This is a genomic window from Microtetraspora glauca, from assembly GCF_040656155.1.
Taxonomy (GTDB): domain Bacteria; phylum Actinomycetota; class Actinomycetes; order Streptosporangiales; family Streptosporangiaceae; genus Microtetraspora; species Microtetraspora glauca.
Window position 1 is genome coordinate 102,814 of the sequence record NZ_JBFALK010000011.1, and the last position, 57,671, is coordinate 160,484.

Annotated in this window: 46 protein-coding genes, 1 tRNA gene and 1 CRISPR repeat array (1 of these 48 running past the window's edge); of the genes, 29 read left to right on the forward strand and 18 right to left on the reverse strand. The window is 70.7% G+C overall.

The window, feature by feature from the left end; genetic code table 11:
• Positions 1-532 precede the first annotated feature (532 nt).
• The 8 genes from AB0I59_RS20780 (at position 533) to AB0I59_RS20815 (ending at position 13,760) form a co-directional block, all read left to right on the forward strand.
• Positions 533-1,696 (forward strand): hypothetical protein, encoded by a 1,164-nt coding sequence (locus tag AB0I59_RS20780; protein ID WP_358135003.1) that lies wholly within the window; start codon positions 533-535, stop codon positions 1,694-1,696.
• Complete coding sequence (locus AB0I59_RS20785; RefSeq protein ID WP_061259730.1) at positions 1,681-3,360, forward strand: Cas10/Cmr2 second palm domain-containing protein; 1,680 nt, start codon at positions 1,681-1,683, stop codon at positions 3,358-3,360. Before AB0I59_RS20780 ends, AB0I59_RS20785 begins: the two co-directional genes overlap by 16 nt.
• Positions 3,357-5,711, forward strand: coding sequence for an RAMP superfamily CRISPR-associated protein (locus tag AB0I59_RS20790; protein WP_358135006.1), 2,355 nt, complete (start codon positions 3,357-3,359; stop codon positions 5,709-5,711). Before AB0I59_RS20785 ends, AB0I59_RS20790 begins: the two co-directional genes overlap by 4 nt.
• The gene (locus AB0I59_RS20795; RefSeq protein ID WP_358135009.1) at positions 5,708-7,345 is read left to right on the forward strand and encodes an RAMP superfamily CRISPR-associated protein; all 1,638 of its coding nucleotides are present in this window, start codon (positions 5,708-5,710) and stop codon (positions 7,343-7,345) included. The genes AB0I59_RS20790 and AB0I59_RS20795 overlap by 4 nt, the downstream gene beginning before the upstream one ends.
• On the forward strand, positions 7,342-7,890 hold the full coding sequence (gene csx19 / locus AB0I59_RS20800; protein WP_358135012.1) for a type III-D CRISPR-associated protein Csx19: 549 nt from the start codon (positions 7,342-7,344) through the stop codon (positions 7,888-7,890). The genes AB0I59_RS20795 and csx19 overlap by 4 nt, the downstream gene beginning before the upstream one ends.
• On the forward strand, positions 7,890-10,091 hold the full coding sequence (locus AB0I59_RS20805) for a TIGR03986 family type III CRISPR-associated RAMP protein (protein WP_358135014.1): 2,202 nt from the start codon (positions 7,890-7,892) through the stop codon (positions 10,089-10,091). Before csx19 ends, AB0I59_RS20805 begins: the two co-directional genes overlap by 1 nt.
• A gap of 154 nt (positions 10,092-10,245) precedes the next feature.
• Positions 10,246-12,519 (forward strand): hypothetical protein, encoded by a 2,274-nt coding sequence (locus AB0I59_RS20810; RefSeq protein WP_358135017.1) that lies wholly within the window; start codon positions 10,246-10,248, stop codon positions 12,517-12,519.
• A 338-nt stretch (positions 12,520-12,857) separates the two neighbouring features.
• Positions 12,858-13,760, forward strand: coding sequence for a hypothetical protein (locus tag AB0I59_RS20815; RefSeq protein WP_358135020.1), 903 nt, complete (start codon positions 12,858-12,860; stop codon positions 13,758-13,760).
• A gap of 143 nt (positions 13,761-13,903) precedes the next feature.
• Positions 13,904-15,969: direct repeats of the CRISPR family, unit length 30 nt; unit sequence GTTGCGACCCCTCGTAGGGGTGATGAGGAC.
• A gap of 542 nt (positions 15,970-16,511) precedes the next feature.
• Here the strand turns inward: AB0I59_RS20815 and AB0I59_RS20820 are convergent.
• Positions 16,512-16,585 (reverse strand) — tRNA-Pro (locus tag AB0I59_RS20820).
• Between the two features lie 89 nt (positions 16,586-16,674).
• Here AB0I59_RS20820 and AB0I59_RS20825 point away from each other — a divergent pair.
• From AB0I59_RS20825 to AB0I59_RS20850, 6 genes are all read left to right on the forward strand, one after another.
• The gene (locus AB0I59_RS20825; protein WP_061258970.1) at positions 16,675-17,100 is read left to right on the forward strand and encodes a hypothetical protein; all 426 of its coding nucleotides are present in this window, start codon (positions 16,675-16,677) and stop codon (positions 17,098-17,100) included.
• Between the two features lie 226 nt (positions 17,101-17,326).
• Positions 17,327-18,217, forward strand: coding sequence for a MurR/RpiR family transcriptional regulator (locus AB0I59_RS20830; RefSeq protein ID WP_061258969.1), 891 nt, complete (start codon positions 17,327-17,329; stop codon positions 18,215-18,217).
• 103 nt (positions 18,218-18,320) lie between these two features.
• Entirely contained in the window at positions 18,321-19,766 is a 1,446-nt protein-coding gene (locus tag AB0I59_RS20835; protein ID WP_358135024.1) for an APC family permease, read from the forward strand.
• The gene (locus tag AB0I59_RS20840) at positions 19,763-21,052 is read left to right on the forward strand and encodes a glutamine synthetase family protein (protein WP_061258967.1); all 1,290 of its coding nucleotides are present in this window, start codon (positions 19,763-19,765) and stop codon (positions 21,050-21,052) included. Before AB0I59_RS20835 ends, AB0I59_RS20840 begins: the two co-directional genes overlap by 4 nt.
• Positions 21,042-22,226, forward strand: a complete 1,185-nt coding sequence (locus AB0I59_RS20845) for an amidohydrolase family protein (protein WP_358135027.1) — start codon at positions 21,042-21,044, stop codon at positions 22,224-22,226. The genes AB0I59_RS20840 and AB0I59_RS20845 overlap by 11 nt, the downstream gene beginning before the upstream one ends.
• The gene (locus tag AB0I59_RS20850; RefSeq protein ID WP_358135030.1) at positions 22,217-23,377 is read left to right on the forward strand and encodes a M20 metallopeptidase family protein; all 1,161 of its coding nucleotides are present in this window, start codon (positions 22,217-22,219) and stop codon (positions 23,375-23,377) included. The genes AB0I59_RS20845 and AB0I59_RS20850 overlap by 10 nt, the downstream gene beginning before the upstream one ends.
• A gap of 188 nt (positions 23,378-23,565) precedes the next feature.
• On the opposite strand, the gene AB0I59_RS20855 is transcribed toward AB0I59_RS20850, so the two are convergent.
• The 6 genes from AB0I59_RS20855 to AB0I59_RS20880 all read right to left on the reverse strand — a co-directional run bounded on the left by AB0I59_RS20855 (position 23,566) and on the right by AB0I59_RS20880 (position 31,832).
• The gene (locus AB0I59_RS20855) at positions 23,566-24,969 is read right to left on the reverse strand and encodes a dihydrolipoyl dehydrogenase family protein (RefSeq protein WP_358135033.1); all 1,404 of its coding nucleotides are present in this window, start codon (positions 24,967-24,969) and stop codon (positions 23,566-23,568) included.
• Between the two features lie 131 nt (positions 24,970-25,100).
• Positions 25,101-26,066, reverse strand: coding sequence for an NAD(P)-dependent alcohol dehydrogenase (locus AB0I59_RS20860; RefSeq protein ID WP_358135036.1), 966 nt, complete (start codon positions 26,064-26,066; stop codon positions 25,101-25,103).
• 78 nt (positions 26,067-26,144) lie between these two features.
• A complete protein-coding gene (locus AB0I59_RS20865) occupies positions 26,145-27,095 on the reverse strand; it encodes a permease prefix domain 1-containing protein (RefSeq protein ID WP_358135039.1) in 951 nt (316 codons plus the stop codon).
• The gene (locus AB0I59_RS20870; RefSeq protein ID WP_061259002.1) at positions 27,092-27,427 is read right to left on the reverse strand and encodes a PadR family transcriptional regulator; all 336 of its coding nucleotides are present in this window, start codon (positions 27,425-27,427) and stop codon (positions 27,092-27,094) included. Before AB0I59_RS20870 ends, AB0I59_RS20865 begins: the two co-directional genes overlap by 4 nt.
• A 236-nt stretch (positions 27,428-27,663) precedes the next feature.
• Positions 27,664-31,263: a WD40 repeat domain-containing serine/threonine protein kinase gene (locus AB0I59_RS20875; protein ID WP_358135042.1), complete on the reverse strand. Its 3,600-nt coding sequence runs from the start codon at positions 31,261-31,263 to the stop codon at positions 27,664-27,666.
• Between the two features lie 146 nt (positions 31,264-31,409).
• Positions 31,410-31,832, reverse strand: coding sequence for a DoxX family protein (locus AB0I59_RS20880; protein WP_061258961.1), 423 nt, complete (start codon positions 31,830-31,832; stop codon positions 31,410-31,412).
• Positions 31,833-31,908: 76 nt separating this feature from the next.
• Between AB0I59_RS20880 and AB0I59_RS20885 the strand changes: the two genes are divergently transcribed.
• Positions 31,909-32,382: a MarR family winged helix-turn-helix transcriptional regulator gene (locus AB0I59_RS20885; protein ID WP_061258960.1), complete on the forward strand. Its 474-nt coding sequence runs from the start codon at positions 31,909-31,911 to the stop codon at positions 32,380-32,382.
• 79 nt (positions 32,383-32,461) lie between these two features.
• Here AB0I59_RS20885 and AB0I59_RS20890 read toward each other — a convergent pair whose 3' ends face one another.
• Positions 32,462-33,649 (reverse strand): MFS transporter, encoded by a 1,188-nt coding sequence (locus AB0I59_RS20890; RefSeq protein WP_358135045.1) that lies wholly within the window; start codon positions 33,647-33,649, stop codon positions 32,462-32,464.
• An 83-nt stretch (positions 33,650-33,732) separates the two neighbouring features.
• Between AB0I59_RS20890 and AB0I59_RS20895 the strand changes: the two genes are divergently transcribed.
• The 3 genes from AB0I59_RS20895 to AB0I59_RS20905 all read left to right on the forward strand — a co-directional run bounded on the left by AB0I59_RS20895 (position 33,733) and on the right by AB0I59_RS20905 (position 36,580).
• Positions 33,733-34,632, forward strand: coding sequence for a LysR family transcriptional regulator (locus tag AB0I59_RS20895; RefSeq protein ID WP_358135047.1), 900 nt, complete (start codon positions 33,733-33,735; stop codon positions 34,630-34,632).
• A 267-nt stretch (positions 34,633-34,899) separates the two neighbouring features.
• Positions 34,900-35,670, forward strand: coding sequence for a COG4705 family protein (locus tag AB0I59_RS20900; RefSeq protein WP_061258957.1), 771 nt, complete (start codon positions 34,900-34,902; stop codon positions 35,668-35,670).
• 103 nt (positions 35,671-35,773) lie between these two features.
• Positions 35,774-36,580 carry a COG4705 family protein gene (locus AB0I59_RS20905; protein ID WP_358135050.1) on the forward strand — a complete coding sequence of 269 codons (807 nt, stop codon included), beginning with the start codon at positions 35,774-35,776 and terminating at the stop codon, positions 36,578-36,580.
• A 53-nt stretch (positions 36,581-36,633) separates the two neighbouring features.
• Here the strand turns inward: AB0I59_RS20905 and AB0I59_RS20910 are convergent, their stop codons facing one another.
• The 4 genes from AB0I59_RS20910 to AB0I59_RS20925 all read right to left on the reverse strand — a co-directional run bounded on the left by AB0I59_RS20910 (position 36,634) and on the right by AB0I59_RS20925 (position 40,352).
• Positions 36,634-38,010 carry an ATP-binding protein gene (locus AB0I59_RS20910; protein ID WP_061258955.1) on the reverse strand — a complete coding sequence of 459 codons (1,377 nt, stop codon included), beginning with the start codon at positions 38,008-38,010 and terminating at the stop codon, positions 36,634-36,636.
• Positions 38,007-38,672, reverse strand: a complete 666-nt coding sequence (locus AB0I59_RS20915) for a response regulator transcription factor (protein WP_061258954.1) — start codon at positions 38,670-38,672, stop codon at positions 38,007-38,009. The genes AB0I59_RS20910 and AB0I59_RS20915 overlap by 4 nt, the downstream gene beginning before the upstream one ends.
• 97 nt (positions 38,673-38,769) lie before the next feature.
• A complete protein-coding gene (locus tag AB0I59_RS20920) occupies positions 38,770-39,456 on the reverse strand; it encodes a phosphatase PAP2 family protein (RefSeq protein ID WP_358135054.1) in 687 nt (228 codons plus the stop codon).
• 302 nt (positions 39,457-39,758) lie between these two features.
• On the reverse strand, positions 39,759-40,352 hold the full coding sequence (locus AB0I59_RS20925; RefSeq protein WP_061258952.1) for an ankyrin repeat domain-containing protein: 594 nt from the start codon (positions 40,350-40,352) through the stop codon (positions 39,759-39,761).
• Between the two features lie 139 nt (positions 40,353-40,491).
• Between AB0I59_RS20925 and AB0I59_RS20930 the strand changes: the two genes are divergently transcribed.
• A complete protein-coding gene (locus AB0I59_RS20930; protein ID WP_358135057.1) occupies positions 40,492-43,545 on the forward strand; it encodes an AfsR/SARP family transcriptional regulator in 3,054 nt (1,017 codons plus the stop codon).
• On the opposite strand, the gene AB0I59_RS20935 is transcribed toward AB0I59_RS20930, so the two are convergent.
• Positions 43,503-43,649: a hypothetical protein gene (locus AB0I59_RS20935; protein ID WP_358135060.1), complete on the reverse strand. Its 147-nt coding sequence runs from the start codon at positions 43,647-43,649 to the stop codon at positions 43,503-43,505. The two genes, AB0I59_RS20930 and AB0I59_RS20935, sit on opposite strands and share 43 nt — an antisense overlap.
• Before the next feature lie 206 nt (positions 43,650-43,855).
• Between AB0I59_RS20935 and AB0I59_RS20940 the strand changes: the two genes are divergently transcribed.
• Entirely contained in the window at positions 43,856-44,785 is a 930-nt protein-coding gene (locus tag AB0I59_RS20940; RefSeq protein ID WP_061258950.1) for an IclR family transcriptional regulator, read from the forward strand.
• 26 nt (positions 44,786-44,811) lie between these two features.
• Here the strand turns inward: AB0I59_RS20940 and AB0I59_RS20945 are convergent, their stop codons facing one another.
• From AB0I59_RS20945 to AB0I59_RS20965, 5 genes are all read right to left on the reverse strand, one after another.
• A complete protein-coding gene (locus AB0I59_RS20945; protein ID WP_358135063.1) occupies positions 44,812-45,585 on the reverse strand; it encodes an SDR family NAD(P)-dependent oxidoreductase in 774 nt (257 codons plus the stop codon).
• 88 nt (positions 45,586-45,673) lie between these two features.
• Complete coding sequence (locus AB0I59_RS20950; RefSeq protein WP_358135066.1) at positions 45,674-46,093, reverse strand: MaoC family dehydratase; 420 nt, start codon at positions 46,091-46,093, stop codon at positions 45,674-45,676.
• Entirely contained in the window at positions 46,090-47,193 is a 1,104-nt protein-coding gene (locus AB0I59_RS20955) for an acyl-CoA dehydrogenase family protein (RefSeq protein WP_358135069.1), read from the reverse strand. The genes AB0I59_RS20950 and AB0I59_RS20955 overlap by 4 nt, the downstream gene beginning before the upstream one ends.
• Positions 47,193-47,765: an FAS1-like dehydratase domain-containing protein gene (locus AB0I59_RS20960; protein WP_061258948.1), complete on the reverse strand. Its 573-nt coding sequence runs from the start codon at positions 47,763-47,765 to the stop codon at positions 47,193-47,195. The genes AB0I59_RS20955 and AB0I59_RS20960 overlap by 1 nt, the downstream gene beginning before the upstream one ends.
• Positions 47,762-48,922, reverse strand: a complete 1,161-nt coding sequence (locus AB0I59_RS20965) for an acyl-CoA dehydrogenase family protein (protein ID WP_358135072.1) — start codon at positions 48,920-48,922, stop codon at positions 47,762-47,764. The genes AB0I59_RS20960 and AB0I59_RS20965 overlap by 4 nt, the downstream gene beginning before the upstream one ends.
• A 99-nt stretch (positions 48,923-49,021) precedes the next feature.
• Between AB0I59_RS20965 and AB0I59_RS20970 the strand changes: the two genes are divergently transcribed.
• The 9 genes from AB0I59_RS20970 to AB0I59_RS21010 all read left to right on the forward strand — a co-directional run.
• Positions 49,022-49,627: a TetR/AcrR family transcriptional regulator gene (locus AB0I59_RS20970; protein WP_358135075.1), complete on the forward strand. Its 606-nt coding sequence runs from the start codon at positions 49,022-49,024 to the stop codon at positions 49,625-49,627.
• 256 nt (positions 49,628-49,883) lie between these two features.
• A complete protein-coding gene (locus AB0I59_RS20975) occupies positions 49,884-50,315 on the forward strand; it encodes a Zn-ribbon domain-containing OB-fold protein (protein ID WP_061258946.1) in 432 nt (143 codons plus the stop codon).
• Complete coding sequence (locus AB0I59_RS20980) at positions 50,312-50,434, forward strand: hypothetical protein (RefSeq protein ID WP_358135078.1); 123 nt, start codon at positions 50,312-50,314, stop codon at positions 50,432-50,434. The genes AB0I59_RS20975 and AB0I59_RS20980 overlap by 4 nt, the downstream gene beginning before the upstream one ends.
• Positions 50,431-51,615: a lipid-transfer protein gene (locus tag AB0I59_RS20985; RefSeq protein WP_228640709.1), complete on the forward strand. Its 1,185-nt coding sequence runs from the start codon at positions 50,431-50,433 to the stop codon at positions 51,613-51,615. Before AB0I59_RS20980 ends, AB0I59_RS20985 begins: the two co-directional genes overlap by 4 nt.
• A 129-nt stretch (positions 51,616-51,744) precedes the next feature.
• Positions 51,745-52,386, forward strand: a complete 642-nt coding sequence (locus AB0I59_RS20990; protein WP_061258944.1) for a PaaI family thioesterase — start codon at positions 51,745-51,747, stop codon at positions 52,384-52,386.
• A gap of 550 nt (positions 52,387-52,936) precedes the next feature.
• Positions 52,937-54,520 (forward strand): ABC transporter substrate-binding protein, encoded by a 1,584-nt coding sequence (locus AB0I59_RS20995; protein ID WP_061258943.1) that lies wholly within the window; start codon positions 52,937-52,939, stop codon positions 54,518-54,520.
• 169 nt (positions 54,521-54,689) lie between these two features.
• Positions 54,690-56,336: an AMP-binding protein gene (locus tag AB0I59_RS21000; protein WP_358135083.1), complete on the forward strand. Its 1,647-nt coding sequence runs from the start codon at positions 54,690-54,692 to the stop codon at positions 56,334-56,336.
• Positions 56,333-57,445 carry a CaiB/BaiF CoA transferase family protein gene (locus tag AB0I59_RS21005; protein ID WP_358135085.1) on the forward strand — a complete coding sequence of 371 codons (1,113 nt, stop codon included), beginning with the start codon at positions 56,333-56,335 and terminating at the stop codon, positions 57,443-57,445. The genes AB0I59_RS21000 and AB0I59_RS21005 overlap by 4 nt, the downstream gene beginning before the upstream one ends.
• A gap of 48 nt (positions 57,446-57,493) precedes the next feature.
• A protein-coding gene (locus AB0I59_RS21010) for an LLM class flavin-dependent oxidoreductase (RefSeq protein WP_061258940.1) crosses the window boundary here: on the forward strand, positions 57,494-57,671 show its 5' end (the start). The gene runs 743 nt beyond the window's last position; only the first 178 of its 921 coding nucleotides appear in the window; it begins with the start codon at positions 57,494-57,496; its stop codon lies beyond the right edge, outside the window.

Here is a 57,671-nt window from a genome sequence, read left to right on the forward strand (position 1 = left end):
CTGTCCTCATCACCCCTACGAGGGGTCGCAACGTGTGCGGCGACGCTCGCGCGACGGGGATCACCAGTCCTCATCACCCCTACGAGGGGTCGCAACGAGATGCGCGTGCTCATGGACTACCGCGACAAGACGGTCCTCATCGCCCCTACGAGGGGTCGCAACATGCGGCAGCACACTTTCCCCTGCCGCTGCTCGCGTGTCCTCATCACCCCTACGAGGGGTCGCAACGTGTGCGGCGACGCTCGCGCGACGGGGATCACCAGTCCTCATCACCCCTACGAGGGGTCGCAACAGGCCGGTCTCTGCGCAGAACTGGAACCACCGCCGGAGTCCTCATCGCCCCTACGAGGGTCGCAACCCGAATTTCCCGCGGCGATTCTTGGAATAGATCGCCTGTCCTCATTGCCCCTATGGGGGTTGCAACATCTCCGTGTAATACTCCGAAAGTTGCTACTTGTTACCATTTCGTCGCTCTTTGTGTCGTCCATCTGTGTCGGGTGAAGGTGGAAAACGGGGCGGAGAGGACGAGTGGATGGGGCTTTCCCGGGCTCAGACGACGGGCAAGGCGAGAACGGCGGTGGAGGGAACATCCCGCTGGGCGGTGGCGGCCCTCGCGGGTGTCGCGGCGGCGGTCGCCGCCGGCACGGTGCCGGATGTGATCAAGAGCTGGCTCGGCGATCAGCGAGGGTTCCTCACCGCGCTGTGCGTCGTCTCGGCGGCGGTGTTCGCGGGCATCAACCTGTGGCAGCAGCGCAGCAAAGGTGTGGGCATCGTGATCGCCCTGCCGAGAACGAACTGGCGAGCGCCGTGGAGCACCCAGTGGGCCGCCGCTGCCGTCGCCCACGCCAGGCGACATCATGACTCCTGCTTCACCGTACGGCGGGACATCGTCGCGGCGACGCCGGAAGACGACGCGGAGGCGAAGGCCACCGCGCGAGAAGCGCGCGTGGACGCCATCGAGTTCGCCTGCGAGTTGGTGAACGTGCGGCTCACGGAGTTGGCCGAGGCCGATCCTTCGACCCCGGTGTCGCTCTATGTCAACGCCGCGCTGCCCGACGCCTTCGAACTGGGCGCGAGGTTCAAGTTCAATGTGCACCGGAGGCTGCGCGGCGTCGGCGCATCCCCTCACGACGACGCGTCCGCTGACGATCGCAATGCGATCGCCGATGTCGTCCTGCCGCAACGCGCCGAGTTCGCCCGTACGGACTTCTTCACGGCGGTACGGATCAGCGGCCGGTTGAAGGATCCACTGACCCCTGCGGAGGCCGTACGTGCGGCGAAGCTGGCCACAGTGATCGAGGAGCCGGAATTCGGCGACGTGCCGGACGGGGGAGCGGTCGCGCTTGTGGTGCACCTCGCGGACAACCCGATGATGGTTGCCGAGGCGCTGCGCGCGGCGCGCGAGGGCTGCCTGGACGTCAATGGGCGCTGGGAGCGCTGCCGTGCGGCTCTGGTCGTCGACGGCGGCCCGGCCAACATCCCCGAAAGCACCGGAGACTTCGAGCTCGTTGTCCGGCACGTCTACGGGGCGTGGTCGGCGTGGATCGAGGCTCGCCCAGAGTACGTCGGCCTGTGTCCGCGCCTGTTCATCACTGCTCCGGCCAGCGTCGCCTTCGCGCTCGGCTGGTTGATGGGTCACAAGGTCACGCCGGTTCCGCACCCCTATGAGGCAGGAGAGCCATGTACGTCGTCGTGATCGGTACGGCGGGCAACCAGCGGTACATCTTCTCCTCGCGCAAACGGCAGGAGATCGTCGGGGCGTCGGATCTGATCGCACAGGTCAACGGCTCCTGGGCCGACGAGGCGATGGCCCGCGTGTTCCCCGGGTTCGACAGGAGCTGGCGCATCAAGGACGGCCACGCCGCGGAACTGATCACCGCCGGGGCGGGAGCCATCACCGTGCTGGTTCGGGACAAGGACGCCGGCCGGAGCCTGGTGACCGAGCTGACCGGCCGAGCCCTGCGCGAGGCCCCCGGTCTGGACGTCTGCGGCGTGGTGGTCGAGGCGGTGGGGCCGCTCGCGCACGACATCTCGGCGGCACGCACCGAACTCGCGGCGGTGCGCGAGTCCAGGCCGGGCCCGCAGGCGAGGTTCCTGCGGCTGCCGCTGGTCGAGGACTGTGCCTCCACGGGACTGCCGGCGATGTCACTCCATCGTGAAGGGCGGGACGAGCCCAGCAGAACCAGGTCGGCGGCGTCCATGGCCAAGCTCGACCACTTCCAGCACGCGCTCAGCCGCCTGGCCGAGGACGCGCAGACCGACGTCGCCACGACGAGAAAGATCGTCGACAGGCTGGGGCTTGAAGCCGACTGGGTGGCGGTGGTGCACGCGGACGGCAACGGGTTCGGCGACATCTTCCGCGGCCTCGGCGACAGGCTCGACGTGGCGGATGCCGTCAACCGGGACGGAAAGTACACGGAAGCCCTGCGCACGCTGTCCCTGGGGGTCGATGACTGCGCGAAAAGGGCCTTCCATAAGGCATTGACCCGGACCGCGGCCGAACACGCGTCCGTCACGGTGAACGGCATGCCTCCCGTCCTACCTCTGGTGCTCGGCGGTGACGACCTGACCGTACTCTGCGAGGGCGCCGTGGCCCTGCCGTTCGCCCGGCATTACCTGGAAGCGTTCGAAGAGGAGACCGCGAGCGATGCCCTGCTCCGCCCGATCCTCGACAAAGCCGACCGCCCCTGGCTGGGGGCGGCGGCCGGGGTGGCGATCGTCAAGCGGAACTACCCGTTCAGGTTCGCCTATGACCTCGCCGAGGAGCTGATCACCGCCGAGGCCAAGCAGGTGAAGGCGTGGGGGTCGGCGCTGGCGTTCACCGTGCTGTTCGAGAGCTCGGCACCCGATCTCGCGAGGATCCGGAGCTCGTCCACGCTGGCGGGCGGGACCGTCGCGTCGGCGTCGCCGTACCTGGTGGGGCGGGGAAGCGACGACCCCCGCGCGGAACGGCGGCGCTGGTCGGACCTCCTGCGCCGGGTGGACGCGCTCCAGCGAACGGATGCCGAATCGGGTGAGCTGCTCATCCCGAGCGGTGCGGTGCACGAGCTCCGCGAGGGGCTGTGCCTGGGCGCGGAGGTGGCGGACGCCCGGTTCACCTTGCTCCGCACGCGCTTCAGCGGATCCCCGGCCCGGTTGGCGGCGCTGGCCGAGTTGGAAGGGGACCCTGGGCGGCTGGTCTGGCGCGATCACAGCGATCACGCCGCCCATGCCGATCACGCCGACCACGGTGACCTTGTCAATCACATCGACCGCAGTGATCACATCGACCGGGGCGGTCATGAGGAGAGGATGGTGACGGGTCTCATGGACGCCGTGGCCGCGCTGCCCTTCCTGCCCATTCGGGGAGCAGCCGGATGAATGTCGAACTCGAACTGCTCATGCTCAGCGACTGGAGGGTTGGCACCGGTACCGGAGTCCCCGGCTACGCCGACCGGCTCGTCCAGCGGGAGGCTGGAGACGCCTCGACGGCGCCCGCCGCGCCGATCGTCCCCGCGAAGACCCTGATCGGCGTCTGGCGGGACTCCTGCGAGCTGGCGGCGCACGCGCTCGACAGCGGCCCTTCCGGTATCTGGCACGACTGGCTGGACTTTCTGTTCGGCGGCCAGTACAGCGCCGACCGCCGCCATGCCGTGCGGCCCGCGGCCCTGGCTCTTGACGGGGCCTTGCGTCTGCCGGGTCGGCTTCCCGAGTTGCTGCGTACCCGTCCGGAGGTGGCCTGGGCCGCGACGTTCCGCAAGCCGGGAGTGGCGATCGATCCGAGGACGGGCACCGCCGAGGCCGGGATGCTGCGGTTCGAGGAGATGGCCAGGGCAGGTGTCACGCTGACCGGCCGCGCGCGGATCCGAGGTTTCGACGAGCTGGATCAGGATCAGCGGCATGCCGCCGTGGGCCTGCTGGCGGCGGGCGCGCGGTTGCTGGAACGGATCGGGGGCAAGCGGCGTCGCGGCTCCGGCCGCTGCCGGCTGACGCTGCGGGGCGTGGAGCCCGACTTCGCCGTGCTCGCCCGGGCGGACATCGCACCACCTCCCGCGGCCATGCCGTACCGCGTGGCCGATCGCCCGGCCCCGGTTCCCGTACCGGGCGGCCGTGAGTGGGAATGCGCGGAATTGGTCATCACCGTCGAGCAGCCGGTCCTCGCCGCCGCCACCGTCCAGGGCAACCTGGTCCGGGGTGAGGCGTTCATCCCCGGCTGGTGCCTGATGCCCGAGGTGGCCAGGCGGCTCGGGGGACCGGCACACGCTCTCGTCCGTACGGGAGACCTCCTTGTCACGGCCGCCACCCCGCAGTCACGCGGCGGAGTGCGAACCCTGCCCGTCCCCAAGGCGTTCGTGCACGCGAAGGGGACCAAGGGCGTCGTCGCCGGAAACCGGATGGCCGGAGACGCGGCTGTGGGCAAGTCGTACCGGGAAGGGCATGTCGTGCCGGAGGGCGAGGAGGCGGGTACGGTCGTCAGCCCGGACTTCACCCTTCGCATGCACAACACCATCCGGGACGACATCCAACGGCCGAGCCGGGACGTCGGTGGGGTCTACATCTACAAGGCGCTGGCCGGATCGGTGCTCCGGGCCGAGGTACGGGTGCGATCGGACCTGCTGGAGCCGGGCTGGCAGAAGCGGCTGACCGGACGGTGGCGGGTCGGCCGGTCAGCGAAGGACGACTACGGCCAGGTGCGGGTGGAAGCACGTCCGGGCGCCATGCCGAGCGGTTCTCCCAAGAGCATGCGTGGGATGTCGAGTGGGTCCTCTACGGAGGAAGGCCACAGCGCCACGCCCGGCGGTGCACATGGGGAAGGGAACCTGCTGCGCGTATGGCTGCTCTCGGAGCTGCTGGTCAGGGACAGCAGACTGAGGTTCAGCATCGACCCCGGCGACGTCGGGCGGGCATTGGAGCAGGCCCTCGCCAGAGCGGGTGCATCCGGAGTGACCCTGAGTCCGGTGACCGAGCAGCAGGACGGCCGCATCGCCGTTGCGCTCGGTGCGCACAGGACGGAGAGCTGGCACCGGGGCTGGGGCCTGCCTCGACCCACCCTGTACGGCCTCGCCGCAGGGAGTTGCCTCACCTTCGAGGTTTCCGGCGGTCCTATTTCCCCTGAGGTTCTGGACGAGGTCCGTATCGCCGGGGTGGGGGAGCGCCGCGCCGAGGGCTTCGGACAGGTCGAGATCGATCATGACCTGCTGCTCCGGAGTGTCGGCGATATGCCTGCCCAAGGCGTTTCCTATGGCGAGCCGGCGTCGGACGTGTGGCCCGAGCCGATCAGGCAGGGCGAGGGCGGCCATGCCGAAGGGAGAATCTTCGAACGTGCGGCCTGGCGCGTGGAAATCCACCGGACCTGCGAAGCCGTGATGGCGGCCTGCGACCGACGTGCGGAGATCCTGCCGGTCGAGGTGACTCCCACCCAGCTCAACGGGCTGCGCGAGGTCGTCAGGGAGCCCTCGATGGAAAGAGCCCGCAACCGGCTCGCCTGGCTCACCCGGATCAAGGCAGGTCGCCCGTCCTGGCCGAGAAAGAAGGCGGAGACGCTGGCCGATCTGCTCGACCATCCCGATCGGATCTGGACCCTGCTCGGCCTGCCCGAGGAGAGGCTCACCGTGACCGCCGACGGCGCCGCCGCGCTGCGCACGGAACTGCACGACGAGGCGGTGCGCGTCCTGCTCACCGCCTGCCTGGCGGCGCACAGCCGGGAACGGGCGGAAGGAGACGCGGAATGACACGCAGAACAGGCCGGCACGTGACGAGCCGGGTCCGGGCCCGGGGCTGGCTGCGCACCGAGTCGCCGGTGCATGTCGGAGGTCTCGGTACGGACCCCTCGGAGCCGCTGCCGATCGCCCTGGACGGCCTGGGCCGTCCCTACGTGCCCGGCACGACACTCGCCGGAGTCCTGCGAAGCTGGTCGCGGGGTGCCGCCCCGGACGCCCTGCTGCCCGACCTGTGGGGGACCGCCGGGGAAGACAGCGAGGGCGGCGCGAGCCGTGTGATCGTCGCCGACGCTCTGGTGACGTCCGACACCCGGCTGGACGATCACGGTCTGCCGCTCAGCCCGCTCAACCGTGCGTTCTTGGAGTTCCGGCCGTCAGTCGGAATCGACCGGGTGACCGGCACGGCCGCCCCGGAGTTCCTGTACGGCAGGCAGGTCGTCCCCGCCGGTTACCTCCTAAGGCTAGAGATCGACATCGAGTCGGCCGCCGATTCGGACCCGGCCGTGGACGAGGCCCGGATGGGGGCCTTCCTCGCGGCGCTTTCAGCAGGGGACATACGGATCGGTGCGGCAACCGGTCGAGGGCTTGGCTCCGTGCGGTTGCTCGACGATCCCCTCGAGGTCGCCGTAGAAAGGTTCGACTCCCCGCAGGGGCTGCTGGCCGTTCTCAGAGGTGATGCTGCGCGCGTCCGTTCGAAGACGTCTCTGAGTGCCGTGGAGCCGGAGCTGCCGACCAGGCGTGAGTTCCTTCACGTCCAGGTCGTCTGGAGGCCGCTGGCGCCGGTGATGGTCCGGGCGACGCCGAGCGGGCTGTCTGTCGACACGTTGCCGCTGACCACCCGGGTCGATCAGCGTCACCTGACTCTGGTCCTGCCGGGCGGTTCGCTCAAGGGGGCGCTGCGAGCCCACGCCGAGTTCGTGGAACGCACTGCGAGGTTCACCCCCGACGGTGCTCCGGAAACCACCGCCTCGCACGGCGAGTCAGGAGCCGCCACCCCTCGGGCCGCCTCGGAAGATCCCGCCGCCGGGCACAGCGCAGCGTTCCGGGCGCAGCTCGACCAACTGCCCGCCGTACGGGGTCTGTTCGGCGCGGCACGCGACGACGTCAAGGACCGGAGGGCGGGAGCCTTGCGGGCCGAGGAGTGCACCGCACTGATCACCATCCCCGAAACGCTGTGGCAGACCGTCACCGGGGCCGATCCCCTGCCGATGGCGTCTCCAGGCGAGCATGCGGAGTTGCCGGCGGCGGTGCGGGACCGGCTGGACGACCTCGGCATGGCTCAGGCCGACCACGTCGCCCTGGACCGGTGGACCGGCGGCGCGGCCGACGGACGCCTGTTCAGCGTGGTCGAGCCGCACTCGGTCGAATGGGAGCCGATCAGGCTCTCGATCGACCTCACCCGGCTGGCCGACGGCCGCGAGCCGGCGCTGGCCCTGCTCCTGTTGACCCTGGGCGACCTGGCCGAGGGGCGCGTCCTGCTCGGGGCGTCCGTCAACAGGGGGTTCGGCGACATCGAGGTCAGCGAGATCACATTAGTCGGCGGACCGTGGCCGAAGCAGGTCACGCTGCCCGAGGCACTGGACGGGCCCGAGATCTCAACCATCGCTCAGGCGTGGACGGACTACCTGGCACAGGAGGTGTCATGACGACCTTGTACGGCGCCGCCGCCACCGGCGTCACCCTGCCAGAGGCGCTGGAGGCCGCCGGGCTGGACGGCGGATGCGCCCTGCTCACCACGCCTTCCGCGTACCGCGTGGCCAGGGTCGAGGGCGGTGGTTGCGTCACCGCGTCCGGCCCGGTCGATCTGTCCGTCGTCTACGAGGCGTGGGTCTTCACCCCGGAGGCGGAGCTGCGCTGGGTGGAGTCCGGGTACACGGTCCTGCTCACAGAGGACGAGTACCTGCTGCCGGACTCTTTCGGCGAGCGGGTGGATCCGTTGCCCGCCATCGCGACGATGGACGCCCGCTATCTCGTCTGGGGCGCGGTGACCGTGTCCGGATCCGGCTGGACCACCGTTGCCTCTTCTCGTGTCGGCACCCTGGCCGTTCCCCTGCTGTCCGCCGGAGAGGGCGACCGCGTACGGCTGGCCGCCCGCGAGTACGTCGTCGCGGACTGTGAGCACGGCAACGCCTATGTCGCCGAGGAACGCCTGATCGCGTTCGAACCCTACGCAGTGGAAGGGGCCGCGTGATGACCGGCGAGTTCCTGAACCCCTACACGTTCATCCCGGCGTTTCCTCGCGAGGGACTGCCGGAGCCGCTCCGCGACGGACCGCCGCCCGCGCGCGACCTGCTGCGTCCCGGCTGCTGGACCGGCCGCATCGGTGTCACCCTCACCGTGCAGACGCCGCTGCTGCTCCTCGACACCGCGCGGAAGACCCCACTGTCGGACGGTGGAAACGGCGCGGAGGGCCATTTCGTCTATCCCGTACGGCTCCGCGACGGCCGCCCGCACTTGCCCGCCACCTCGGTCAAGGGCATGCTGCGCGCCGCGTACGAGGCCGTCACCAACTCCCGGTTCGGTGTCTTCGAAGGCCACGACAGCCGGCTCGGCTTCCGTCGCGACGCCGGATTCGCCCTGGGCATGGTGCCCGTGTACATCGCCGCCCAGGGAGTGCTGTACAAGTTCCAGCAGGCGGTGCTCAGGATGTACGACAAGGACGGGGTGAGCATCTACCCGAAGGATGGCCAGGAGGCGCCCCGGCATCTGGAACGGCTCCGCGCCCTGGTCAGACGGGGGAAGAACAACCAGACCGAGGTCGTCCGGTTCGTGCGAGAAGGCGCCAAAGAGGTGCTGGCGCGAGAGAGCGGCGAGCGGATCGTCAACGGCGTCGCCTTCGTTACCGGCCCGAACATCGAAGGCAAGACCTGCGAGCGCTTCTTCTATCTGGAGCAAGGCCAGAAGCCCAAAGCGCTGGAACTCGCCAGGCCGTGGCATGCGCTGGAAAAGCAGTGGAACGACCTGATCTGTGACTACCGCGGAGTGCACGACGAGGCCGAGCTGTTCGGACGCCGTCGCGCGGACGGCTCCGCCGCCGGTCCGGGAGAGCGGATCGGCGACGGCCCCGGACAGCTCGCATGGAGTCCGCACATCCATGAGGACGACGTGACGGTGTTGAGGCGAGGCTCGGTCTGCTATGCCCGTCTGGAGAACGACCAGGTGACGGCGCTCTATCCCGTGCTGGTGCCACGTGACCTCTATCCCGTTTCCCCGCGAGAACTGCTATCGGAATCGCTGCTGCCGGCCTGCCGATACGACAAGCTGTCACCGGCCGATCGCGTGTTCGGTTGGGTCGCTCCGAGAGGTTCCGGCGTTCGTCCTGCGGCCTACCGTGGCCGACTGCGCATCGGTCCGGTCGCTTGCGAGCAAGAGGCGGATGAGGCCGTGGAGCGGTTCGCCGGAGACGGCCTGCCGATCTCGATCCTCGGGCAGCCCAAGCCCCAGCAGGGACGTTTCTACCTCGCCAAGTCGGCCGACCAGCCGGATCGGCCGGTCAGAGATGGGACGCCGAAGGAGAAGCTCTACCAGTCCGGACGTGGCCTGCGCGGAAGGAAGGCGTACTGGCATCACGCCGGGCTCGACCCGCGCCAGCACTGGAACGAGGGACAGGGGAAGTGGGACCCCACCCAGGTCCGGGTCGGCTCTCACTACCGTGAATACCGCCGCTCCCGGGCTGCCCACGATGACAAGGGCCTTCCGACTCCTGACAAGAAGCGGTACTGGACGACGGACGCCGAGCAGCGCGATACGCAGAACCGCTCCATCAAGGGATGGGTGCGGCCCAAGACGACCTTCCGGTTCGCCATCGACGTCCGGGACCTCGACGCCCACGAGCTCGGCGCGCTCGTCTGGCTGCTCACCCTCCCGGCGGGGCACTTCCACCGACTCGGTCTCGGACGCCCGCTCGGCTTCGGCAGCGTACGGCTCGATATCGACGTCGAGAACACCCGACTGCACTCCGGTGAGCAGTTCGCCGACTATTACCGCTCGTTGTCCACGCCTCTCTCCGACGGTGACGGCGCCAAGATCCTGGAGGCCACGCGCGAAGAGTTCGTCCGGCTGGTGGAGAGCTCCGATCAGCTGGTCACCGTAAGGGAGGCCATGCTGGCCGTGGCGCGCGGCAACCCCGAACTTCCGGTGCACTACCCCCGCACGCGTCCGGAATGGTTGCCGGAGAACGTCCCTGCTCCGCCGGATCCGCGGGGGTGGAACTTCAAGTGGTTCACCGAGAACGAGAGACCCGAGCAGGGCAGGCCCGTTTCAGGACGAGGGCGCGCGCTGCCCGGCCTTGGGAACACCGATGCGCCGCTCACCACGTACCTCTCCGATGAAAAAGGAGGGTCGCGCGATGACGGCCGTTCTGGACCGTCCGGACGGCGCAGAAGCCGTTAAAGCGCAATTAATCCCTCATATCTTCTAATATTAGGCATGGCAGAAAAGGCGGGGTGGTGTGGTAGTTCGCGACTTTGTCGGTGATGCTCGCGGGTGATGGGTTAACGTCAACCCGGTTGATTCCGTTACGGCCTGCCATGTGGAAGGCGTTGTCGTGGAGAAAACCGAGGGCGTGCTGCTCGTACATGCGGTGGGCGGCGGGGATCTGGGATTCCCGGGAGTGCGAAGCTTCGACGGATTGCTACCCGATCTCGATGGTGATCCGCAGGGCGAGGGCAAGGACCGCCGGCCGCTCAGGAAGGTGTTCGAGGGGCTCACCTCCGCCGAGATCCCGGTCTCTCTGGTCGTCCTGCTCGGGACCACGACACCGGGCGGGCCGGGAGACCGGACGTTCGCCGAGCACGCCGACGAGATCCGGGCGCGGCTCACCTCCGAGGCCGGGCTGTACGGCGTGCGTTTCGACCCGGAGGCGGTCTCCGTCGTCAGGGTGGAGGCGCCGACCCTCGGGGACGGCTCGGAGGCTCTGCGGCGGTGGCTCCTGCGTCGTTCCCCCATCGACATATTGGTCACGTGCGGTTCTGGAGCGTTCGCGCTCAGCGCGGGCGCCGTGTGTGCCGCACTGGCCGCCCGCCGCCCCGCGCAGATCATCCACATCGACGCGCCGCGACAGCCGTACGTGCTCGACGGGCCACGAGACATGGACGCGCGGCTGCAGTCCTGGCTGCTCCGCCATCGGTTCTGGGACGCCCTCGCGGAGGTGGACCCCGCCAACCGCGAAGTATGGGAACTGCTCGCCGCCCGGCAGGCCGGGGACACCACCTATGCCACCGCCATGCGGGAACGCTCCAATGCAGACACCGGCCACGGCATCTCCGACGGCCAGATCGGTAAGTTCACCGAGACGTGGCCGACCGCGCAGGCGGCCCTGTTCGAGCGGATCGGGCGAGGGGAGGCCGCAGACTACGGGCTGCTCCGTGCCTGGTTCGCCGGACGCCTTCGCCGACTTTTCGGTCGGGAGGAGAGCGCCCTACCGAGCCCAGCCCGCGATCAGATCAGACGGCTCATCGACATGCTCACGTACCGAGGTGACGGGGAACGCGGCCTGGCCGGACACATCCGCATGACCGCCCGGCAACTCTGGTCGGTGCCGGCCACCGGATGCGGGGCGATGCTCAAGGACGACGCGCTGATCAAGCTGTACACCGCGGCGTCCACACATCGGGCACACCTGAGTCCGGAACGGCTCGCGGGACCGCTGCCCTCCACCTTGCTGGACGCCGCCGACCGGTGGGAGAAGGACGACCAAGGGGTCAAGCTGGTCTCCCATGCAGGTATGACCGGATGGCCGGTGCTGGGCAGCGGGGACGTTCTGGGCCTTCTCGCCGTCGGGCTGGACCACGACGGCAGGGAGACCGAGGACCGGCTCGCCGTACAGACGGTCCTCGCCGAGCTGCGGAAAAGACGCGAGTCGCTGCCACGCCGAGGCGCCGTACGGCTGCGGTTGCTCGCTACCTCCGAGGCTCGGGAGCGGGCCCACATGCTGGCACGCTGGGCGGCTGAGGATGGCGATGCGGACGTTCGAGTGATCGCACCTGTTTCCGCCGACTTCGAGGCTGCCCGGGACGCCATCGTCGCCGGGCTCGCTTCCGAGGCGGCTCCCACCGGTAAGTGGGGATCGCGGAGTCTGCGCGATGTCGACGAGCTGGTGCTGGTCCTCAACCCGGGGCCGCCCCTGACGAACTACGGCATGATCGCGGCGGGCGTTGAGTGGTCGCTGACCGCCGCCTGCCCGCTGTGGGTGACAGAGCTGATCCGCCGGCGCGACGCGGCATCCGAACTTCGCGGCGGTCAGCGGGTGCTGGCGCGCCTGGGCGCGGACCGCATGCTGGCCGGGCTCGCGGTGAGCGCCGTCAGGCGACTGGACCTGCGGACCGCTCGGCGTCTCGTCGGGCGCGGCTCGGACACATTGCGTGACGTGATGCCATTGCTCGCGGCGTTGGAGAACGACCTGTTCGGCGCCGCCGGTGATGGCTGGCCGGCGGCCGAGCGCCTGGCCGCGGCCAGGCGGCGCCTGACGCTACTCGCCGAGATCTGCCGTGACCAGAGACACCGGGTGCCGGTGGCGTATGTCGCAGTGGAGACACTCCGTCCGGCGCTGTTCTCGTGGGGGCAGTGGGACGGGCTCCGCACCGCGAGGCCCGCGCTGAAGGAGCTGGGAAGGCTCGCGAACGAGTCGATCCAGGGGCATGCCCTCGATCGGCAGGGCCGGGGCCGTCCTCGCACTGCCCGCTTTGACGCCGATGTGCGTGAGGTGCTGCTGCGTGCTGTGCGTGATTTGGGCGGACCGGCCAGAGGTGATGACACGCTCGTCTTTCAGCATAAATCGGCGGTCAACTCTCTTGAAGTGATTTATCGGGAAAGCGCTTGACGATGGCTGGGCACGTTGGCAGCCTTGTCTCGTTCAACGGCAGGACGCCTGCGAGCTTGAGTGGTTCATTCCGCTCCCTCTGAGGGCCTCGGACTTCGAGGCCGATGTCGCGAGACCGCGTTTTCGAGCGCGTTCTCTTGTGATGCCTCGGAGGGGCAATTCTCATGGACCTCGCCGCCGTTGTTTCAGCATGCGAGTCGACCGCCTTCCACGCGTACTTCTCACTGGTCTCACCAGCGCTCAGGGACGCCGCGCGCGGGCCGATGCGCCGCGCCCGGCACAACGGAAGGTCATGCAGCGGAGTCGACCGTACTCGTTGGTGTGATGAGTGCGAGCAGGTGATCGCTGACCACCTGCTCGACGGGTACGCCAGGCTGCGCAAGGCCCTGGCGGGAGTACCACCCCGCACACGGACGGGGGACACGGTCCGCGAGATGGAGTCGGCCGTTCGATGGCTGACCTCATCGGAGGCAGTCGGGGACAGGCTCGACCTCGTGTCTCGCCAGATGCGGAGACGGCCCAGCGAGGAGGAGCCGCCCGGAGTCCGCGCGGCCCGCGCGCAGCTCGTCCATCACCCCCTACTCAGCCTCGAAGCACGCGTACGCCGTGCGGACGCGATGAGCCGCGGCGCCTCGGCCAAGCCTGAGCGCGATCTCCGAACGTCCGACTGGGCGAAGCCGCTTCGCGGGAACGGGGTCGCTTTCCAGCTTCTGGAGGACGCCGTAATCAGACTGCGGAACGGGGGTGTGGATCCCTACGACGTTTCCTGCGGCCTGCTCGAACGCTTGTGTCTGGACCTGCCCACGGCCAGGCGCATGTTGCGCGACTCCCTTGACCGGCTCCGCGCGCTGCGCCCTGGCTTCTACGCGGCCAACGTGGCCGGATATCTGGGGCAGGAAACACTGCTTCCGGGCAGCACTTCCCAGCAGGGGCCGGAGGAGCTGTTCATGCTCGGCGAAGAGAAGGATGCGGCACGGCGGACGCTGGGCAAGCTGCTGACCGGCGGACCGGTGACCACGCGCCCGACACGCGCGCGGGGGCGCTACCAGGATCTGCTCGCCCGGATCTGCGCTGATGTTCCTCCGAGCGGTACCGAGTTCGTCGCCTGGATCACGCGTGAACTCGGGACCACCACGACGGCTGCCGAGCGTTTCGTGCGGCGACTTGTCCGTCTGGTCGCGCTCGCGGACCCGGACTGGGTCGCCGATCAGTGCCACGCGGCCGGTACCAACCGCGCCTGAGCACGAGAAGACCGGTGCGCTCTGCGGGACCTCGATCTGCCGGCTCCCGCAGAGCGACCAGTCCGGTCATCTACCCCGGCGTGTTGCCTCCCTCATAGATCGAGGAGGATGACCACCACCAACAGCCATTACAGGACGGTGGTGTTGCGACCCCTCGTAGGGGCGATGAGGACTGGAGCATGTTCGGCAGCGTGTGGAACACCGCCGTGTTGCGACCCCTCGTAGGGGCAATGAGGACCGGTGGGTACATCAGCGGGCCCGGGTCCGGGACGTCGTTGCGACCCCTCGTAGGGGCGATGAGGACGGCCACGTCGTCCTCCGCACCGTCGGCACGTCCGGGTTGCGACCCCTCGGAGGGGCGATGAGGACGGGACACCGAGCGTGGAAGAGATCCTGGCCCGCCTGTTGCGACCCCTCGTAGGGGTGATGAGGACGTCCGTCTCGCGCTCGTTCCACTCCGGCGCGCCCTTGTTGCGACCCCTCGTAGGGGTGATGAGGACGCCGGTGCCGCGTCCGGAGTGGACGCGTCCACCGTGTTGCGACCCCTCGTAGGGGTGATGAGGACCGGCACGATCACGGGCGGCACGGTCACGGGAAGCAGTTGCGACCCCTCGTAGGGGTGATGAGGACCTCTCTACCGTCCACAGCTCGACCAGGCGACGTCGTTGCGACCCCTCGTAGGGGTGATGAGGACAACCGTCCGGCACCACTCCGGGGCCGAACAGCAAGTTGCGACCCCTCGTAGGGGTGATGAGGACGTTAGTAAAGGGTCCTGACAAGGGGTCATGCCAGGTATTGTTGCGACCCCTCGTAGGGGTGATGAGGACCGCTGCCGTCCATGAGTAGGCCGCCCAGCTCATCGCGTTGCGATCCCTCGTAGGGGTGATGAGGACACCGGTGGAAGGGCGTGAGGGGCGGCGGGTCCACGTTGCGACCCCTCGTAGGGGTGATGAGGACCTCGACACCACCGTCCTGCACGAACTCGCACGCGGGTTGCGACCCCTCGTAGGGGTGATGAGGACTACGCAGGCAGATCAGCACAGGATCACTCGTTCCGGGGTTGCGACCCCTCGTAGGGGTGATGAGGACACTCCGGGACGCTCGCCACCGTCGCCGCTGCCGGAAGTTGCGACCCCTCGTAGGGGTGATGAGGACGGCCGACCAGAACCTGGACGGCACCGCGTACATCCGGTTGCGACCCCTCGTAGGGGTGATGAGGACTCAAGGTTGGGGTTATGGTCCTATACGCTGACCATAGTTGCGACCCCTCGTAGGGGTGATGAGGACATGGCCTTCTTGGCGGTGGAGCCCCAGTCCTTCAGGTTGCGACCCCTCGTAGGGGTGATGAGGACAACGGACATCTGGGATGACTGACCCTCACTACCTGCGTTGCGACCCCTCGTAGGGGTGATGAGGACCGGACCAGGTCGCGCGCGTCGTGCCCCGCCATCCCGAGTTGCGACCCCTCGTAGGGGTGATGAGGACGGGAGACCGGCCGCACCCCCATGCCGACCACACGCCAGTTGCGACCCCTCGTAGGGGTGATGAGGACTTCTCGAACACGGCGGCCAAGACCGCCAGGCAACCCCCGTTGCGACCCCTCGTAGGGGTGATGAGGACCAGTGTCGGGGTGCGCCCCGAAAACGTCCTCAGCCAGGTTGCGACCCCTCGTAGGGGTGATGAGGACATGGGAGAGGGGGCGCTGTGGTAACAACAATCACGTTGCGACCCCTCGTAGGGGTGATGAGGACTTGAGCGGCTCGTATACGCCACGCATCGCGTCACGTTGCGACCCCTCGTAGGGGTGATGAGGACTACTGCCTGTTCCCGTAGCGTGAGCCTGGGGTTGAAGTTGCGACCCCTCGTAGGGGTGATGAGGACCGCCGACACTGCCGGACTCACCGAGACAGCCGAAGTGTTGCGACCCCTCGTAGGGGTGATGAGGACCGGTGACGGTCTCGGAGTTGGCATCCGCCAGCTCTTGTTGCGACCCCTCGTAGGGGTGATGAGGACGAGCATGAACCGGAAGTTGCCGGACGCGTTCGCGCGTTGCGACCCCTCGTAGGGGTGATGAGGACCTGTATGCGGAGCGCCACCGTTTAGCGCGTGCATGTTGCGACCCCTCGTAGGGGTGATGAGGACTTCAAGGTCACCGCGACTGAGGAGCACTTCGCCGACGGTTGCGACCCCTCGTAAGGGTGATGAGGACCCCACGGGAAAGGCGCAGGTCAACAGCCTGTTATCCGGGCGGTCCGAGCGGTGTTTTGCAGTGAACCTCCGGTTGTGCAGAAAACCCGGGAGGTTCGCTGCAGCAGCCTTGATCATCTAGGTGGAACGTATCGCTTTGAAGGATATCGCCGCATGCGGAATCGCGGCGTTGCTTACCTGGCGCGGGTGGTCCTTGTAGTGGCTCGTCGTCCTGGCCGATAGGCCGCGTGGGCGCTCTTGCAGCGCCGGCAGCTTGTCTGTGGAGCACGCGCTGAGGATGCATGCCGATGCCGGCGCCAAAGGGCGGCTGGGCAGGGGAAGCCGCTCCTCCTGGCTCCCGCGGCCTGCCTAAACCTGGGACCTCGTTTGAACACAGCCGCACGAGCGGCGGAGCTGGCCGCGAACCCGCTGGTTAGGCCAGGCATGGACGGGCAGCGGTCAGGACGATCCGGCAGGCTCTGGTCCACGGTCAGATGGCGGTCAGAAAGCAGAAAAGCCTGATCACTTAGTAAGTGATCAGGCTTCCGACCTGCGTAAACGCGGTCGGGACGACAGGATTTGAACCTGCGACCCCTTGACCCCCAGTCAAGTGCGCTACCAAGCTGCGCTACGTCCCGTTGCCCGGCTGGCCGAGCGAGACCAACCTTAGCGCAGATTCCGGCCATGTGCGTACACGCGGATCCCTGGCGGACCTAAGCTGGCGATCATGGGAAGGAAACCGCTGGTCGATCATGAGGAGCTGGCCCGCCTGGCAGCCGAGGGCTGGTCGAATGCCGACCTCGCCGCACATTTCGGCGTGACCGAGTCCGGCATCCTCCAGGCGAAAAGGGCCGCCGGGCTCTCCAAGCGGATGACCGACCACAGCCGGGCTATCCCTTGGAAGCTGAACCGCGAGCACAACCAGTCCGGGCCCGCCACGAACCTGCGCAATCTGTCCGCTGTGGCGCAGGGCCGTACGATCCCGAAGGAGAAGCTCAACACGGCGCTCCGCTGGGCGAACCGCCTGGTCGAGAACGGTCTCGACATCGCCTACGACCCCGGGCGGGGGTTCCACGAGGTTCCCGCCGCAGCGGAATCCCACGTCGCCTCGGTTCTCGCGGACGCGCTGGCCGCGCTCGAGCCGCCCGGTTGACGCGATCGAGCCTCGGTCCGGCACGAACGGATGATCCTGCTGATCTACAACGTAAAGGCGCTGCCATCGCGAGCGCGGGGCACGCTCGCCGTCGCTCATGGAAGCCGCCCAGGAAGCCGCCCAGGAAGCCGCCCAGGAAGCCGCGCCGACCGCCGGCCGCCCGGCTCGGCCGTACGGCAGGCCAGAATGAACCGAGAAAGGCCGATACGGCGGAGAGGTGGCACCCATGACCGGTGACAGCGGAACGGTCCGGGAGGACGGCGTCGCAGAGGATCTGCTCTCGGTCGCCGAGCGGGTACGGCGCAGCCTGGAGGGCTCGTCGGCCGGAGAGCGGCTGGTCGCCCGTGTGCTGCTCGCCAACTACCCGGCGGCCGGGCTGGAGACCGCGTCCCGGCTGGCGGAGCGCGCGGGGGTCAGCGCGCCGACCGTGGTGAGGTTCACCGCACGGCTGGGGTTCCAGGGGTACCGGGCGTTCCAGCAGTCGCTGCGGGACGAGCTCGAGGCGCGGCGTGCCTCCCCGCTGACGCTGTCGCAGCAGATCGGCGATGCCGGGAACTCGCTACGCGTGTCGGCGGGCGCGGCCTTCCGGCAGCGGCTGGACGAGACGTTCGCCGCGCTCGCCGACTCCGAACTCGACGCGGTGCTCGGTCTGCTGGCCGATCCCGGGCGCCGGGTGGCGCTGATCGGCGGGCGCTATTCCCACATCCTCGCCGAATACCTCGACCTGCACCTGAGGCTGCTGCGGCCGGGCACCCGCGTGCTCGATCCGCGGCCGGAGAGCCTGGCGGCGTTCTGTGTGGACATCGGGCGGCGTGACGTGGTCGTGGTCTTCGACTACCGGCGCTACCAGCGGGACATCGTCGATTTCGCGCGCCGGGCGCACGACAGGGGAGCGAAGATCATACTTTTCACCGATCCGTGGCTCTCTCCGGCCGCGGATGTGGCCGACATCGTGATCCCCGCACGGGTGGAGGCGCCGAGCCCGTTCGACAGCCTGGTGCCCGCGCTCGCGCTGGTCGAGACGGTGGTCGCGGGCGTCATGGCCCGGCTCGGTGAGGCCGGTGAGGAACGGTTGCGTCAATGTGACGACATCGTCGGAGACGTCACCGTCGGCTGACGGAGTGGATGCAACGACTGTTTCATAGAGCCTTGTTTTCGTTCTTGCTGAAAGATATCTTTCAGCAAGCCGTAGTCGCGGCTGCCCACCCCCAGGAGCTGCAATGACCGAAGAACTGCGTCCCCCGCGCAAACTCCGCCTGTGGGAGGCTCTGGCCCTGTCCGTCGGGCTGATGGGTCCCACGCTCGCCATGGCCCTGAACGGGGCGGGCGTCGCCGCCACCGTCGGCAAGGCCGTCCCTCTCGTCTTCCTGCTCGGCTTGATCGGCGTCGCCTTCGTGGCTTACGGCTTCGTTCGCCTGACCAGGCACTTCAACCATGCCGGATCGGTGTACGCGCTGGCCGGTGTGAGCCTGGGCCCGCGCGCCGGGTTCTTCGGCGGTTTCGCGCTCCTGGGGACGTACCTGTTCTTCGCGGTCTGCACGCTCGCCGCGACGGCGGTGTTCACGGAGGCGTTCGCAGGGGCGCTCGGCCTTTCGTGGAACGTTCCCTGGTTCCTGGTCGCCCTGGCGGCCGGGCTCGGCGTGTGGGCGGTGAACTCGCGCGAGTCCCGGGTGACCGCGCGCACGCTGCTGATCGTCGAGGGTGTCGGCATCGTCAGCATGCTGCTGCTCAGCCTGATCATCGTGCTGCGCAACGGCACGGGTAACGCGCCCGGCCACCAGACACTCGACCTGTCGGTGTTCGGCTTCGGCGGCACGACGATGAGCGCCGTGGTCACCGCCACGGTGTTCGCCTTCCTGTCCTGGGCGGGCTTCGAGGCGTGCGCGTCGCTGGGGGAGGAGACGGACGATCCCCGGCGCAACATCCCCCGCGCGCTCGCCGGAAGCGTGCTCCTCACCGGTGGTCTGTACATCTTCGTGATGTTCGCCCAGACCATCGGCTTCGGCACCGACGCCCAGGGCGTGGCCGCCTTCTCCGGCGCGGAGTCGTCCCTGTCGGCGCTGGCGCAGACCTACATCGGCACCTGGTTCTCCCTGGTCATCGCCTTCACCGCGATGGCGTCGGCGTTCGCCGCCTCCATCAGCTCGATCGCGGCGGCCAGCCGTCTCATGTTCGCCCTCGCCCGTGACGGCTTCGGTCCGTCCGCCCTGGCCCGCACCGACCGGCGGACCGGCGCGCCCACCGTGGCCCTGGTGGTCGCGCTGGCCGCCGCGCTGCTCGGAGACGGCCTCCTCGACGTGACCGGGGTGTCGGCGTTCGACTCCTACTACTGGTTCGCCACCCTCGGCGTGCTCTGCCTGCTGGTCGCGTACGCCGTCGCGGGCGCCGGGGTCAGCGCCTTCATCCTCTCCGGGCGCGGGAGGATCCCCAAGTACGAGGTCGTGGTCCCCATCCTGGCGATCGGCTATCTGTGCTTCGTCTTCTACAACCAGTCGGCGGGGCAGGACAGCCCGTACAACTACTTCCCCTGGATCGCCGCCGCCTGGTGCCTGGCCGGGCTGGCGATCGTGCTGGTCGCGCCGGGCCTCGCCCGCCGCATCGGTGAGCGGCTCACCGCCGAGCTGACCACCGCCGTCGAGACGGAGGCCGCGGTGGTGCGGGCATGACCTCTCCTGTGACCGGAACCGTCTTCGTCGCCACCTGCGACCTCGCCGCCCAGATGCGCGGCCGTGCCGTACCCGCATCGAGGGAGGACGCGGTTCTGCGGTCGGGGACCGGCTGGGTGCCCGCCGACCTCGCGCTGACCTGCTTCGGGCCGATCGCCGACAACGTGTTCGGCTCGACCGGCGACCTGCGCCTGATTCCCGACCCCGCCACCCGGCTCGACGTGCCCGCCTCCGGCGGCGTGCCCGGCACCCGGATCTACCTCGCCGGGCAGGCGCAGCCGGACGGCACTCCGTGGGAGTGCTGCCCGCGGTCCTTCCTCGCGTCGGCGCTCGACGAGCTGCGCACCGAGCTGGGCCTGACGGCGGTCGCCTCGTTCGAGCACGAGTTCACGCTCGCCGGCGCGCCGGCCGCACCGCCGTTCTCGTTCGAGCGGTTCCGTGCCGCCGAGCCGTTCGGTTCCGAGTTGGTGGCGCTGCTCGACCAGGCCGGGTTCGCCCCCGAGAGCTGGCTCCCCGAGTACGGCGACGCCCAGCACGAGATCACCCTCAGCCCCGCCGAGGGCATGGCCGCCGCCGACCGCGCCGTGCTGCTCCGCGAGATCGTCCGCGACCTCGCCAGGCGGAACGGCCTGCGTGCCTGCTTCGCGCCGATTCTCCACCCGGAGGGCAGCGGGAACGGCGTGCACGTCCACCTCTCGTTCCTGGACGCCGACGGGAACCCCGCGTTGTACGACCCGTCCCGGCCGGGGCAGCTGTCGGAGCTGGGCACCCGGTTCGCCGCCGGGATCCTGCGTCATGCCGCGGCCGTGACCGCCGTGACCGCGGCCAGCCCGGTGTCGTTCCTGCGCCTGACGCCCCACCGGTGGAGCGCGGGCGGGGTCTTCCTCGCCGAGCGCAACCGCGAGGCGCTGCTGCGCATCTGCCCGGGGTCGGGGCCGGACGCGGGCCACCAGCTCAACCTGGAGTTCCGGGCCGCGGACGCGACGGCGAACCCCTGGCTCGCGCTCGGCACGCTGCTCAAGGCCGGGCTCGAAGGCGTCCGCCGCGGCTATCCCGAGCCCGTCGTCTGGTCCGAGTCCGTGACCGAGGCGGAGCTGTCGGCGATGCCGTCCCTGCCCAAGGGGCAGGCCGAGGCGCTGGACGCCTTGGAGTCCGACCAGGTCGTACGCGGCTTCTTCGCCCCCGACCTGCTGTCCACCTACCTTTCGGTGAAGCGGGCGGAGCTGCGCTCGCTCGACGGTCTGGACGAGACGGAGCGCTGCGAGAGGATCGCCGATGTCTACTGATCCGGCTCCTTCCACCGCCCCGCCCGGGGACGGCCTGGCCGGGGCGATCGACGATCTGCCGCTGGTCGACCACCACGTGCACGGCGCGCTCGCCGGAGACCTGGATCGCCGGGAGTTCGAAGAGCTGATCACGGAGTCGGACCGGCCGATCCCGTCGTGGATGACGCAGTTCGACTCCCAGGTGGGCTTCGCGATCCTGCGCCACTGCGCGCCGGTGCTCGGGCTCGCCCCGCACGCCGACCCGGCGGCCTACCTCGCCCGCCGCGCCGAGCTCGGCGCGGCCGAGGTCAACCGTCGCCTGCTGGGGGCGAGCGGCATCGGGCACTTCCTGATCGAGACGGGCTACCGCGGCGACGAGATCCTCGATCCGGCGGGGATGGCGCGGGTGAGCGGCCGTCCCGCCGAGGAGGTCGTCCGGCTGGAGGCCGTGGCCGAGCAGGTGGTCGCGGCCGGGACGGACGCGGCCGGGTTCGCCGACCGCTTCGCCGCCGCCCTGTGGGAGCGGAGCCGTACGGCACGCGGCCTGAAGACGATCGTCGCCTACCGTCACGGGCTCGATTTCGATCCGCGGCCGCCCGCGCCCGCCGAGGTCACGGAGGCGGCCGGACGCTGGCTGCGCGCCGTCGAGAGCACCGGCCGGATCCGCGTCGACGACCCCGTGCTGCTGCGCCACCTGATCTGGACCGGCGTCGATCGCGGCCTGCCCCTCCAGTTTCACATCGGATACGGCGATCCGGACGTGGACCTGCACCGCGGCGACCCGCTGCTGCTGAGGGGGCTGATCGAGCTCGCGGAGCCCAGCGGTGTGCCGCTGCTCCTGCTGCACTGCTATCCCTTCCACCGCCATGCCGGATACCTCGCGCAGGTCTACCCCAACGTCTACTTCGACGTGGGGCTCGGCGTGAACTACACCGGCGCGCGCTCGGCGGCCGTCGTGGCCGAGAGCCTTGAGCTGGCCCCGTTCGCCAAGATCCTGTTCTCCTCCGATGCCTGGGGTCCGGCCGAGTTGCACCATCTCGGGGCGCTGCTGTGGCGCCGGGCGATGACCCGTGTCCTCGGCGGCTTCGTCGCCGACGGCGAGTGGAGCGAGGCCCGGGCCGTACGCGTGGCCACCATGATCGGGGTGGAGAACGCCCGCCGGATCTACCGCCTCGGAGACGCGACGTGTCCGTGACCCAGACCACGCACGACCGGCTCAGGGCGGCCCTCCACGAGGAACTGCCCGCCGCCTGCGAGCTGCGCCGCGTCCTGCACGCCGAACCGCAGGTGTCGGGTTCCGAGGAGCCGACGCGCAAGCGGATGCTCGACGCGCTGCCCGCGGGTCCCGTCGAGTTGGTCGCCGGTGCGGGGGCGCTGGTGCGCGTGGGCGGTGACGGCCCCGCCGTCGGCGTCCGCGGCGAACTGGACGCGCTGCCGATCGTCGAGGAGACCGGCGTGCCCTGGGCGGCGGACAACGGCGCGATGCACGCATGCGGTCACGACGTGCACCTCGCCGCGCTGGTCGCGCTGGCCAGGGCGGTCGACCGGGTGCGGCCGCCGACGCCGATGGTCGCCGTGCTGCAGCCGCGTGAGGAGACCTATCCGTCGGGCGCGCTGGACATCGTCGAGTCCGGCGCCCTCAGCCGCCACCAGGTCATGGCCATGATCGGGGCACACGTCCAGCCGGTGCTCGCGGCGGGAGAGGTGGCCTGTACCCCCGGCGCGGTCAACGCGTCCTCCGACGAGTTCACGGTCACCGTCCGGGGCCGGGGCGGGCACGCGGCCTACCCCCACCTGACCCGTGACCCTGTTCCGGTGCTCGCGCAGATCATCCTGGCCGCCCAGCAGCTCGTCAGCCGGGACGCCGACCCCATGGTCCCCACCGTGGTGACCTTCGGGACGCTGTCGGCGGGGACCGCTCCCAACGCCACGCCGAGCCAGGCCGCGGCCCGGGGAACCCTGCGGACGATGTCGGAGGAGTGGCGCCGAAGGCTGCACGAGCGGCTCCGTCAGCTCGCCGACGGCATCGCCCTCGCCCACGGCTGCGAGGCGACGGTGGAGATCGTTCACGGCGAGCCTGTCCTCGTCAACGACACCGCTCTCGCCGAGGACACCTCCCGGCTGCTCGCCGTCTCCGGCCGGGCCGTACCGGCCGTGCTGCGCTCGTGCGGGGCCGACGACTTCGCCTATTTCGGGGCGGCCGTGCCGTCCCTGATGCTCTTCGTCGGCACCGACACCGCCACAGGGCTGCACACCCCGACGTTCCTGCCCGGCGACGAGACCGTGACCGCCGTCGCGGAGAGCCTGCTCGCGGGCTACCTCGCCGCCGCCCGGATCGAGAGGTGACTGCCTGCCAGCGAAGAACCGCCTCTCCGCGAAGAAGCGCCTCTCCGCGAGGGGCCGTCTCCGCGGCCCTCTCCGCGCGAGGGGCCGTTTCCACGCGAAGGGCTGCCCCGCACGCGGGACCGGCTCTCCGGCGAGGCGCAGGCGCCCGGAGCGGGCGCCCGCCGGAAGCCGCATCCCCGGGCACATGGTCACAGGCCGTACTCCTCCAGCAGGCGCAGCCAGATCTCGCTGACGGTGGGGAAGGCGGGGACGGCGTGCCAGAGCGTGTCGAGGGGGACCTCCGCGGTGACGGCGACGGTGGCGGCGTGGAGCAGTTCCGCCACGGCCGGTCCGGCGAAGGTCACGCCCAGCAGGACACGGCGGCGTTCGTCGATCACGGCCTTGGCACGTCCGGTGTAGCCGTCGCCCCGCAGGTACGCGCCCGAGACGCGGCCCAGGTCGTATTCGACGGTGCGGACGTCGAAGCCGTCGGCGCGGGCGGCGTGCTCGGTGCGGCCGACCGCGCACACCTGTGGGTCGGTGAACACCACCTGGGGCGCCCCGCGACCGTCGGAGGTGTCGCGGAGGGCGGGCAGATCGTCAGGGCGGCCCTTCGCGCGGGCGACGACGACGTCCCCGCAGACGCGTGCCTGGTACTTCCCCATATGGGTGAGGAGGTTGCGGCCGTTGAGATCGCCGACGGCGTACAGCCAGTCGACGCCGGGGACGCGCATGCTGTCGTCCACCCGGACGGGGCCGCCGTCGGCCAGTCCGACCGCCTCCAATCCCAGGTCGTCGACGGCGGGGCGGCGCCCGGTGGCCACCAGCAGCTCGTCGGCCTCGATCGCGGACCCGTCGGCCAGGTGGACGACGACCGGGTCCGCGTCCCGCTCGACCCGGGTCACCTCGGCGCCCAGCCGTACGTCGATGCCCGCGGCGCGCATCGAGTCGGCGAGCAGGTCGCCCGCGAAGGGTTCCATCCGGCCGAGCAGCCCGGAGCCGCGCACGAGCAGCGTCGTCTCGCGCGCGCCGAGGGCGTGCAGCGCCTGTCCCATCTCGCAGGCCACCACCCCGCCGCCCAGTACGGCCAGGCGGGCGGGCACCCGCCGTACCGTGGTGGCGTCCCGGCTCAGCCAGGGCCGCGCCTCGGCCAGGCCCGGGACGGGCGGAAGGACGGGGACGCTGCCGGTGGCCAGCACCACGGCGTGCCGGGCGCGCAATCGCGTGACGGTGCCGTCCAGCGCGGTCACGTCGACCAGGCGGGGCCCGGCGAGGCGTCCCCGGCCACGAAGCAGCGTCGCGGGCAGCTTCTCGATCCAGTCGACCTGGCCGCCGTCGTTCAGCCCTGAGACCGCCTCGTCCCGCCGGGCCAGCACCGCCGCGGGGTCCACCGGGCCCAGCTCCAGTCCGGGCACCCGCCGCACCTCGGCGGCCAGTTCCATCGGCCGCAGCAGCGCCTTGCTGGGGATGCAGGCGTAATAGGAGCACTCGCCTCCCGCCAGGTGCTCCTCCACGACCGCGCACGACAGGCCGCCGCGGACCACCCGACCGGCCACGTTCTCCCCGGCCGGCCCGGCGCCGATCACGATCACATCCACGTCTGTGCTCTGCATTGCCGTCCAGCCCCTGTCCGTATCGCCGCTTCTGTCCTCCCGACCGTACGGCCGGAGGCGCCTCGGGGCATGCACTTCCCTACGACGGGGCGTGGCTCCTTCGCCGCCGGGTGCGGATCGTGAGCCGGGGTTCACACCGTGAGCACGATCTTGCCGCGGGCGTGCTCCGCGTCGAGGAATCGGATGGCGTCGGCGGTCTCGCTCAGGGGATAGGTCCGTTCGATCACCGGGGTGAGCGCGCCCGCGGCGACCAGCCCGGCGAGGTGGGTCAGGTCTTCGGCGCTGCGCTTGACGGCCAGGACGCGGAGCCGCCGGCTCAGGAACGGCGAGGTCGTGACGACGGCGATCAGCCGCGGCAGCGGGCCGAGAACCGCACCGCCGGTGCCGCTCGATGAGACGTAGACGCCCTTCGGCGCGAGCACCCGGCGGAACTCCGAGAGCCGGTGGTTGCCCGCGAGGTCGATGATGACGTCGAATCGGTCCGCGCCCCGGGTGACGTTCTCGCGGGTGTAGTCGATCACACGGTCGGCGCCGATCGAGCGCACCAGATCCGCGTTGCGGGTGCTGCAGACGCCGGTCACCTTCGCGCCGAGCGTCTTCGCGAGCTGCACGGTGAAGGTGCCCACCCCGCCGGAGGCCCCGTTGACGAGTACCGTCATGCCGGGCTCGACCGCGCCGAGCCGCAGCGCCTGCAGCGCGGTCGTCGCCGCCACCGGCAGGGTGGCCGCCTGGGCGTACGTCACCCCCGCCGGCTTCGTGGCCAGGTGGGCGTGCGGCGCCGCCGCGTACTCGGCGAAACCCCGCTGGCTCATCTCGCCGAACACCTCGTCGCCGACCTGGAAGCGTGTCACCTTCGTCCCGACCGCTTCCACCTTCCCGGCGATGTCGCGCCCCAGGACGGTCGCCTTCGGACGCCGGAGCCCGAACGCGAGGCGCAGGACGGCGGGGGAGCCGTGCATGGCGGCGCGGTCGCCGTGGTTGATCGACGCGGCGCGGACCCGCACGAGCACCTCGTCGTCGCCGACGGCGGGCTTCTCGGCGTCGGTGTACCGCAGGACGTCGGCCGAGCCGTATCTCTCGTACACGATCGCTTTCATGGTCGCTCCTTGTGGGGACGGTTTCCGGGCAGGGGGCATCGCCCGGCGTGGTTCTTCCGGGTGGGGACTCGCGGCCGCTCAGCGGCGACGGGCTCGGCGGATCCCCTCGGCGACGGCGTGGACGAGCGTGCCGATGGAGATCGCGACGAGCCCCGCGTTGATCCACCGCGGGAGGGCCGAGGGCCAGCCGGCCGCCTCGGCGAAGGCCGGGTTGAGCACCCGGTCGTTCGCGGCGAGCCAGATCAACGTGATCGCGCAGGCGACGCCGACGAGCGATCCGGCCAGGGCGAGGGGAACGTTCCAGCGCGCGTAGTACTTCGCGAAGGAGAAGCCGAGGTCCGCGACCACGAGGGCGATGAAGAGGTGGACGACGCCCGTCTCCCACAACCAGGGCGAGAGTACGCCGATGGGGTCGCCGGCCGCGTCGGTCTCGGTGCTCACCACCGGTGAGAGGAGCACGAAGGTCGTGATGAGGACCAGCAGCACGGTCTCGGTGACCAGCTCGCCGTACCGGGCGCGGCGGCTGGGCGGCTCGGGCAGCGCGTCGGGGGTCCAGGACCGCGCCGGTGCCCGGCGCAGTGCCGGAACCCGTTCGATGACCACGAAGAGGAGCGTCGTCCAGAAGGCGATGTGGACGCCCGCCGTGAACGCCGCGCCGAGGGTGTCGCCGATGACGTGGAGGGCGGTGCCGCCCTGGAGGGTCCGTACGAGCCCGACGGCCGCGGCGACGGCGGGGACGATCGTCGCGAGCAGGGTGGTCACCAGTCGCGTGTAGTCGAGGTAGAGCGCGGGACCGACGAGCTGGAGCGGGCGGTCCGCGTAGCCGGCGGCCAGCCGTGCCGGGTCGCCGAGTTCGGTGAGCACCGCGAGCTCCGCGTCGGCGGGATCGCTTCCGGCGTCGAGGCGGTCGTCGACGGCGTCCGCGATCGAGGCGCGGAGCTCCTTCTCGATGTCGGGACGTTGCCGTTCGGGTAGACGGCGCAGGGTCGCGTCGACGTAGCGGTCGATGAGAGCGCTGGTGGTGGTCATGACCCGCCTTTCAGGGTGCGGAACGCGGTGTCGAGCTCGCTCCAGTCACGGCTCAGGACGTCGGCGAGCGCGAGGCCCTTCTCGCTCGTGCGGTAGAACTTGCGCGGCCGTGACTCTTCGGTGTTCCAGTCGGCGGCCAGGAGCCCCTGCTTCTCCAGGCGGCGCAGGAGCGGGTAGAGGGTGTTGGCGTCGACGGCGAAGCCGCGCCGTCCGAGCAGGTCGAGCAGGGCATATCCGTAGTTCGGCTGTTCCAGGATGAGCAGGCAGGCGAGCACGACGGTCCCCCGCCGGAGTTCCTGCAGGTGCGTCGAGAGCAGCTCCTCATCCAGCATGTACGACACGATATTGTGTGGCACACACTATTGCAACAGGCGTCGAGAGGCAGCCGACATCGCTCTCCCCTGCGGCGCCGGGGGCGTCCCGCCGCGCGGCGTCGCCGCGAGCTCCAGCCGGGCACCGCGACCGGCCCGGCGCACACGAAGCGCGGCACGGGACAGCGCCCGCGGCCGGATCCGAGGCGAGCCGGTGAGGGTGCCCCGTCAGCGGATGGCCGGATCCGAGGCCCCCGTCAGCAGACGACCGTGTAGGGCACCTCGCTCCCCACGTGTTCGCGCCACTCGGCGGGAGTCAGCGGCCGGCCCACCCGCCGGCACACGTCCGCTACGGCACGCTCCGGGTCGAGGGGAAGCTCCTGGAAGGTGCCGTCGTGCCCGATCACGCGCAACAGGGCGCCGTCGGGCGTGAAGGCCAGCGCCGGCGAGCCGTCCCGCACCTGGGGCGTGGTGACGGTCAGTGGGCTTCCGAGCTGCTGCCCGGCGGCGACGTCGAACAACGTGACCCTGGTGTCGTGAGTGACCGCCAGGAACCGGCCGTCGGGGGAGAACCTCGCGTCCAGCACCTCCCCTGACAACCTGAGCACCTGCCCGGTCGGCCTCCAGGTGCGCGTGTCCCACAGCGTCACCGCACTACGCCCGTACGGCGAGGCCGCGAGCGTGCCCTTGGGGGCCAGCGTCATCCACCCCTTGGCGAGGGTTCCCGGCCCCTTCGAGCGCGGCAGCACCTCCTTCGTGACGAGATCGATCACGTCGACGCCGCCCTGGTCTCCGGTGACCAGGGTCCTGCTGTCGGAGCTGAAGGACAGCGGCCCTCCCGCGACGGAGCGGAACCGCATGACCTGCTCGCGCCGGGCGAGGTCCACGATCTGGACCTCGCCCTGGCCGTAGTAGTCGTTGGGCAGGGTGCTGCTGACGGCGAGGAGCCGGCCGTCCGGGCTTGTCTCCACGGCGACCTTCTCCGCGCTCTCCGACTCCAGCGGGACGTCACGCAGCTTGCGCCGGGTGGCGACGTCCCACAGCGTCACTCCCCGGGTGCCGTCGTTGAATCTGACGGTCGCCAGCGTCCGCCCGTCGGGGGTGACGGCGACGCCCACCTCCTCGTACTCCTCGCCGGTGCCTGCCTTGATCCCCAGGTCCGTCTCGGTGAAGCCGGGCAGCGACCAGGAGCGCACGACGCCGCCGGACACCGCGAACACCGTGTCCGCTGTCGTGGTGAACCGCTTGCCGACGGTGTCGGCGGCCAGGACGCGCGGCTGTGTGTTCCGGCTGATGTCGTACGTCGTGACCTGGCCGGAATCGTCCAGGAGGGTCAGCGTGCGGTTGTCGGAGCCGATCCTCGGCGGCCCGGTGATCGTGAAGGTGACGGGCAGCTCGACGAGCTGGGCGCCGTCGCTCAGCCGCCACAGCAGGACGGAGGTCCCGCCGTTGCGGGAGCCCAGGGTGATCATGAACCTGCCGTCCGCGCTGAAGACCACCTCCTGCGCCGCGCCGGGGAACTCACGCGTGTCCCATCTGCCGGAGGACAGGTCCCACAACCTCGTCCTCTCGTCCTCGCCCACGGCGGCGAACGCGCCGTCGGGGGTGAAGGCGAGGATCGCGCCCTTCGGATCCCGTGGGAGCCGCTTGCTCTCGACCGGTCCGCCGTCCGGGAAGGACCGCAGCCGGGTGGTCGCCGTCCCGGTGTCGGGGTCGGCGGCGTTGACGGAACCGAAGCGGTCGCCGGGACCGAGCGTGGCCTCCCACACCTCCGAGACCTGTCGCCGCTCGTCCGGGATCTCCAGCCGTCGCCTCGCCACGTTCCACAGCGCGCGGTAGGGACCGCCGAGGTTCTCCTGCACCGTGATGTAGCCGCCGCCGGGACTGAACCGCATGTCGGCGGGGTCGCCGCCGTTCGCCCCGTAGCTCTTCGGGGTGGACCGACCGTCGCCGAGCGGCCTGCCCGTTCGCAGGCTCCACAGGTGGATGCCGTCCTTGCCGAGCGCCAGCGTGTCACCGTCCGGGCCGAGCGCGGCGCTGAAGGGGCCCTCGCCGATCCCGGTGAACGTCCTGATCGTCTTTCCCGTGAGGACGTCGTACGCGGTCACCTTCCCGGCGCCCGCGCTCACCAGCGTCCTGCCGTCGACGCTCAGCGCCCGCCCCTCGTTGGCCGGCACCGGATCCTTGAAGACCTGCCGCTCCTGCTGGGCGAGCGAGCTGTAGACCGCCGCGCTCGCCTCGGGGACGTGCGCGACGCGGTATGCCGCCACGCTCAGCAGCATGGCCTTCGCCGGATCGCTCGCGCGCAGCGCGTCGGCCTGCAGCGCCACCTGCCTGGCGACGGTCCGCGCACGCTGCTCGGCCAGCCGCCGGTCGCTCTCGTCGCTCTTCCGGGACTGCTGCCAGGCGAGGGTGCCGGCCGTGAGCGAGGCGACGAGCAGGACCGCCACGGCGGTGGTCACGAGGGTCCGCCACCTCCTCTGCCGTACGGACCTCGCGCTGCTCGCCCGCAGGAACTCCGTCTCGGTGAGGTTCAGGGTCAGGCGCGCGGACGCGGACCAGGCCAGGGCGTCGCGCAGCGCGGTGCCGCGCAGGAGGTCCTCGGCCAGCCGTCCGTTCACCGCCCAGCGACGCGCGGCCTCGCCCAGCCGGCGATGACGGTCGATCGCGTCCCGGTCGCTGCTGATCCACTCGTGCAGCCGGGGCCACGCGCGCAGCAGCGCGCCGTTGCACACGGTCACGGTGCCCGCGTCGCGGCGGATCAGCGCGGCGTTCTCCAGGGTGTCGAGCACCCGCTCGGCGGTGGTCGGGTCGGGCTGCCCCTCGACCAGTTCACCGAGGGTGGCGTTGCGCGGGACCTCCTCGCCCTCGCGCACATCCACCAGCCGCAGCACCATCTGGCGGAGCGTCTCGCGTTCGGTCGGCGGCAGCGCGGCGTAGACCCGCTCGGCGACCGCCCCGAGCGGGGGTTCGGCCGCCATCTCCTCCGGAGGCCGTACGGCGACCGCCGCCTGGGCGCCGTCGGCCAGCAGCCTGCCGCCCGCCGGGAGGGTGCCACCGCCGAGCAGGCTCAGCAGCAGCCGCTGCGCGGAGGGGCGTGCGGCGGGGTCCTTGGACAGCGCGGCACGGACGAGCTCGCGCAGCCCCGGCGGCAGTATGCCGAGGTCGGGGTCGTGGCCGAGCAGCCGGTTGATCACCGCGAACGTCGACGGAGCGGTGAAGGCGTCACGGCCCGTGGCGGCGAAGAAGACCACCGCGCCCCACGCGAAGACGTCGGCGGCCGGTTCCGCCTGCCCGCCGGAGAACAGCTCGGGCGCCATGTACATGGGCGTGCCGACGAGTTCCTCCGACGAGGTCACCGACAGGCCGGCGGCTCGGGCGATGCCGAAGTCGATCACCCGTGGCCCGTCGGAGCCGAGCAGCACGTTCTCGGGCTTCAGGTCGCGGTGCACCACCCCCGCCTGGTGGATGGCGGCCAGCGCGGTGGCCGTGCCGACGGCCAGCCGGTGCAGCGCGTCGCCGGTGAACGCCGTCCCCTCGATCACCGCCCTGCGCATGCTCGGTCCGGCGACGAACTCGCTGACGATGTACGGACGTTCGCCTTCGAGGTCGTGGCCGAGAACGCGTGCCGTGCAGAACGACGCCACCCGCTCGGCCGCGGTCACCTCCTTGACGAACCGCCGCCGCAAGGCGGAGTCTCCGGCGAGGTAGGCGTGCAGGACCTTGATCGCGACCCGATTGGCGGCCTCGTCGTAGGCCTCGTAGACGACTCCCTGACCACCGGATCCGAGCTTGCTCGCGAGCCAGTAGTCCCCCAGCCGCACCGGATCCCCCGGGCGCAGTCCTTCGATCTTCACACCCGTTAGATGGCGCGTGGACCCGTCAGGTTGCCCACCGATTTCGGAACATGCCCGGACGAGCGTGGGGCTGGGCGGACAGGCACGTCATCCCGCGCGCGGCGAGGGGACGCCGGTGCCCGATCTCCGCCGGAGGCACGGTGGCGTCAGAGAGCCGCGGGGGTGCGCCGCCGCTGCCAGAGGGCGTCGAGGGCGAGCGAGCCGCCGCCGCTGAAGCCGATCGCCACGGCGGCCACGGCGAGGGCCAGCACGAACTCGTAGCCCCCCTTGTCCGCCGTGAACCCGTTGGCGCCGTGCACGAACACGATCGCGCCGACCATGTCCAGTGCGAGCAGCGTTCCGGCGAGCGGCAGGGCCGCGCCGAGGATGAGGGCGAGCCCGCCGGCGACCTCCAGCACGGCGACCGCCGGGCCCGCCAGCCCGGGAAGCGGCACTCCGATCTGCTCGAAGAACGCCGTGGTGCCGGACAGCCCCATGGTCGTGAACTTCTGCCAGCCGTGGACGAGGAAGACGACCCCGATGCCGACCCGGCCGATCAGCAGGGCCAGGGGGCGAATCCGTTCGAGCATCGACCTACTCCTTTGGTTCGAATTTGAACCACCATAGCCAATAGTTCGGATTCGAACAAACCCCTAGACTGGGGGAGTGAAGGAAACCCCCTGGCTCGACGAGAGGGAGCTGGACGCCTGGCTCGCCTATCTCACCGCCTCACACCTGCTGGAACGGCGCATCGAAGAGCAACTGAAGGCCGACTCGGGCCTCACCCACGACCAGTACGAGATCCTCGTCCGGCTCTCGTCCGCTCCCGGCCGGGCGATGCGGATGACCGAACTGGCCCGAATGGTGGTCGTCTCCAAGAGCGGGCTCACCTACCAGGTCGGCGGGCTCGAGAAGAAGGGCCTGGTCGAGCGGACCTCCTGCCCCTCGGACGATCGGGGCGTCATGGCGGTGCTCACCGACGAGGGTACGCGCTGCCTGGAGAGGACGGCACCCGGACACCTGGCCGTCGTACGCGCCTACCTGATCGACCATTGCGACCCCGACGAGCTGACGACGATGACGCGGATCATGCGAAAGGCCGCGACGGCGATGGGTGCCTTCCCGCCCACATCGGCGTAGCCCGTGTCCGGCGCGATCGGGGCCCGGCCGCGTACGGTCTCCGGGGCGCCTCCGCTCCGCGTCTGACCGCGCGACGCGCTCAGGCGTTCCGGGCGACGTCGAGACGCCGGGCGAGGATCACCAGGAGGCCGGCGGCGAGGGCCAGGGCCGCCGAGACGGCGATCACGCCGGACCATCCCTCCACCTGCCACTGGTGGGCGGCGAACGCGCCGAACGCCGAACTCCCGGCGTAGTAGGCGAGCAGGTACAGGCCCGCGGCCTGTCCGACGCCGACCCCGACCCGCTGCGCCCGGTCCGACACCCAGCCGCTGACCAGGGAGTGGGTGCCGAGAAAGGCGAAGGTCAGCACGCCGAGACCGGTCACGATCACGGGAAGCCTGGGCGACGCGGTGAGCAGGGTCCCCGCGAGCAGGACGACGACGCCGAGCAGGGCGGCCCGTCCCCGCCCCCGCCGCATGGCCAGGCGCCCGGCGGCGTGCGGCGCCGGGATCCCCACCGGGTAGGCCAGGAACACCAGCGCCCCCGCCCCGCCCAGCAGGTACGGCGCGGCCTCCAGGCGGAAGGTCAGGGCGTTGCACAGTCCCACGAACGCCCCCATGGTGGCCGCGCCGACCAGGCACAGCGCCATGATGGCGGGATCCCGCAAGGTGAGGCCGGTGTTGCGCAGCAGGTCCCGCGGCCGTGGGCTGGCCGGCTCGAATCGCCGTGACGGCGGCAGCAGGATCCACAACCCGACCGCGCACGCCAGGGCGAGCCCACCCACGGCGGCGTTGGCGCCCGGCCACCCCCACAATGCCTGGAACGGTCCAGGGAGCAGGCGGCCGGCCGCCCCGCCGAGGGCCGTACCCGTGATGTAGGTCGCGTTCGCGCGCAGGTGCGCGTCCGGAGGCGCCTCCTCGCGCACGTACGCCAGGGCCACCGCGGGCAACCCCGCCAGCGCCATGCCCTGCAGTCCCCGTATGACCAGCAGGCTGTGCCAGGTGGGGGCGAACGCGGCGGCGATGCCGAGCAGCGCCGAGGCGGTCAGCGAGACCCGCATGATCATCACCCGGCCGACGGCGTCCGAGATCGGGCCGACGAACAGCAGCGCGATCGCCAGCGTGATCGTGGCCACCGACAGCGCCGCCGTCGACTGCGACGCCGACACGTCGAAGCGCTCGGCGATGGCGGGCAGCAGCGGCTGGACGTAGTAGAGCGCCAGGAAGTTCGCCAGGCCGCCGAGCATCAGGCCGCACCTGATCCGCCGGCTCGATCCGAGGGTCGACATCACCCTGCGATCCTGCCGGTACGCCGCTGATGCTCAAAATTCACAATTTGACGGCACTGATGCGTATTGCGCATCATCGCTGGATGGATGTTCAGGCACTGCGCTGGTTCCTGTCGTTGTGTGACACGGAGAACATGCGCGACACGGCGGCGATGGAGGGCGTCAACCAGTCCACGCTGTCACGCGCGCTCGCCCGCCTGGAGAGCGAGCTCGGCGTCGAACTGTTCCACCGGCACGGGCGCAGGCTCACCGTCAACCGGTTCGGCGAACTGTTCCTGGAGCACGCCGCCCGCGCCGTCGCGGAGCTGGACGCCGCGCGCCGCCGCGTCGACGCCCTGGCCAACCCCGACACCGGCCTGATCAGGCTCGGGTTCCTGCACTCGGTGGGGCGCTGGCTGGTCCCCGGGATCCTCCGTGACTACCGGGCCGGAACCCCCGGCATCCGGTTCGAGCTGCACCAGGGCTTCGCCAGGGAGCTGTTCGCCTGGCTGCAGCAGGGCGACATCGACGCGGCCCTGGTCACCCCGCCTCCGGCCGGAGACGGCGCGCGCTGGCACGCTCTGCACGAACAGCGGTTGTGCATCGCCCTGCCCGCCGGGCATCCGCTCGCCGTCGTTCCCGGGCTCGCGCTCAGGGACGTGCGCGACGAGCCGTTCATCGCCTTCGCCCCCACCACCGACCTGCGCCGGGTCATCGACAGGCTCTGCCACCAGGCCGGGTTCGAACCGATCATCGCGTTCGAGAGCGAGGAGATCGCCACGATGCGCGGCCTCATCGGCGCCGGCCTCGGTGTGGGCGTCCTGCCCCGGCCCGCCGTACTGGAGCACGACGACCCCGTCTACCGTCCCCTGATCCCCGCGCAGCACCGCCCCATCGGCCTGGCCTGGAGCCCGTCGCCGCCCGCCACGTCCGCCGCCGCCAGGTTCGTCGAGTACGTCACGCAGCCCCGTCCGGCCCCGGACGGCGCGGTTCTGAGCGGCTAGGCGGCGGGTGCACTGCGACGGCCTGGTGCGCGGCGCGCCGGGACGGAGCTGACGGGGAGTACGCGCACGTCACGCCCGTCCTGACGCCGATGACGTGTGCGCCGCTCAGGTTGATTTCAGCCCGGCCGACCTACGCTCCTGGCGGCGGATCCGTGCGAGGGGCCGGGCCCGCCGAAGCGCTTCCGGTCGTCTCCATGGTGGGCACGCGGCATTCGCCCTGACATCCGCGTGATGTCTGCGTGCGCGCCTCGGACAGGGATGGGGAAAATGACGAAGCTTCCGCAGGTCACCCTGGCTTTCTGGATCATGAAGATCGCGGCCACGACACTGGGGGAAACGGGTGGTGACCTTCTCGCTCAGACGCTGAACGTCGGCTATGCCGTCAGCTCGATGATCCTGGTCGGGCTATTCCTCGTCAGTCTCGTCACGCAGCTGAGGGCGAAGAGGTTTCATCCGGTGCTCTACTGGACGGTCATCCTCTCGACGAGCACGGCCGGGACGACCATGTCGGACTTCATGAACCGCACGGCCGGGCTCGGTTACGCCAGGGGCGCTCTGCTCCTCATCACGGCGCTCGCCACCGTGTTCCTCATCTGGAGGTTCAGCGGCCATTCCTTCCACGTCGAACGCATCAGCACGTTCGGGGGCGAGTTGCTGTACTGGACGGCGATCCTGTTCTCCAACACGCTGGGCACGTCCCTCGGAGACTTCCTGGCCGACGACTCCGGCCTCGGCTACTCCGGAGGAGCGTTCCTGATCGCGGGCCTGCTGGTGCTGATCCTCATCGCCAGGTACCTCACCCCGGTCTCGGTCACACTGCTGTTCTGGACGGCGTTCGTGCTGACCCGCCCGCTCGGTGCGACCGTGGGCGACTTCTTCAGCAAGCCCACCGCCAAGGGCGGCCTCGGCTATGGCACCATCGGCTCCTCACTGGTGCTCATGGCCGTCCTGGCCGCGCTGATCGTCTACACGATGTGGCGGCAGCGCGGGCGGACGGCACCGCCCGACGCGGAGCGAACGGCGAGCGCGATCGTCTGACGCCGTCTCCGCGAAGGTCCGTGGGGTGGGCCGGCGCCCGGGCCGGCCCCACGGAACACGCGATCAGGTCGCGTTCAGGTGGCCGCTGCCAGGCTGGGGCGCCATGACCACCTCATACGAAAGGCCCCGGCACCACTCCGTGGGCCACCGGACGCTCAACAAGGTTCCCGAGGTCACCCTCTACTTCTGGATCATCAAGATCCTCTGCACCACCGTGGGGGAGACCGCGGCGGACTTCCTGAACGAGAACCTGGGGCTGGGCCTGACCTACACGTCCGCCGTCATGGCCGCGCTGCTCGTCCTCGCCCTGGTCTTCCAGTTCTCGGCGAAGAGGTACGTGCCGGGCGTCTACTGGCTCGCGGTCGTCCTGATCAGCGTCGTCGGCACGCTGGTGAGCGACAACCTGACGGACAATCTCGGCGTGGCCCTGGAGGCGACCACTCTCGTCTTCGGCGCTCTGCTGGCCGCCACCTTCGTGGCCTGGTACGCGTGTGAGAGGACCCTCTCCATCCACACCATCTCCACGCTCCGGCGGGAGGCCTTCTACTGGCTGGCCATCCTGTTCACCTTCGCGCTCGGCACAGCCGCGGGCGACCTCGTGGCAGAGCGGCTGGACGTGGGCTACGCGGTCAGCGCGATCCTCTTCGGCGGGCTGATCGCGATCGTGACCGCCACCCATCTCCGGCTCAGGCTGGGCGCCGTCCCGGCATTCTGGATCGCGTACGTGCTGACCCGCCCCTTCGGGGCCTCCATCGGTGACTACCTGTCGCAGTCTCAGGACGACGGCGGTCTCGGCCTGGGCACGGTGACGACCAGCGGCCTCTTCCTCGCCACGATCCTGTGCCTGGTCGTCTACCTGAGCATCACCCGGAAGGACGAATCCGTACGGCAGCCGGCAGGAGGGTCCTGACTCCGCAGCGGCCGGACGCGGCCGGTGTACGGGATCGGACCGGGCGGCGGGTGTCACCCGGCGGGCAGCCTCACCACGAATCGCGCACCCGCCGGGCACGGGGCCAGGTGGATGTCACCGCCGGCCGCTCGGGCGAGGCGCCGCGCGAGGGCGAGTCCGAGACCCGCGCCGTCGTGCCCGTCGGCGGGGTGCGCGCGGCGGCCCGGCTCGAAGACGGCCGGGCCGACGTCCGGGGGAACCCCCGGCCCGTCGTCGGCGACGGCCACCTCGACGCCGCCGGGAACCTGCGCGCATTCGATCGTGATCGTCCGTATGGCGTAGCGGCGGGCGTTGTCCAGCAGCGGGGTCAGGATGCGCTCCGCGACGCTCGCCGCGACCCCCGCGGTCACGGCGCCGCCACGAACGACGACGGGAGCCGCCCGCGGATGTTCCTCGGCACAGCGTCGAGCGAGATCACGCGCGAGTTCGGGCAACGCGCAACGCCCCGGCACCGACGCCGATCGCGTGCGGGCCTCGGACAGCAGCGTTTCGCAGATCCGCTGCATCGTCGCCGCGGCTGACGCGATCGCGGCGTGGGACGCCCGTTGCGCGGTCGCGTCCCTGCGCCGCGCCGTCAGCCAGTCGGTCTCCGCGACGATGCGGGCCAACGGAGTCCGCAGTTCGTGCGAGAGTTCGGCGGACTGCTGCTGCTCGTGACGCAGGACGGAGGCCAGCCGGTCGAGCAGTTCGTCGAGGTTGGCGGCGAGCGAGGCGAGCTCGTCCGGACGGCCCGCCACGCCGAACCGCTCGGCGGCGCCGCCCTCGCTCCATCGCGCCGCCTGCGCGCTCATCTCGGCGACCGGCCGAAGGGCCCGGCCGACGATCGCGCGGGTGACGAGATAGACCACGCCGAGAAGCAACAGTCCGAGGACCGCCGAGCCGGCGAGTGCCGCGCGGGCCATGCTGCGGTACGGGTCGAGGCCGACCGAGGCGACGACGGTCCCGACCTGCCGCCCGCGGTTGTGGGGAGCGTGGACGGCCAGGGCGTAGAGCCGCGACGCGTGGGGTCCGGCGGTCTCCGTGAAGACCTTGCCGTGTCCCGCGAGCCGATCCGCCTGTCGCTGCAGCCCCCGGGGTGCCTTGGGCCGTTCGATCGCGCGGTCGCCCTGGTAGATCCAGATGCCCGCGTCCAGCGCGCCGTCGTCCGCCGGTTCGTGGACGACGATGCCGCCGTCCGGCCGTGTCTCCAGGGTGGCCGCCACGGCCGCCGCCCGGGTACGCAACAGGGCGTCGGCCTGGTCACCCAGACGCGCGGACAGGGCGAGGTTGAACCCCCCGGTGAGCAGGGCGACCCAGAGCGCTGTGGCGATCAGGGCGAGCAGGGCGAGGCGGCCGCGTAGCGTGCCCGGCCCTGGAACGCGCCACGGCGTGGTCGTCCGGAGCCGCCTCATCCGAAGCGGTACCCCACACCGCGGACGGTGCCGATGCCCAGCCGGCTGTTCACCTCACGCAGCTTGCGCCGCAGCCGGGCCAGATACTGGTCCAGGGTGTTGTCACTGACCTGGGCTCCCTCGGGCCAGGCCGCGCGCAGCAGCACCCGTCTGCGTACCACGGCGCCGGGGGACGCCATCAAGCAGGCCAGCAGCCGGAACTCGGTGGGAGTGAGGGCCACCGGCACTCCCGCCACCTCCAGGAGGTGCCTGACCGGGTCGAGCCGCACCCCTTCGACCTCGACGGACGGCTCTCGCCCCGCTCGGCGCAGGGCCGCGCGAACCCGGGCCGCGAGCTCGGCCAGATGGAACGGCTTGCCGAGATAGTCGTCGCCGCCCACGGAGAAACCGGAGAGCCGGTCGGTGAGGTTGTCGCGGGCGGTGAGGAAGACCACGGGGACGTCGACGCCCGACGCCCGCATCGCCTGGCACACATCACGACCGTCGGAGTCCGGCAGGCCGATATCGAGGACGACCGCGTCCACCCCGTCCTGGACGGCCCGCAGCGCCGCTGCCCCGTCGGCGGCGGTGAGCACCTCGAAGTGCTCCTCGCGCAGGCCGCGGGCGACAACGTCGCGAAGCCCGTGGTCGTCCTCGACGACCAGGACGCGGTAGACCGTCACCCGGTCAGTATCACCTGCTCTCTCGGTGTCCCCGTGAAGCTGACGCGCGGCGTTCAGGTTACGTAAAGGTCGGGCCCGCACGGTTCCCGGAGTGTTCTCAGGCGCCATCGTCCGCGTTCCGCGATCCTCGTCGGTCCGCGGCGCCGGGGGATCCATGGCTGATCGGCGTCCGGCCGATCCAGCGGTCGATGCCGCTCCTCAGGGCGATGACGGCCGAGGTTCCGGCACCGGCGGCCAGCATCGAACCGATGACATCGGTGGGGTAGTGGACACCGAGATACATGCGAGCGACGGCCTGGGCGGCCACGAGAACGGCGCCCACGGACACGACGAGCGGGAACCGGCGGGTGCCGGCGGCGAGAAAGCCGGCGGCGATGGCCAGCGAGAGCGTCAGGGTGACATGCCCGCTGGGAAAGCTGTCATGGCCGATCATGTGGAGAAGCTGGCCCGACACCGGCGGGCGAGGCCGGGCGATGATCTGTTTGAAGATCGAGCTGGTGGTCCAGCCCATCATGACCATCAGCGTGACGAGGACCGCCGTACGAACGCGCCCCATCACGGCGAGCGTGACCGCCAGCGACACGATGATCCACACGCCCACCACAGGTCCGAAGGCGACGTTGAGGCCGTCGGCGACCGCCGTCAGGGTGGGAGTGCGCAGGGTCTCCAGGGCTTCGTCGACGCGCAGGTCCTGCCGGGTGACCTCGGGCGTCCGCGCGGCGATCCCGAGCAGACCGGTCGCCACGATGAGGAGGACGGGGAGGCGGAGACGCTTGGAAAGCACGAAACTCCTTGATCACAGGTCACGTGGACGCCGAGCGGTGGACGGCGGGCGACTCACCGTCACCGCCCCGGCCACCGGCACCCGATGCCGCAGAACCCTCCCGAGCGGCCCCGGTGAACGGCGAGGCCGCCGGAAGCGGATTCGAAGACGCAGGTCAGGATGGCGACCAGCATATGCGGCGATGCTCGGCCGGTACGCGTGCCGAACGCGCGGGCGGCCCCGGCTCCGGCCGCCTGGAGGCGCGCGGGCGGTCGGGGCCGCGGGTGACGACCGGATCGATCGCGGCGGAGGACGAGGACGGGTCAGTGCGCCCCGGCAGCGCGGAGCAGGTCGGCCACTTCGGTCTGGCCCCTGGCGACGGCGTGGCCGAGCGGGGTGACGCCTTCGCGGTCGGCGAGGTCGACGTCGGCGCCCGCCGTGACGAGCAGGCCGACGATCTCCTGGTACGGGGCGCCGCCGTCGCCGAGGATGACCGCCTCAAGCAGGCCGGTCCAGCCGAGGTCGTTGACGTGGTCGACATCGATGCCGGTCTTCAGCACCTCGCGGACGTAGTCCACGTGCCCGCGTTCGCAGGCCGGGATGAGGGAGACGCCTCCGTAGCGGTTCCGTACGGTCAGGTCGGGCCCGGCCGGGAGGAGGGTCCTGAGCATCGCCACGCTGCCGGTGACACCGGTGACCAGCCAGGGTGTGTCGTGCTTGAAGTCCGGCGCGTTCGGGTTCGCGCCCGCCGCGACCAGTACTTCGGCCGCCTCGACGTGATCGGCCGCCGCGGCGAGCAACAGTGCCGTACGGCGTCGCCCGTCGCGGGCCTCGACGTCCGCCCCGGACCGGAGTGCGTCACGGACGGCGGCGGCGTCCCCGCGCGCGGCGCCCGCCAGCAGGTGTTCGTTGTACATACTCGATCCTTTCATCTCGCCGCTCGCCGCTCGCCGCGAGAGGAGGGGATCACGCCGATCCGCGGAGGTGGTGTGTTCACGGGTTCACCGTGCCGAAACGAGCTTCGGCGATCCTTCTTACGCCCTTAAGGTCGGTCGTATGCGCTTTGGAGTGCTTGGGCCGGTGACGGCGTGGACCGACGCGGGCGAGGCCGTCACCATCCCCGGCCTGAAGGTGCGCGCGCTGCTCGCCGACCTGCTCGCCCACGAGGGGCGCGTCGTCTCCGCCGACCGGCTGGTCGAGGACCTGTGGGGCGACGACCCGCCCGGCAACCCGGCGGCGGCACTGCACGTGCGGGTCTCGCAGTTGCGCCGCGCGCTGGAGGAGGCCGAGCCGGGCGGGAAGACGCTGGTGGTCTCGCGCGCCCCCGGCTACGCGCTGGAGGTCGGCCAGGACGCGGTGGACGCCGCGCGTTTCGCGCGGCTGGTGGAGGAGCGCAGGCCGGCCGAGGCGCTGGGGTTGTGGCGGGGGGCGGCGTTCGCGGACTTCGCCGACTTCGCGTTCCTCCGTCCGGTGATCGCGCGTCTGGAGGAGGCTCGGCTCGCCGCCGTCGAGGAACTCGCGGAGGTACGGCTGGCGGCGGGTGAACAGGTGGACGTCGCCGAGTTCGTCGCCGAGCATCCTCTCAGGGAGCGGTTGCGTGCGGTGCAGATGAAAGCGCTGTACCGGGCGGGACGGCAGAGCGAGGCGCTCGCCGCCTACGGCGAGTTGCGCGAGCGGCTCGCCGACGAACTGGGGCTGGATCCGTCGCCCGAGCTGGCCGAGCTGTACGCGCGGATCCTGCGGCAGGACCCCGCGCTGAGCGGCAGGGCCGAACGTCCGGTGACGAACCTGCCCGCCGCGGTCGGCGAGCTGATCGGCCGCGGCGGGGCGGTGGACGAGGTGCGCGCCCTGCTGGAGGCGGGCAGGCTGGTCACCCTCACCGGACCGGGAGGCGTGGGGAAGACCAGCCTGGCGCTGGAGGTGGCCAGACAGTCGGCCGGCGCGCATCCCGACGGCGTGTGGCTGGTGGAGCTGGCCCCCTATGACCGGCACACGCCGTCTCTGGCCGAGGCCGTGCTCGTCGCGCTCGACATCCGCGAGGAGTCCGCGAGTTCCCAGGAACGGCTCGTCGAGGCGCTGCGTGACCTGCGGCCGCTGCTGGTGCTCGACAACTGCGAGCATGTGGTCGACCAGGCCGCCAAGCTGGCCGAGGTGCTGCTGCGTTCCGCGCCCGGACTGCGGATCCTGGCGACCAGCCGCGAGCCGCTGAACGTGTCCGGCGAGGTGCTGTGGAGCGTGCCCGCGCTGGAACTGCCGCAGGGGTCCGAGCCGCTCACGGTGGCGAAGGCCGACGCCGTGCGGCTGTTCATGGCACGGGCGACCGCGGCGGCTCGCGGGTTCACGCTCGACGCCGGGAACGCCGCCGCGGTCGCGCAGCTCTGCCGCAGGCTGGACGGCATCCCGCTGGCGCTGGAACTGGCCGCGACCCGGGTCAGGGCGCTCGGGATCCAGGAGCTCGTGGCCAGGCTGGACGACCGGTTCCGGCTGCTGACCGGCTTCCAGCGCGGGGCCCCGGCGCGCCAGCGGACCCTGATGGCGATGATCGACTGGAGCTGGACGCTCCTCACCGACGCTGAACGGGTCGTGCTGCGCCGACTGGCCGTGCACGCCGACGGCTGCACGCTGGAGGCGGCCGAGGAGGTGTGCGCCGAAGCCGGGATCGACGTGCTCCAGATGCTGGCGCGGCTGGTCGACCGGTCTCTGGTGGTGGCCGTGGAGGGGCCGTCGGGGGTGCGTTACCGGCTCCTGGAGTCGGTGGCGGCCTACTGCCTGCGCAGGCTGGACGACGCGGGTGAGGCGGAGCCGGTTCGGCAGGCGCACGTCGACTACTACGTGACGCTCGCCGTACGGGCCGAGTCGCACCTGCGGGGGGCCGAGCAGGCGCACTGGATGCGGCGGCTGGACGTCGAGGCCGCGAATCTTCGGGCCGCCCTCGACGCCGCCCCCGCGGCCGGCGCCCTGCGGCTGGTGAACTCGCTGGCGTGGTACTGGTTCCTCCGTGGCCGGCTCGGCGAGGGGCGGCGCTGGCTGGAGGCGGCGCTGGCCGCCGAGGGCGGCGCGCCCGCCGCTGATCGGGCGCGGGCGCGCGCCTGGCACGCCGGGTTCGCCCTGCTGCTCGGTGAGGACGTCGACTGGGAGCCGGCCCTGGACATCGCCGATCCCGGTGAGCGGGCGAGGGCGCAGTGGTTCGTCGCGCTGGGCCTGACCGACGAGCCGTCCGCGCGGGCCCTGGTCGACGCCGCGCTGGCGACGTTCCGTGAGGTCGGCGACCGGTGGGGCGTGGCGGCGGCCCTGAGCAGGCGGGCCCGCGACGCCTTCACCCTGCGCGACCTGGAGGCCCTGGAACGCGACGGCGGCGAGAGCGCCGAGCTGTTCCGGGAGCTGGGCGACGGATGGGGCCGGTTGCAGGCCACCGAGTGGCTCGCCGGGCTCGGTGAGATCCGCGGCGATTACGAGTGGGCCACCCGGCTGTTCGCCGAGGGCCTGCGCACGGCCGAGGAGCTCGGGCTGTGGCCGGACACCGTGCGGCGGCTGTCGTGGCTCGGCTGGCTGGCCATGAACACCGGTGACTACGACCAGGCCATGGAGCACTGCGGCCGGGCGCTGCGCCTGGCCACCGGTCAGGGCTACCGGGAGGGACAGGTCTTCGCCGGGATGGGATACGGCTACTCCGCCCGCCGGGCGGGCCGGTTGGAGCTGGCGGAAGAACATCTGAACCACCTGCTCGACGGGGTGCCGCGGGATGGGGAGCCCCCGCTGTTCCTGCCCACCACCCTGGTCGAGCTGGGCTTCGCGCACGAGTCGCGCGGCGACGCCGAGGGTGCCCGCGCGCTGTTCCAGGAGGCGTTCGCCGTCGCGAGGAAGGTCGGCGACCCCCGTACGACGGCGTACACCGTGGAGGGACTGGCCGCCACGTCGGCGCCGGAGCAGTGCGCCCGGCTGCTCGGCCTGGCGGACGCGGCCAGGCAGGCGCACCGCACCCCGGCCTCCCACTCCGAGCAGGACGAGGTGCGGCGGATCGCCGGCAGGGCCAGGGACGCGCTGGGGGAGGAGGCGTTCGCCGCCGCCTACGCCCACGGCCGCGAGCTGACCTTCGACGACGTGTCCTGAACCGCCAGGTGCTCGGCCAGGCGGTCGAAGAACTCCAGCCGGCCCGCCTTGGCCCGCTCGGCCTGTTCGGCGTCGGTGTCGACCCCGAACTGGTGGAACCGCATCGTGGCTGCCCTCTCTCGGGTCTCGTATGTCGCTTCCGACGAGATCCACAGTGCCGGACGCTCCTTACGGCCTCCTTCAGGTGTCCTTATGGCCCAGGTGGCCTTATGGCCGCGGCCCGGGCCTTGCCGTAGGGAACACCGAGGGCTCGTGCATCGCATTACCAAGCAACTGCTAGGTTGATTGAAAGCAGCGAGAGAGGTGCGCCTTGAATCTTCTTGAGACCGACGCCTCGGATACGAGCGCCGTCGCCGCGAAGGACCGCGAGGACTCCCGACGATCTGTGCTCGGGCGGATGACCGAGATTCTCGACGTTTTCCTGGAAGGGCCCGAGTGTCTCTTCCTCGGGGATGTCACCACGCGAACCGGGCTTCCCCGCTCCACTGCGTTTCGCATCCTGAGCCAACTCGTGGAACTGCGGTGGCTCGAGCACGATGAGCGCGGCTACCGGATCGGCAGCCGGGTGTACGGCATGAGCGCCCGGCGGGCCGACCACAGTGATCTGCGTAACGCCGCCGCCGTGGCACTGAACGATCTGCATGCCGTCACCGGCGCGGTGGTGCACCTCGGCGTCCTTGAGGGGCTCGGCATGCACTATGTGGACAAGATCGGCGGCGTCGCCGGGCGGTCGATCCCCTCCAGGGTCGGGTCGCGCTACGCAGCCCTGGGAACCGCCGCGGGACGCGCGATGCTGGCCTATCTGCCGACCGAGCGGGTGGAGGCCATGATCCGGCTGGAGATCGGGGAGCCCTCTCCGTCGCTCCTCCTCAGGATCCACCGTGAGCTCAACGAGACCCGGCGCCGTCACGGGCTGTCGGTCGTCCACGGAACCCCGCGAGGCACCGAGATCAACGCGGTCGCCGCCCCGATCCTCGGTCCGGACGGCCCGGCGGGCGCCATCGCGGCGATCGGGCGCAACCTCCTGGTCGAGCCCATCGCCCCGGTCGTGCTCGCCGCCGCCCGGCGTGTCGGGAAGGAACTGTTCCCCGGCTGGTCGCCCGTCACGCGCCGTGGCCACATCGGTCGCGCGACCTCCGGGTGGACCGGGCGTATCTCGCCCCGGGGTCCGCACCGGGCGGAGTGTGAGGGTGAGGCCCATCGAGTCGGCGAGCGTACGACGCTCAGACTGGGCACGTAGCCGGTGGCGCGGCGCCTCGCCGGCGGTCAGACGCCGTAGCCGCCGTCGACATCGATCTTCTGGCCGCTGATGAAGCCGGCTCGATGGGAGGCGAGGAAGAGCACCGCCTGGGCGATGTCCTCGGCGGTGCCGAAGCGGCCCAAGGGGATGTTCGCGCGCGCCACGTCCAGCGCGACCTCGTCGAGCTCCCGCGAGGCGATCAGACGGCTCGCCATCCCGTCCGTGAGCATGCCGGGGCCCACGCAGTTCACGCGTACGCCGAACCGTCCCTCCTCGGCGGCCAGCGCCCAGGCGAGGGCTTCCATGCCTGCCTTCGGCACCGAGGAGAGCCCGTCGCGCTTGGGGTACCGGGTGGTGGCGGCCGTGGTGACGGCCACGACGGACCCCTTGGAGTGCCGCAGGTGGGGGAGCGTCGGATGGATGAGGTTGTAGAACCCCAGGAGGTCCTGTTCGACCTGCTCCCGCATCACCGCCGGTGTGACGCGGGAGAGATGGGTCATCGGAACGTGCGGGCCCGCCGCGTGGACGAGCGTGTGCACCGCGCCGAACCGGTCGGCGACCTCCTCCACGAAGGCGGCCGTGGCCGCGGCGTCGCCGAGGTCGAGCCTGGTCGCGGTGCCGGTCTGGCCGTGTTCGGAGAGTTCGGCGGTGAGCCGGCCCGCGGCCTCGTCGTTGGACCGGTAGGTGAAGGCCACGGCCGAGCCGGCCCGCGCCAGTGCCAGGCAGATCGCCCGGCCGATGCCGCCGGACCCTCCCGAGACGATCGCCGCACCGGCCAGACCCGCGAAGTCGGTCACCATCGCATCCTCTCAAGCAAGCACTTGATTGGGAGGCTAGAGGGCGACCGGCTGAGCCGTCAACGTGACGGCGGCACCCGTCCCGGGCCGCTCAGGCGGTCCCGTGGGGGAGCAGCACCACGACGTCGCCGTGGACGTGCACGCCCAGAGCGTTCTCACCCCGTACGGCGAGCGTCACCAGCGACCCGTCCACCTCGGTGACCGATCCGGTCAGCGTCATGGTGTCGCCGGGGTAGTTGGGCGCTCCCAGGCGGATTCTGATGCGCTTCACCACCGCGCCGGGGCCCGCCCAGGACGTGACGAACCGGTCGACGAGACCGTTGGTGGTCAGGATGTTCATGAAGATGTCCTTCGACCCACGCTCCACGGCGAGATCGGGGTCGTGATGCACGTCCTGGTAGTCCCGGCTCGCGACGGCGGTGGCCACGATCATGGTGCGGGTGAGCGGAATCGCCAGGGCGGGCATCTCGTCGCCGACGCTCACACCGTCCGCCGTACGGGCCCCGCTCACGCGGTCTCCCCGGCCACGAGGAGCTCGCCCAGGTCGGCGAGGACCGTGCCCGGCGCGCCCAGGGTCCCGGACAGCTGCTTGCCCCACAGGAAATGACGGTGCACCGGGTAATCCACGTCGACGCCCATGCCGCCGTGCACGTGCTGAACCCGGTGCACGACGTCCAACCCGCCCTGCGCGGACCACCACTTGGCCACCCGCACCGACCGCTCGGCCGCAGGGTCGTCGCCGTCGAGATCGCTGATCGCCTGCCAGAGCGCCACCCGCATGGCGTCGATGTCGATCCAGCAGTCGGCCAGCTGGTGCTGCAGGGCCTGGAAACTGCCGAGCGGCCGCCCGAACTGGATCCGCTCGGAGGTGTAGGCCGCGCCCAGCCTCAGCCCTCCTTCGGCGACACCGATCTGCACCGCGGACACCGCGACCATGGCGCGCAGGAGTACCCAGGTGAGGGCCGAGGCGCCGCCGAGCGGGGTCGCGGGGGCGCCGTCGAGAAGCAGGTTCGCCGTCCTGTCACGGCTGGTCGTCTCGCCCCACTGCCAGGACACGCCGGGAGCGGCGGCGTCCAGGAGGTACAGGCCGGGCCCGTGCTCGCCGGTGGCCGAGACCAGTACGTGGGCGGCCGTCGAGGGCGTGGGCACGGCCGCCTTCACGCCGGTGAGCCGGACGCCGTCGCCGTCGGCCGCCGCCGTACAGGCGGGGCGCTCGGGACGGGCGCCGTCGAACTCCTCCAGGGCGAGCGCGATCCGCAGCTCTCCCGAGGCCGCGCCGGGCAGCAGCCCGGCACGTTGCTTGTCACTCCCGTGGGCCGCGACCGCCATCGCCGCGACGCCCGCGGGCCACAGCGGGATCGGCGCGACCTTGCGGCCCTGCTCCTCCAGGACGACGCAGAGTGCGGCGAGCCCCAGGCCGGCACCGCCGTACTCCTCGGGAAGGGCGACGCCGAGCAGACCGGCACGGGCGAACTCCGTCCACAGCGCCTCGTCGAAGCGCCCGTCGCTCTGTTCGACCTCGTGCACCCGGTCGTCCGTGGCCTTGTCCTCCAGGATCTCGGCGGCCAGCGCCTGCAGGGCGGCCAGATCCGGATCGAGCTGGAAGTCCATCAGTTCTCCCCTTCGTGGGTCGCTGGCGCGACATCGTGCTGGGCCGGGCGGAACCGGAGGGTCCGCCAGCGTTGGGTGGCGACGACCTCGCCGTCCGCGTCGCGGTAGATCTTCAGCGTGGTGACGAATCGGCCGGCGCCGAGTCCGGTGCGCTTCTCCGCGGAGATGTCCTCGACGACCTCCTCCAGGCTGACGCGGTCGCCCGGCCGGAGCTCGCGCACGAACTCGAAGTCGGAGTCGGTGGCGACCACCGAGGTGTAGCCGCCCTCGTCGAGCAGGTCGACGAGCTCCCGCGCGCCGTCGACCTCACCGGTGCCGGCGGCGGTGGGACGCACCGTGGCCGCGTAGCCGCGCATCACCCATGCCTGCGTCATCGACGCCGGCGCGACCACACCCTCGCGGCCGTTGGCCCGCGCGGACGCCTCGTCCAGGTAGATCGGGTTCGCGTCGTCCATCGCCTCGACCCAGTGGCGGATCATCGGCACGTTCACCGGGTCGGGTCCGAACCTGGTCGCGTTCAGCGTCCGCCCGACGAACCCGGCCAGGCGCTCCTCGTAGGTCCGCGCGGTCATCGCTTCACCCGCGGCATCCCGAGCGCGTGCGTCGCGACCATGTCGCGCAGGACCTCGTTGACGCCGCCGCCGAACGTGTTCACGATTCCCTGGCGCGAGATCTGCTCCAGCTGCCCCTCCAGGGCGGCCCCGGTGGAGCCCGGACGCAGCCGCCCGGCCGTGCCGAGGATGTGGGTCAGCGTGCGCTGCACGTCGATGTGGGTCTCGGTGCCGTACGCCTTCGCGGCGCCGGCCATCGCTCCGGGCAGGTCGCCACGGGTGATGGCGGCCGCGAGCTTCCAGTTCATCAGCCGCATCGCCTCGAGCCTGGCGTAGGTGCGGGCGAACTCCTGGGCCACCCACGGCCGCTCGGCCACTCCGGCCTTCCGGGCCCAGGCGAGGGTCTCCTCCCAGAGCTGGATCATCCGGCCGCCGAGTGCGGCCAGGGCCACCCGCTCGTGGTTGAGCTGGGCGGTGATCAGCTTCCAGCCGCCGTTCACCTCGCCCACCACCTCGGTGGAGGGGACGCGGATGCCGGAGTAGTACGTCGCGGTGACGCTCATGCCGCCGACCGTCTTGATCGGACTCCAGCTGAAGCCCGGGTCGTCGCACGGCACGATCAGGATCGAGATCCCCTTGTGCTTGGGCGCGTCCGGGTCGGTACGGCAGGCCAGCCAGACGTAGTCGGCGGTGTTGCCGCCGGTGGTGAAGGTCTTCTGGCCGTCGACGACGAACCCGTCGCCGTCAGGAACCGCCCGGGTCTTCAGCGAGGCCAGGTCGGTGCCCGCCTCCGGCTCGGTGTAGCCGATGGCGAAGACGATGTCCCCGGTGAGCATCCCAGGCAGGTACTTCCGCTTCTGCTCCTCGGTGCCGAACTCCATCAGCGTCGGCCCCACGGTGTTGATCGTCACCAGGGGGAACGGCACGCCCGCGCGCTGGATCTCGTCGTAGAAGACGAACTGCTCCTCGGCGGTCAGTCCACGCCCGCCGTACTCCGTGGGCCAGCCGACCCCCAGCCAGCCGTCGCGACCGAGCATCCTGACCACCTCACGGAAGCGGTCGCCGCCGGCGCCTCCCTCGCGTACCTCGCGCAACTCGTCCGCGGGCAACAGGGTCGCGAAGTAGGCCCGCAGTTCTCGGCGGAGCCGCTGCTGGGCGGGGGTCTCATGAAGATCCATGTCACTCCTCAAGCGTCTGGTCGGTCAGTATTGATGCGTGAATAGACACGTGTCAACCAGATGTATATCCATGCGTTGACGCGGGACTACACTGCGGGCATGGAAACTCAGGCCCAGGTCGTCCAGCGGATCCTGTCCCCTGCCAGGGCCCTCACCAGGGAGCGGCTGATCGACTCCGCGATCGCCCTGGCGACGGAGGGCGGGTACGACGCGGTCACCATCCGCCAGGTCGCGGCCCGCGCGGGCGTATCGGTTCCCACGGCGTACCAGCACGTCAGCTCCAAGGATCAGCTGCTGGTCGAGGCGTTGATGACCCTCGGCGTGCGCTCCACCGAGACGCTGCGCCAGCGGGTGCCCGCCGGTGAGACCCCCGCCGACCGGCTCGTGCAGGTGTTCCGCCGCGTCATGCGGGATGCGAGCCGGAAGCCGCTCCTCTACCAGGCCATGTACCGCGCGTACGTCGTCTGCAGCCCCGCCCTGGTCGAGACCGACGCGACCGTCGGCTTCGGCCCAGAACGTGCCAAATGGATCGGCGAGACGCTGCGCGCGGGCGACACGCAGGGGCACTCCGAGGAGGACCTGGAGTCGGCGTCCCGGATCCTCAGCTGCCTGTTCCTGGGCGCGATGGTCGGGGTGGCGGCGGGACGCGATGTCGAGGAGGCCCTCGGGATCCTCGACGAGACCACGCGCAGGCTGCTTCCCTGACCCGTCCGGCCGAGACGCGAACCCGTCCGGCCGGGACGCGGACCCCGTCCGGCCGCGGCACCGGTCACCGCCGCCGCATGCCCGGATCACCTGGTGACGCCCTCTTGCTCTCGGTCGCGACGCGGGTGTTAGCATCCACGATCAAGCGCTTGCTCAAATGAAGACCGAAGGCGTACATGGGCGTCGGCGGCGAACCCCTGACGAACGAGCGGTTCCGGCCCCTCAGGTTCGCTTCGGCCCCGAAGGAGAAGGTCGTATGAACGAGGAGACCGTCGTGCGGACCGCGGTCCCGCGACTGGTGGTGACCCAGGACAACGAGTTCTGGTTCCGGGCCGCACGTGAGGGACGGCTGGAGATCCAGCGCTGCGCGGACTGCCACGTCCTGCGCCATCCGCCCGCACCCGTCTGCCCGGAGTGCCGTTCGTTCGACTGGGACACCGTGGAGTCCAGCCGACGGTGCACGCTGCACAGCTACACCGTCCTCCACTATCCCCGCGACGACGCGTTCGACTACCCCCTGACCGTCGGCCTCGTCGACCTGGAGGAAGGGATCCGGCTGGTCGCCGACATCGCCGGCGTCGACCGCGACGAACTCGAGTTCGGCATGGAGCTGGAGGTGGGCTTCACGGAACACGCCCACGGCGAGATCCTGCCCCAGCTCCGGCGCCCCCGAGGGAGCCGGAGTTGAACCGGGACGACCGGACGGTCGGCACGGTCGGCACGGTGCCGCCCATCCGCGGCGACGAAGGACGAGTCCACGCGACCACCGACGTGACGGTGGCGCGGGCGGAAGGAGACACAGCGTGACCAGGGCCGGATTCTCCGGTGCCGCGGCGATCGCGGGCATCGGAGCGACCGAGTTCTCGAAGAACTCCGGCCGCAGCGAGTGGCAGCTCGCCTGCGAGTGCGTGCTGGCGGCCCTGGACGACGCCGGCATCGACGTGGCGGAGGTGGACGGGTTCTCCCTGTTCACCATGGAGAACAACCCGGAGATCGCCGTCGCCCGCGCGCTCGGCATCCCCCAGCTCTCGTTCTTCAGCCGGATCCCGCACGGCGGTGGCGGGGCCTGCGCCCCGGTGCAGCAGGCGGCCCTCGCCGTGGCGGCGGGCGTCGCGGACGTGGTCGTGGTGTACCGCGCCTTCAACGAGCGGTCCGGCCACCGCTTCGGCGCCGGCCCGCCGCCGTTCGCGTACAACCCTTCCACCGACCAGGAGTACCGGAACTGGATCAACCCCTACGGCCTGCTGACACCCGCGCAGCAGGAGGCGTTCCTGGCGATGCTGTACATGCACAAGTACGGCGCCACCAGTGAGGACTTCGGCCGGATCTCCGTGCTCTCGCGCAAGCACGCCGCGAACAACCCCAAGGCGTGGTTCTACCAGCGCCCCATCACCCTGGAGGACCACCAGAACTCCCGCTGGATCGCGGAGCCGCTGCGCCTGCTCGACTGCTGCCAGGAGAGCGACGGCGGGCAGGCGCTGGTCATCGTGAGCACCGAGCGGGCTCGCGACCTGCCCAACCCGCCCGCCGTGATCAGGGCGGCCGCCCAGGGCGTCGGGCCGCAGCAGATCTCGATGAGCAGCTACTCCCGCGCGGACATCGACCGGCTGCCCGAGGTCAACCTGGTCGCCGAGCAACTGTGGCGCCAGGCGGGCCTCGGGCCTGAGGGGATCGACGCCGCCGTGCTCTACGACGCGTTCACCCCGATGGTCCTGCTCCAGTTGGAGGAGTACGGCTTCTGCGGCATCGGCGAGGCGAAGGACTTCGTCGCCGACGGCAACCTCGAGGTCGACGGCCGGTTGCCCGTCAACACGCACGGCGGACAGCTCGGAGAGGGCTATATCCACGGCGTCAACGGGATCGCCGAAGGCGTACGCCTGATCCGCGGCACCTCCACCAACCAGCCCGCGAAGCCGGTCGAGCACGTTCTCGTCACCGGCGGATCGCCCGTGCCGCACAGCGCGATCGTGCTCGGCACGGACGACTGATCCAGGCGCGGACCGACGCTCCGGCTCGGTGTACGCGAAGGCGGCGCCGATGACGGCGGACCTCGGCCGGCCGTGCGTTCCGGCGTGTTCGCGTTCGGGTGCGGAGCACAACGAGAGAAGGGAATCCGGATGACTGAGCGGTTCGAGCCTGCCCACGGGACCGTGCTCGCCGAGGTGACGCCTGAGCGACGGCGGGCATCGATCGACCTGATCACCGCCATCCGGGAGGTGATGCTCGCCGCCGCCGTCACCGACCTGGACGTCGATGAGATGCGGGCGGCCGAGCGTGCCCTGACCGAGGTCGCCCGGACGCTCGGTAAGCGGACCCGCACCAGGGTGGTCCGCGCGCCGTTCGGCGGACCCGCCGCGGCCTTGGCCGCGGGGCGGGGCGGCTCGTGGCCGCTGTTCGCGCACAATCCGCTCGGCATCCCCCTCGAAATCCATCTCGACGGCGACGGCGCCATGGCGCGGCTCACGCCGAACGCGCTGCACGAGGGGCCGCCGGACCTGCTCCACGGAGGCTTCGGCGCCGGTCTGATGGACTGCATGCTCGGCGTCCTGATGCAGGCGCGCGGCAAGCGGTCGGTCACCGCCAGCCTTGAACTGCGTTTCCTGCACGGGACGCCGCTCGACCGGCCGCTGGAGTTGCGCTCGCGGATCGTGGAGGTCTCCGGGCGCAAGGCGGTGGCCGAGGGCTGGATCGAGTGCGAGGGGCGCCGCACCCTGGAGGCCCGCGGCCTGTTCATCGAGGTTAGGCGGGACGGCGCGTGATCGGCCCGTCCTCCGGGCGGAAGCGCCGCTCCGGCCCCCGCCGGTCCCGGTGTGCGTCCGCGGTTCCCGCGTGTACGGGGGCCGTACGGCGACCCGCGCCGCGGGCCGCGTGGGCGGCTTTTCGGCAGGTGAACGGCTGTGCTCGCGCCTGCGGGACAGGATCATCACCGCACTATTGATTGATGGTGAGGCCTGGTGCTAGCTTATCAACCGAGCGCTTGTTAGGTTGGCGAATCCGGTACGGCGACCCCGGACCTTGTTCCCCCCCGTTGCGGCTCAGGCGGGTCGAACCGAAGGAATTCGTGTGGTGGCCGGCGCAGGACAGCGCCCATCGCGCAGACATATCGAAAAGTGAGCGGCTGACGTCGCGACAGGCCATACGCACGGGCGTGCCGTCCGCGTGAGGGCCGGAGTCGCCGCGCCATCCCGACACCGGAGCTGCGCCGACACATCTCGCGATCGGCACCTGTGAGGGACACCTGCCCTTCTACCGGTGCACACCGCTTCCTCGACGGCCGGCCAACCGAACCATTTTTGCGAAAGGACGAGTATGAGCGTCATCGGCAGAACGAGGCTGCGTTGCCTGGCCCTGGCCACCGCGGCTGTGGCCGCCGTCGCGGGTTGCGGTGGTTCCGGCACCGATGGGGCCGCCTCCGCTCCGGGGCGTACGGCCTCGGCCGGGGACATCTCTCCCAGCGCGGTGCTGAAGTTCACCTCGTCCGCACCGATCCAGAACCTGGACCCGGTGACGCACGTTCCGGGTGGATATCCATATCTGGCGCTGACCTACGACCGGCTGCTGATGCTGGACGCCAAGGACACCGTGATTCCCGGCCTGGCCACTGAGTGGTCCTTCGCGAAGGACGGCTCCTACCTGGAGCTCAAGCTCAGGAAGGACGTGACCTTCCACGACGGCGCGCCGTTCGACGCCGAAGCGGTCAAGGTCAACATCGAGCGTGGGCAGACGCAGCCGGACAGCACCATCAAGGCCGACCTCAAGGACATCACCGGCGTCGAAGTGGTCGACGACCACACCGTGCACCTGAAGCTGAAGAAGGGGACGGGTGTCGCGCTGCCCTCCGTCTTCACCGGTCACACGGGGATGATGGTGTCGCCGAAGGCGATCGCGGCCGGCGCGGACCTGAAGAACAACCCCGGTACGGCGGGCTCCGGCCCGTACATCGTCACCGAGTTCGTGCCGAACGAGAAGGTGGTGGTGAAGAAGGCCGACAGTTACTGGGACCCGGCCGCCGGTCGGCTCGGCGGGATCGAGCTGCTGCGGGTTCCCGACGCGGCGACCCGGTTGAAGGGTGTCCAGACCGGCCAGACCGACCTGTCCTTCGTGAGCTCGGCCAACGATGTGGTCCAGGCGGAACAGCTCGCGAAGTCCGGAGTCCTGCAGCAGAACACGACGACGTTCCGCAACGTGCTGGGCGTGCTGCTGCGCGCCGACAACGGTGACCTGGCCAAGCCCGAGGTGCGCCAGGCGATCGCCCACGCCATCGACCCGAACCAGGTGACCGCGCTGTTCTCCGGGAAGTGCACGGCGACCCGGTCGCTGTACCCCGCGGACAGCGCCTGGGCCGACCCCGGATACACCTACCCCTACGCGTACGACCCCGCCAAGGCCAAGGCGCTGGTCCAGAGCGTCGGCGGGGCCAAGGTCTCCATCTCCTTCGCGGCGGGGACCAACACCGAGCAGCCGGCCAATGTCATCCTGGCCGCGATGACGGAGGCGGGTATCGACGCGGAGCTCAACCCCGTGCCGAACTCGGAACTCGAACCCCGCTTCATCGCCGGGGACTTCCAGCTCGAGGTGTCCAACACGTTCAACCCGCGGATCGACCCGGCGGGCACCGTGGACAACTACCTGCTGGGCGGCTACGGTCTGGCGACCGACCCCGGGCTGATCAAGAAGACCACCACGGAGGCGGCGGACCCGCGGTTGACCGAGCAGGAGCGGGCGCCCAAGTACCGCGAGGTGTGGGGGAAGGCTCTCGAGCAGGTCTGGTTCATCCCGCTGTGCAACATGACCAACGCCGCGATCTACAACGACAAGGTGGTGGGCGCGGACAACGTGCCGTGGGCGAACCTCGGCCTCTGGGACCTCCGCGGCGTGGCGCTGACGAAGTGACGAGACGTCGCTGACCGACGGCGCGACCGGGTGGTCCCGCGCGCCGTCGGCCTGATCGGCGACCTCAAGACGAACCGACCCGTGGCCCGAGGCGACTCGGGAACGGACCGCAATTGAGTACAAACCGCGCCCTGTCCCCGTAGGGGGCGGCTCGGGAAGGGACGACCAGTTGAGCCCGCAGTACGAGAACGTGAACGCCGACCCGGTCACCGTCGCACTGGAGAAGCGACTGCAGACCGACCCCGGGATGCGTGTCTTCCTCGATCGAGAGCCCTTCACGATCGAGGAACTCGATCGCCAGGCGCGCGCACTCGCGGGCTCCCTGAGTGAGTTCGTCCGGCCGGGCGACCGCATCGCGCTGATGGCTCGCAACGGCCGGGTCGCGTTGCTCACCTGGTGGGCCGCCACGTTCTGCGGTGCCTACCTCGTACCGCTGAACACCAACAACAGGGGCGCGATCCTGACCCACCAGGTGGCGGACAGCGAACCCGCCCTGGCCGTGGCCGAACAGGAGTTCGCCGAGCTGCTGGCCGAGTCCCTGCATCTGGCGGGTCTCACCGTCCCGTTCGTCGTGCACGACCCCGACGGCACCGGCGGATCCGACGCGCGGCAGGGTGAGGGACCCCGGTCGCGTTTCGACGACCTGGTCGCGGCCGGTACGCCGGTGGCGGCGCACGCCGACATCGACCCCTACGGCACCAGCCACCTGGTCTACACGGCCGGAACGACCGGGCCGTCCAAGGCCTGCATGGTCAGCCACGGATACATCGCCAACATGGCGCGGCAGATGTGTGAGAACCTCGAGCGACGGCCCGACGACCGCCTCTGGACGCCGATGCCGCTGTTCCACCTCGCGGCCATCGGACACGTCACCGGCTCGCTGCAGCTCGGTTCCGAGATCAGCGTGGCGAAACAGTTCTCGGTGTCCCGCTTCTGGGAGGACATCCGGGAGTCCGAGGCCACGATGGCGGCCCTCATGGGATCGATGCTGCCCATGATCGCGCGGGCGGAGGAGAGCCAGGCCAGCCGGGACGCCTACGGCCGGCTCCGCGTCGTCTCCGGCTCCCCGGTCACCGCCGAGCTGGCGCAGACCTGGCGGGAACGTTACGGCGTCGAACGGGTCGGCTCGGGCGCGTACGGGATGACCGAGGCGTGCCTGATCACGGCGACCCCGCCGAACGCGTACCGCGCCGGCTCGGCCGGAACCGTCACCGACTCCTTCGAGGTCCGCATCGTCGACGAGCGGGACAATCCGCTGCCGACCGGCGCGGCGGGGGAGATCGTCTGCCGCCCCACCCGGCCCAGCATCATGTTCAACGGGTACTGGAGGCAGCCGGAGAAGACGCTCGAGGTGTTCCGCGGCCTGTGGTTCCACACGGGTGACTTCGGCAGGTTCGACGAGGACGGCTATCTGTTCTTCGTCGACCGCGGAAAGGACTACATCCGCAAGGGCGGCGAGAACATCTCCAGCTACGAGATCGAGGCGATCATCGCCACGCATCCGCTGGTCCGCGAGGTCGCGGTCCACGCGGTGCCGTCGCCGCTCAACGAGGACGAGGTGAAAGTGACGATCGTGCCCGCCGCGGGCGCGGCACCGGATCCGGAGGAGATGTTCGGGTGGATCGCGCCGCGCGTGCCGCGGTACGCCCGCCCGTCCCACATCGAGTTCCGCGACGAACTGCCGAAGAACGCCGTGGGGCGGATCCTCAAGCGTGAGCTCCGGGCCCAGGGGGTCACCGCGGGCACGTGGAGTACCGACCCCCGTTCCTACGACAAGAACCCGGGGCAGGGTTCGGAGAAGGCGGCCGCGAAATGACGGGCGGGCCCCTGCAGGGCGTCAGGGTCATCGAACTCGCCGGGCTGGGACCGGTGCCGTTCGCCGCGATGATGATGGCGGACCTCGGCGCCGACGTGATCCGCGTCGATCGCGTCGCGTCGTCGTCCGCGCCGGAGAAGCGGGTGCCGCGGCACCACCTCAACCCGATCAACCGCGGACGCAGGTCTGTCCGGCTGGACCTGAAGTCCGCGTCCGGGAGATCCGAGCTGTCCCGGCTGCTGGAGCAGGCCGACGTGCTGCTCGACCCGTACCGCCCCGGCGTGCTGGAGCGCATGGGAATCGACCCGGCGAAGCTGACGGAGGAGTTTCCGCGGCTGGTGGTGGCCCGGATGACGGGCTGGGGCCAGGACGGCCCGATAAGCACGGCCGCCGGTCACGACATCAACTTCATCAGCCTGTCCGGCGTGCTGGACTCGATCGGCACGAGCGAGACCGGACCGGTCCCGCCCCTGATGTATCTCGCCGACTTCGCCGGCGGCGGCATGGTCCTCGGATTCGGGGTGCTCGCGGCCCTGGTGGAGCGCGGCGAGTCGGGGCGGGGCCAGATCATCGACTGCTCGATGCTCGAGGGCGCGAGCCTGCTGACCATCGCCATCCGGGGCATGAAGGCCAGGGGAGACTGGAACCTCGCCCGCGGCACGAACGCCTACGACTCCGGCTCCCACTTCTACGGCGTCTACGAGACCTCGGACGGCAAGTACATGGCGGTCGGGGCGATCGAGCCGCAGTTCTACCGGTGCTTCCTCGAAGCGCTGGGGCTGGTTCCGGACGACCTGCCGCGGCAGTACGACAGTGCGGCATGGCCCGAGCTCAAGCGGACGGTGGCGGAGATCTTCAGATCCCGGCCCCGCGCCCACTGGGAGAAGGTGTTCGGCGAGCTCGACGCCTGCGTGACCCCGGTCCGCGACCTCGACGAAGCCACGACCGACCCCCAGATGGTGGCCAGAGGGGCGTTCGTCGAGCTGGCCGGTGTGGTCCAGCCCGCGCCGGTGCCCAAGTTCTCCCGCAGTACGGCGCGGCTCACCCTGCCGCCGCCGTACCCGGGAGAACACACGGAGGAGATCCTGCGGACCGCCGGATCCCGCTGACGGCGCCGCGGGTGCCGTCCAGGAAACGCGTGAGGGGACAGCGGTGACATGCGTGTCGGTCTGATCGCGGGTGACGCCGACAACGTCGTCCGGGACGCACGGTCGGCGGAGCGGTACGGCTTCGACTATCTCGGCTGCGGTGAGCATCTGTTCTTCCACGGGCCGACGCCGAACGCCTTCGTGCAACTGGCCGCGGCGGCGGGAGCCACCAGCCGCATCCGCCTGG

What these genes read in the sequence shown, in the direction of transcription:
- AB0I59_RS20895 (WP_358135047.1), top strand. Translation starts at nt 33,733, where the DNA reads ATGGATGTTCAGGCACTGCGCTGGTTCCTGTCGTTGTGTGACACGGAG.
- AB0I59_RS20880 (WP_061258961.1), bottom strand. Translation starts at nt 31,832, where the DNA reads ATGCTCGAACGGATTCGCCCCCTGGCCCTGCTGATCGGCCGGGTCGGC.
- csx19 (WP_358135012.1), top strand. Translation starts at nt 7,342, where the DNA reads ATGACGACCTTGTACGGCGCCGCCGCCACCGGCGTCACCCTGCCAGAG.
- AB0I59_RS20845 (WP_358135027.1), top strand. Translation starts at nt 21,042, where the DNA reads ATGTCTACTGATCCGGCTCCTTCCACCGCCCCGCCCGGGGACGGCCTG.
- AB0I59_RS20830 (WP_061258969.1), top strand. Translation starts at nt 17,327, where the DNA reads ATGACCGGTGACAGCGGAACGGTCCGGGAGGACGGCGTCGCAGAGGAT.
- AB0I59_RS20835 (WP_358135024.1), top strand. Translation starts at nt 18,321, where the DNA reads ATGACCGAAGAACTGCGTCCCCCGCGCAAACTCCGCCTGTGGGAGGCT.
- AB0I59_RS20860 (WP_358135036.1), bottom strand. Translation starts at nt 26,066, where the DNA reads ATGAAAGCGATCGTGTACGAGAGATACGGCTCGGCCGACGTCCTGCGG.
- AB0I59_RS20965 (WP_358135072.1), bottom strand. Translation starts at nt 48,922, where the DNA reads ATGGATCTTCATGAGACCCCCGCCCAGCAGCGGCTCCGCCGAGAACTG.
- AB0I59_RS20900 (WP_061258957.1), top strand. Translation starts at nt 34,900, where the DNA reads ATGACGAAGCTTCCGCAGGTCACCCTGGCTTTCTGGATCATGAAGATC.
- AB0I59_RS20945 (WP_358135063.1), bottom strand. Translation starts at nt 45,585, where the DNA reads ATGGTGACCGACTTCGCGGGTCTGGCCGGTGCGGCGATCGTCTCGGGA.
- AB0I59_RS20930 (WP_358135057.1), top strand. Translation starts at nt 40,492, where the DNA reads ATGCGCTTTGGAGTGCTTGGGCCGGTGACGGCGTGGACCGACGCGGGC.
- AB0I59_RS20790 (WP_358135006.1), top strand. Translation starts at nt 3,357, where the DNA reads ATGAATGTCGAACTCGAACTGCTCATGCTCAGCGACTGGAGGGTTGGC.
- AB0I59_RS20995 (WP_061258943.1), top strand. Translation starts at nt 52,937, where the DNA reads ATGAGCGTCATCGGCAGAACGAGGCTGCGTTGCCTGGCCCTGGCCACC.
- AB0I59_RS20785 (WP_061259730.1), top strand. Translation starts at nt 1,681, where the DNA reads ATGTACGTCGTCGTGATCGGTACGGCGGGCAACCAGCGGTACATCTTC.
- AB0I59_RS21005 (WP_358135085.1), top strand. Translation starts at nt 56,333, where the DNA reads ATGACGGGCGGGCCCCTGCAGGGCGTCAGGGTCATCGAACTCGCCGGG.
- AB0I59_RS20925 (WP_061258952.1), bottom strand. Translation starts at nt 40,352, where the DNA reads ATGTACAACGAACACCTGCTGGCGGGCGCCGCGCGCGGGGACGCCGCC.
- AB0I59_RS20855 (WP_358135033.1), bottom strand. Translation starts at nt 24,969, where the DNA reads ATGCAGAGCACAGACGTGGATGTGATCGTGATCGGCGCCGGGCCGGCC.
- AB0I59_RS20905 (WP_358135050.1), top strand. Translation starts at nt 35,774, where the DNA reads ATGACCACCTCATACGAAAGGCCCCGGCACCACTCCGTGGGCCACCGG.
- AB0I59_RS20795 (WP_358135009.1), top strand. Translation starts at nt 5,708, where the DNA reads ATGACACGCAGAACAGGCCGGCACGTGACGAGCCGGGTCCGGGCCCGG.
- AB0I59_RS20970 (WP_358135075.1), top strand. Translation starts at nt 49,022, where the DNA reads ATGGAAACTCAGGCCCAGGTCGTCCAGCGGATCCTGTCCCCTGCCAGG.
- AB0I59_RS20870 (WP_061259002.1), bottom strand. Translation starts at nt 27,427, where the DNA reads ATGCTGGATGAGGAGCTGCTCTCGACGCACCTGCAGGAACTCCGGCGG.
- AB0I59_RS20990 (WP_061258944.1), top strand. Translation starts at nt 51,745, where the DNA reads ATGACTGAGCGGTTCGAGCCTGCCCACGGGACCGTGCTCGCCGAGGTG.
- AB0I59_RS20780 (WP_358135003.1), top strand. Translation starts at nt 533, where the DNA reads ATGGGGCTTTCCCGGGCTCAGACGACGGGCAAGGCGAGAACGGCGGTG.
- AB0I59_RS20960 (WP_061258948.1), bottom strand. Translation starts at nt 47,765, where the DNA reads ATGACCGCGCGGACCTACGAGGAGCGCCTGGCCGGGTTCGTCGGGCGG.
- AB0I59_RS20975 (WP_061258946.1), top strand. Translation starts at nt 49,884, where the DNA reads ATGAACGAGGAGACCGTCGTGCGGACCGCGGTCCCGCGACTGGTGGTG.
- AB0I59_RS20865 (WP_358135039.1), bottom strand. Translation starts at nt 27,095, where the DNA reads ATGACCACCACCAGCGCTCTCATCGACCGCTACGTCGACGCGACCCTG.
- AB0I59_RS20910 (WP_061258955.1), bottom strand. Translation starts at nt 38,010, where the DNA reads ATGAGGCGGCTCCGGACGACCACGCCGTGGCGCGTTCCAGGGCCGGGC.
- AB0I59_RS20955 (WP_358135069.1), bottom strand. Translation starts at nt 47,193, where the DNA reads ATGGACTTCCAGCTCGATCCGGATCTGGCCGCCCTGCAGGCGCTGGCC.
- AB0I59_RS20935 (WP_358135060.1), bottom strand. Translation starts at nt 43,649, where the DNA reads ATGCGGTTCCACCAGTTCGGGGTCGACACCGACGCCGAACAGGCCGAG.
- AB0I59_RS20890 (WP_358135045.1), bottom strand. Translation starts at nt 33,649, where the DNA reads ATGTCGACCCTCGGATCGAGCCGGCGGATCAGGTGCGGCCTGATGCTC.
- AB0I59_RS20840 (WP_061258967.1), top strand. Translation starts at nt 19,763, where the DNA reads ATGACCTCTCCTGTGACCGGAACCGTCTTCGTCGCCACCTGCGACCTC.
- AB0I59_RS20825 (WP_061258970.1), top strand. Translation starts at nt 16,675, where the DNA reads ATGGGAAGGAAACCGCTGGTCGATCATGAGGAGCTGGCCCGCCTGGCA.
- AB0I59_RS20805 (WP_358135014.1), top strand. Translation starts at nt 7,890, where the DNA reads ATGACCGGCGAGTTCCTGAACCCCTACACGTTCATCCCGGCGTTTCCT.